This window comes from Rathayibacter sp. YIM 133350 (assembly GCF_037404875.1).
Classification (GTDB): domain Bacteria; phylum Actinomycetota; class Actinomycetes; order Actinomycetales; family Microbacteriaceae; genus Orlajensenia.
This window is the reverse complement of the sequence record NZ_JBBELO010000027.1, coordinates 1-54,261: the sequence shown is the minus strand read 5'-3', so window position 1 is coordinate 54,261 and position 54,261 is coordinate 1. Positions and strand designations below refer to the sequence as shown.

Sequence of the window (54,261 nt, the reverse complement as noted above, 5' to 3'; positions counted from 1 at the left end):
TGCGTTGGGTCAGTGAGTGCGCAGGGCTTCATCCGGGCCCGGCGGGCGATGTCACCGGTCAGGCGGATGCCTCGTCGAGCAGCTCGAGCAGCCGCGTGGTGGTGCGCCAGTTGCGCACGGTGATCTGCTGGAACACCGGCTTGGCGAAGAACCGCTGGATGCGGGTCGTGGTGGCTTTCGCCGCGACGCGCGAGAAGTAGAGCACCCCGGGCCCGGCCGAAATGGTGTCGACACCCTCGCGCAGCTCCGGCACCTCGGCGAGGGCCTGCGCGCCGGTGAGCGGATGCTTCAGAAAGTAGACGTCGCTGCGCAGGTCGTCGGAACCGTGGTTCGGAGGGGCAGCGTCGATGATCTCGGCGAGTTCGTCGCGTGATCGCACGACGACGAGGATCGGGATCTCGAAACGCTCGCGCAGCATCCGTTCGAGGGCGTCTTCGAGCGTGCGGCTGCTCGTCTTCTTCGAGGTGAATAGCACGTTGCCGCTCTGGATGTAGGTGCGCACGTCGTCGTAGCCGGCGTCACGGAAGCTGTCGGCGAGGGCCGCCATGCTGATGAGGTTCTTGCCGCCGACGTTGATGCCGCGCAGCAGGGCGACGTACGAGCGCACCATGCCTCCCACCGTATTCCGCGTGCCCCTCTCCGAAAAGCGAGGCGATTCCGAAAAGCGAGGAGATTCCGAAAAGCGAGGCGATCTTCGCCGACACGCCGCGTTTCGCGGCTGGGGCGACCGCGTGGCGCCCGGAATCGCCTCGCTTTTCGGGATCTCCTCGCTTTTCGGTGCGGGCGTGAGTCGCGTCAGGTCAGGTGGTCGAAGTCGCCCCGCGCCCAGGCGGCGTGCCGCGCGGCCGAGCGGCGCACGATGTCGCGCGCGTCCGCATCGACGACGAGGTCGAAGTTGCCATAGAGACGGTCGAACTCGAGCGGTGCCACCCGATCGGCGACGCGCTGGGCGACGGCGCCCGACAACGGCAGGTGGTTCGGAAAGCTGCGCATGAAGCTCACCGACGTGCGATCCGGATTCGCGAACAGCGAGTCGCTGCTGAGCAGCACGCCCCGGCCCGATGCCCCCTGTGCCCAGTGCAGCACGCTGCTGCCGGGGAAATGCCCGCCCGTCTGCACGAGCCTCACGCCGGGCAGCAGCTCCTGTTCGCCCGACCACGTGCGGATGGCGGCATCCGGGCGCGCGACCCAGTCGGCATCCGCCTCGGCGACGAACACGGGCACGCCTGCGAGCCTGCGGCTCCACTCCACCTGCACTCCATACATGTGCGGATGGCTCGCCGCGATCGCCACCACCTCGCCGAGTGCCCGAACGCGGGCGACGGCGTCATCGTCGAGGTAGCCGATCGGATCCCACAGCACGGCACCGGCATCCGTGCGCACGAGCTTGCACGTTTGCCCGATGCCGACTCCCGGGTCGGTCGTGATGCCGAAGAGGTCGGGCTCGAACTCGCGGATGCGCACCTCGCGCCCTGATGCCTCGAGCTCGCCGAGGGTCGTCCAGTGCTGTCCGTCGCGGGGCACCCACTGCCGCTCATCGTCGCAGATCGCGCAGACGTCGTCGCGGTTGGCGTGCTCGACGGCGCAGGTCGCGCAGATCCAGAAGTACCCGTCCCGGTTGTCGTCGACGGATGCGGGCTGCGCGTGGTTCGACTCTGAACTCATGCGTCCCATACTGCCGCGTCGCCATCGTGCGTGCATCCGTACATCCGTGCACCCGCGTGGCGCGATGAACCTTCGACGGACTCGAGGAGCGGACCGGATCCCCGAGCCCGTCGAAGGAGCCCAGTGTCAGGAGGTCGGCGGCACCGGCCCGAAGAGGTTCTCCACCTCCGCCATCTCCATCTCGGCCGTCGCCTGGATGAGCGCGAGCAGCTCGGGATCCAGGCCGGGCGCGAACTCCTCGAAGCGTTCGGGGGCGATGGTGGAGTTGACCCCCGCCGGCGCCTGCTCCATCGAGATCAGTTCGGTCCCGTCGTTCGACGGCGAGAGCCCTTGGAAGATCTTTCCGGCCTCGGATGCTCCCGTGAGGTCGAACGTGTACTGCTTGGACTGCAGGCCCTGATCGACCAACTCCTTCACCTCGGGGAACCGCTCGGCGTTCGTCTTGGGAATCGGCAGCAGCTTGCCCCAGTCCACGCCCAAGGTCTCGAGCGCCTTGGCGTAGGCGTTCTCGTGGGCCTGGTCGCGAACGATGAGGTACGAGATGGTGGAACGAGCCGTCTTGTTCGAGGTCATCTCGTAGATGCGGCACTTCTGCAGGCGTCCGGTGGACTCGAGCATGAGGTTGTAGATGAGATCAAGCACGAGGTTGCCGGAGTTGTACACGTACGTCCCCATCCACGGGTTGCCGGCCGCGTCGACCGGCAGGGCGCCCTGCGAGGCGACGAGGTAGTGGTGGATGTTGCCCTCTGACAGCGCGACATTGAGCGGGATGTCGCCGCCCGAGCCCGGCTTGTCGAGCGGATCGGTGGGCTTTCCGCTGTAGCCGGGAGCGCCGTCGAGCAAACGGGAGATGGTGGTTCCGATCAGCTCGACGTGGCTGATCTCCTCTGTTCCGATGCCCTGGATGAGGTCGCGGTACGGCTTCGCCGCCGCTCCGCGGAAGTTCATGCTCTGGAACAGGTACTGCATCATGGTGCGCATCTCACCGAACTGGCCGCCCAGGCCCTCCTGAAGCGCATTCGCTGCACCGGGATCCGGCTCGTCCTGTGCGATCTCGTTGATCCATCGCTGAACGTGAAAATACATCGCTGCCTCCAAGGTCGCGTGAACGGCGGATGCCGCCCATCGCCAGAGTCCGCCGTCGGCCGAGTAGCTGCAATCGGATTGCGACTCGCGTGCTCGTGCGGTAGAACCCGCGCCCACGATGTCGGGCGGGGGCTATAGCCTGCAGGAATGAGCGCATCGGCCGACCTCAACCGGCTCGGCACCGAGTTCTGGGAGTGGCGGGCCGCGACCGCGTTCCACACGTCCGACGACATCCCGAGGCTGGCCCGGCCGGCCGGATGGGTGCCCCGATTCGACCCGGAGTCGATCGAGCAGCACCGATCGCGGCGGCAGGAGTTCGCCGAGCGTTGGGCGACCGTCGACCTTGCCGACGCCGACGTTCCCACGCAGGTCGATCACCGCCTGCTCGGGTCCGCGCTCGCTCGAGTGCACTGGGAGCTCGACGTGCTGCGCAACTGGCAGCGCGATGCCGTATTCCTCTACGGCCAGGTCGTCGGCCCGTGGTTCGACCTGCTGCTGCAACCGGCGCCGTTCCGGGCGCAGCGCCAGCACGACCTCGTTACGGTGCTGCGCGCCATGCCGGATGCCGTCGAAGAGGTCATCGCGAACCTCGCCGGGCACGGCATCGCCTCGCTCGCACACGTGGCCGTCGGCCAGATGGAGAGCATCGGCGAACGGATCACCGCATCCGTCACCGCTGTGTCGGAGCACGTCGACGGCCCGACGGCGCAGGCGCTGGGCGATGCCCTGCCGCCGGCCCGGGACGCCCTGATCCGCTTGCGCGACTGGCTCGAAGAGCACGCCGCCGCACTCGGCCCCGATGCCAACATCGGACGAGACGCCTTCATCTGGTACCTGAGGCACGTGGCACTGGTGGCAGCGGAGCCCGAAGACCTCGTGCGCGCAGCGGAGCAGGACTACCGCCGGGCCGTCGCCGCCGAAGCGGCCGCACACGCGAGCCTCGTGACGGCCCGCGATCAGCCGCTTGCGGCATCCGTCGACGCCGAGGTCGAGGCGCAGGCCGCCGCCGAGAACGAGGTGCGCGAGTTCTACGAATCACGGGGGCTGCTGACCCAGCCGGCGAGCCTGCGGCACTATCGGTTCGCCCCCACGCCCGCCTACCTCGAGCCGTTCGCGATGTTCGGGGTGACCGACGACCTCGGCAACGAGAACCGCCGGTTCGAAGCCGCTACCTCGTATATTCCCGATCCGGCATCCGAGCTGCCGTACTTCGATGCGGCGAACGCCCGTGACCCGCGCCTCGGCATCATCCACGAAGGAGCGCACGCCCAACAGCTGGCTCTCTCGTGGGGAAACCCGCGTTCGATTCGCCGCCACGTCTACGACTCCGTGCCCAATGAGGGGCTCGCACACTACAACGAGGAGCTTCTGCTCAGCGCCGGCCTGTTCGCCGAGGCTCCGCCGTCGCAACGCATCGTGCACAACTTCATGCGGTTGCGCGCCCTGCGCGTGATCGTCGACGTCAACCTCGTCACCGGGGTCTTCAGTCACGCCGACGCCGTGCGGTTCTTCGTGAAGCGCGTGCCGATGGATTCGGCCACGGCCACCGAGGAGTCCGCGATGTACGTTGCAACGCCCGGGCTCGCCATGTCGTACAACGTGGGCAAGCACGAGATCCAGCGGCTGCTCGCGGATGCGATGGTGGCGAGGGGAGGCAGTTTCGACCTGCGCGCCTTCCACGACTACCTCTGGCAGAACGGCAACGTGCCCGTCTCGCTGCTGCGCTGGGAGCTGCTCGGCGACCGCTCCGACGTCGACGTGCTCGATGCGGCGAGCGGCGGAGAACCGCGCGCCTCCTAGACGCGATGCTCCGGACGGCTACGTGCTCTCCACCACGACGCCGGCGGGCACCGATGCCGTGGGTGCGCCCTTGAGCACGTGGTCGAACCAGTTGCCCAGCAGCGCCGCCGCGATCGGCAACTGTGTCGATCGGCTGATCTGGCCCCGGTCGCATCCGATGCCGAAGAACGACGAGGAGTCCACGAATCCGCAGTGGTAGCCGCCGGTGATGGTCGCGAGCGTGGCGGGAGACGGCTTGGCGTTGTACATGCCGCGCGTGGACGCGGGGCTTACGACGCCATCCGCCGAACCGACCACGTACAGCGCGGGAACGGCGATGCCGGCCGAGGCCGTCGTGGCCGACGGGTTCGTCTCGGCAGCGGCTTCGGTCGCCACGGCCTGGAGCTCGGGATGCCGGTCGGCGGCGATGAGGGCGGCGCCGCCTCCCATCGAATGGCCCGCGACGGCACCGAGGGTCTGGCTCGCGTTCGGCTGTGTGGCCCGCACCCAGGCGATCGCGCGCCAGAGGTCGTCGGCGAAGCGCGAGTGATTCGGGAACAGGCCCGCTTCGCTGTCGGGCGCGATGACCACGTAGCCGCGGGCGGCGAGGCCCTCGAGCGTCGAGGTGTAGCGCGAGCTCGACTGCACGAAGCCGTGACCGAACGCGACGACCGGGTATCCCCCGGGAGCGGCGGCGGCCGGCTGCACCAGACGTGCCGAGAAGGACCGGCCCTCGGCGGTCACCGTGACGCGGGCGGTGGTGATGGCGAGGCTTGACTGCACGGCGGTGATGGTGACTGCGGCAGGGGCGGAGGCGGGAACGGCGGCGGTCGAACCGGTCGCCGGGGCGGCGCTCGCCGGTGCCGCGGCCAGGGCGGTGGACAGGATGAGGCCGGCCGCGACGGCGAGGACGGCGAGGATGCGCTTCATGTCGCGAGGCTAGCCCCGCCGCACCGTCGGAGGGAAGGGCTCCCACCTTCCCGCACGATCAGCCGGAGCGGCGTGCGTCTTCTACTCGGCGTGCGCGGTCCGCGCGTCCATCCCGCAGGGCGCGCAGCACGAGCTCGACGATCACGTACGCCATGAGCGCCACGAACAGCCACGTGGCCACGAGGGTCGGCAGCCAGAAGGCGAGCGCGACTCCGGCGAACGAACTCGCGGTGGCGGCCAGCCCCACGATCAGCGCGGCGCGCAGGTCGACGAGTCCGCCGCGCCAGTTCGCGACCGTGCCGCTGAGAGCGGTCGGCACCATCGCGAGAAGTGACGTGCCCTTGGCGGCCAGCACGCCGACTCCGAAGAGGGCGATGAGCGAGGGAACGGCCACGATGCCGCCGCCGATGCCGAACAGCCCCGAGGCGATGCCCATGATCAGGCCGACACCGATGAGGGCGAGCGCCGTCCACAGCGTGAGCGCCACCCCGACCGCGGCATCCGTCGGCGTGTCGACGATGATGTCGACCGCGGCGATCACCAGCAGGAGGATGAACAGCCAGCGCAGCCAGTCCAGACGGATGCGTCGCAGCAGCAGCGCGCCGAGGTACGAGCCGACGATGCCGCCGATGGCCAGGAAGAGGCCTGCGGCGAGATCGACGCGGCCGCCGGCGAGGTAGCTCGCGCAGCCCGCGATCGCCGTCGGCACGATCGCGGCCAGCGAGGTCGCCGAGGCCTGCCGCTGTCCCATTCCCGCCACGATGATGAGCAGGGGAACGATGATGGTTCCGCCGCCGACGCCGAACAGCCCCGAGAACACGCCGCCGACCACGCCGACGAGCAGCAGCAGCGCCCAGTGGCCCCGACGTGCCGGCGTCGCCTCAGGTGCCACCGGCTGCGCGCTCACCGTCACATGCTAGCCGGGGCGGCGCTGGAGCCGGTTCGCGGCCGGCGTTTAGGCCAGGGAGTCCAGCACGCTGCTCGGGGGAGCGAAGAAGGTGCCTCCCGTGACGGCGGTCGAGACATCGAGCATGCGGTCGTACGCGCCCGGAGGATCGCCGATGAACATGCGCGAGAGCATCCGCTCGATCACCCAGAGATCGCGGGCGTAGCCGATGAAGTAGGTGCCGAACTCTCCCGATCCGGGGCGGCCGAAGGGCATGTTGTCGCGCAGGATGTCGTGCTCGGTGCCCTCCTCGTCCACGATCGTGGCGAGCGTCTTGTGCGACTTCTGGCCGGATGGGGCGTCGTCGAGCTCCACGTTGTCGGGCTTGGTGCGTCCCATGATCGCCTCCTGCATCTCGGTGCCCAGGCGTGACCAGGCGTCGAGATCGTGCACGTACTTCTGCGCCACGACGTAGCTGCCGCCGTTGTAGACGGGGTCGTCGGCGACGGCGGTCCAGGCGAGCATGTCGGGTCCCGTCGGGTTCGCGGTTCCGTCGACGAACCCGAGGAGGTCGCGCGAGTCGAAGTAGCGGAAACCCGGTGTCTCGTCGACCACGCTCACCGCATCGCCGAGGGCGGCCAGCAGAAGGCGCTCGAACTCGAAGCACATGTCGGGGCGGTCGGCGCGGATGTGGAAGAGCAGGTCACCGGGCGTAGAGGGGGCCGTGTGCGCCGATCCCGTGACCGCGACGAAAGGCCGCAACTGGGCGGGTCGAGCCAGTCCGGTCACGCGGTCCCAGGCATCCGACCCGATGCCCACGACGCACGACAGGCGACCCTTCAGGTCGCGGAAGCCGACCGTGCGCACGAGTCCGCCGACATCGGCGAGCACCGCGCGCACGGCGGCAACGGCGTCCGGTGTCGGAGCAACGGTGACGACGAGGAAGATGGCCGCCGTCGAGAGCGGGGCGTCGATGCTCTGCACCTCGATGGGGGTGCGGTCCCAGGCATCGGGCATCAGGCGTTCTCCGAGAGGTAGCGGTGCGCGAAGGTCACGGCCATCGCGCCCTCGCCGACGGCGGATGCGACGCGCTTGATGGAGTGGTGCCGCACGTCGCCGGCCGCGAATGAGCCGGGCACGCTCGTCTCGAGGTAGAACGGCGCTCGCGCCAGGGGCCACTGCGCCGCGTCGAGGTCGGCCGCCGTGAGGTCGGGGCCGGTGACCATGAAGCCGAGGCGGTCGCGCACGATCGCGGTGTCGGTGGCCCAGTCCGTGTCGGGGGCGCCGCCGATGCAGACGAACACCCGGGACGCCTCCAGCTGCTGCACCCCGCCGGTCAGCGTGTTCTCGACGGTGATGCCCTCGAGTCGCTCGGTGCCGGCGAGCGCGGTGATGCGGGAGTTCAGCTGCACGTCGACGTTGGGCTGGGCGACGATGCGCGACTCGAGGTAGCTCGAGAGAGTGTCGGAGAGCGCAGGCCCGCGCACGAGCATCGTGACTCGCTCGGCGTGGGCGGCCATGTTCATCACGGCCTGCCCGGCGGAGTTCGCCCCGCCCACGACGTAGACGTGCTCCCCGGCGCACTGCGACGCCTCGCTCGTGCCGGCACCGTAGTAGAGGCCGACGCCGAGAAGCGCCTGCTCGCCCGGCAGTCCCAACCGTCGCCACTCCACCCCCGTCGCGCAGATGTTCGACTTCGCGACCAGGGTGCTGCCGTCGGCGAGCGTCGCGCGAAGGCGGTTCTCGCTGAAGACGCCCTTCACTCCCTCGCGCATCATGAGCAGGTCGGCGCCGAACGAGACGGCCTGCTGCCGCGCGTGCTCGGCGAGCTCGGCTCCGGGTATGCCGTGCGGAAAGCCGAGGTAGTTCTCGATCAGGCTGCTCGATCCGGCTTGGCCGCCCACCGCCTCCTTCTCGACCAACACGACGCTGAGCCCCTCGGATGCGGCGTAGACGGCGGCGGAGAGGCCGGCCGGTCCGGCGCCGTAGATCGAGAGGTCGTACTCGGTGAGCCGCGGACGGGTGATCCAGCCCAGGCGCGCCGCGATCTCGGCGAGTGTGGGCTCGGCGACGCGTGACCCGTCCGGGAATACCACGAGGGGCAGCGCAGCGCCCGCCAGTGGCGCGCCGGTCGCCTGCCGGCACTGCTCATCCGTCTCGATCAGGGTCCAGGCGAAGTCGACGACACTGCGCGTGAGAAAGTCGCGGATGGCGTAGGCCTCGCGGGAGTAACGCGTTCCGTAGAGATGCACCCGCACCACTGCGGCGACGATCGGTTCGTGAATGCTCAACCCTCGGCTCGCTGCTCGCGTTGCGCGCGTTCCTCGAGCAGCTGCATCCAGTTCGCGGGAACGCGTTCGGCCGGTCCGGGGGACGACTGGGTGTCGGGGCGGCTGTCGGCCGGCGCCAGCCGGGGCCCGCGCACGTAGTCGTTGGCGACGTAGTCCCAGAACCAGTTCTCGCCGGGCTCGAAGCTCTGGATGTAGCGGTGGCCCGTCGTGTGGAAATGCGCGGTGGCGTGGCGGTTGAGGGAGTCGTCGCAGCATCCGACGTGCCCGCACTCGGCGCAGCGGCGCAGATGCACCCACCAGTCGCCGGACGCTTCGCACTCGACGCAGCCGGTGCCGCTCGGGGGAATGGTGGGGTCGATCGCTGAGATGCTCATGATGGGTTCAGAGTACTGGGAGAGAGCGCTCCCATGCCCGGCTCGACTTGCCACTTTTCGCGGGTTCAGGCGCGGCCGAACCCGCGAAAAGTGGCAAGTCGGGCGGTATTCGGGGTGGCCGATTACCCCGAGAACGCCTTCGTGAAGAACTCCACCGCGAGGCGATCGTAGGTCTTCGCGGCTTCGATCTGCGGGGCCGGCTCGAGGCCGGGCCACTCGGCGAGCGGATGCTCGACACCCTCGACGTAACGCACCTCGCCGATGCCGAGGGTCTCGAACTCCCGCGTGGCGTCAAGGAAGGCGGGCTCGTCGGAGCCGCCCTCGATGAGCAGGATGGGAGCGCCGCTCGCCGCGAGTTCGGGAGCCCTGGCGATGAAGTCCATTCGCTCGGCGATCGCATCGGCGGCCGGCGTCCAGGCGTACGGCTCCGGCAGGAACGGCGCCGTCGCGTCGATCATGGGACGCAGCCGCAGCATCGGGTTCACGAGGACGGCCGCCGTTGCACCGTGGGTGGTGAGCACCTCGGCAGCGATGGATGCGCCGGCCGAGCCGCCCAGGAGGCCGAGAGGGGCGGCATCCGTGACCCCGAGGCGGCGGCGCACGTCGGCGATCGCCTGGGGATATTCGGCGAGCGCCTGCTCGTGCATGGGGCCGAAGAAGTCGGTGACCATGTCGGTGCCGCTCGCGAGCATCTGCTCGAAGTCGGCGTACACGGCTCGGGCGCCTGTGAGGGGCAGGCCGAGGTAGACGACCGACGCATCGAGGCCGGCCAGCGGCAGGGCGGCGGCCATGGCGGCGGGAGTCGCGGGCGGGTCCATGAGGTGCCAGACCGCGATCACGGGGGCGTTGGGGCGCGAGGCGGCGCGAGCGACGAACGGGACGTTGTCGTCGGTTGATCCTTCGATGAGGTTCATGCGCTCGAGGCTACGCTGGACCCCCGACACGGCGGGCCGTAGGCTGCCCTCATGGCGGGCTTGCGTGCGTTGCTGACCGGCCAGCTGCTGACGGCCGAGACCTCGCGCGAGGGCGACCGGGTGACCACGCTCGAGCTGTTCTTCGACCTCGTCTATGTCTTCGCGTTCACCCAGGTGACCCAGGTGATGTCTCACGGCCATAGTGCCGAGAGCGTGCTGCAGGGCATCGCGGTGCTCGCCCTCATCTGGTGGTCGTGGACCTCCTTCGCCTGGCTCACCAACCAGGCACACGCCGATCGCGGAGTCGTGCGGGTGGGCATCATGGCGGCCATCGCGATCATGTTCATCGTCTGCCTCGTGATTCCCGAGAGCTTCAAAGACCTCGAGGGCGGCCTGTTCGCACCGATGGTGTTCGTCGTGGGCATCACGCTCGTGAGCATCGTGCATGCGGTCGTCTACTGGATCGCCGCGGGAACGGATGCTGCGCTGCGCCGGCAGATCCTGCGCAGCGTGGGCATCACCATCCTTCCCGTCTTCGTGCTCATGAGCATCGGCGCGCTGGTCGGAGGGCCTCTGCAAGCCTGGATCTGGCTCGGCGCCGCGCTTCTGGAGGGCGTGATCATCTTCGTCACGTCGCACGGCGGCGACTGGCGCATCTACTCCATGGCGCACTTCTCCGAGCGGCACGGGCTCATCGTCATCCTCGCGCTCGGGGAGTCGGTGGTGGCGACGGGGGTGGGCGTGGCGAAGCTGCCCATCAGCGTGGCGATCGTCGTCGGGTCACTGTTCGCCATCGCGCTCGCGGTCGCGATGTGGTGGAACTACTTCCATCACCTGGCCGGCGGTGTGGAGCACGCCCTCAAGCACCGGGAAGGCCGTCGACGCGTCGACGCGGCGACGGATGTCTACACGTACCTGCATCCGTTCGTCGTGGCCGGCATCCTGCTCGTCGCCCTCGGCGTGGAGGGCGCGATGCACGACATCGAATCGCCCGAACCGATCGGCCTCTTCGTGGCGTGGGCCTTGGACGGCGGACTGGCGCTCTACCTCGCGACCACCGCGGCCATCTGGCTTCGGGTGTCGGGCCAGTTCTCGCTGCTGCGCATCGCCGCGGCGGTGCTGGCGCTCGCGCTGGTGCCGGTGACGGCGGCATCCGTCGCCCTCGTGGCGCTGCCGATGCTGTTGGTCGTCTCGGTGCTGCTGGCGGTGCTCGAGGAGAGCCTGGGTCAGCGGGCCAAGGTGCGCTATCGCCGCCGCACCCCGGCTGCGTCAGGCGACTGACCCATCGAGTGGATCGGGAACATCCGGTCACCCGATCCGGTTGCGCCTGCCATGACGACACTTGGAATCATCGGAGCAGGACACATCGGCAGCCAGATCGCGCGTGCGCCGGTGGCCAACGGCTACGACGTCGTCATCGCCAACTCGCGGGGGCCCGAGACTCTCGCCAACCTCGTCGCTGAACTCGGCGAGCACGCTCGGGCCGCGACGGCGACGGATGCCGCTGCCGCCGGCGACGTGGTCGTCGTCACGGTGCCGTTCAAGGCGTACACCGACATTCCCGTCGAGCCGCTCGCCGGCAAGATCGTCATCGACACCAACAACTACTACTTCGAGCGCGACGGTCACATCGCGGTGCTCGACGAGGGCCGCGACACCGTATCGGGCCTGCTGCAGAAGCACCTAGCGCAGAGCCGGGTGGCCAAGGGCTTCAACCACATCGGCGCGGCCGCGATCACGACCGACGGTACGCCGGCCGGCACGCCCGACCGCCGGGCCCTCGGCACCGCGAGCGACTTCGAGGATGCCGCTCAGTTCGTCGGCGCCCTGTACGAGCAGTTCGGCTTCGATGTCGTCAACGTCGGTGCTCTCTCGGAGAGCTGGCGCCTCGAGCGCGACCAGCCCGCCTACGTCGTGCGGCAGAACCGCGAGGAGCTCATCGCCAACCTCGCGAAGGCGCGGCGTCCCGACGCCGCGGCCGCGTGAGAAGCATCATCCGGTCGATGCACCGGGCGCCTGCCGGTTCGGGGCAGGCGGGCGCCCGGGCGTCTGGGCTCAGTCGTACGACTCGAGCCAGGTGAGTTCGGCGATCTCTCTGGGAGTGAAAGGGACGGCCTGCCCGATGCGGCTGGCCTTCTCGTACAGGGTGACGACGGTGGCCACGTCGATGAGGTCTTCGTCGGCGTGATCGTCCGCCGTCATGGTCGAAGTGCTCACGTGCCAGCCCACGATGAACTCGGCCTGACGGGTCGCGCCCTTCTCGTCGAGCGCCGGAATGCTCACGAGGTCGATCTTCCGCTGGCGCCGCAGCACGAGCGCATAGTTCATGACGGCGTCCGCGAGTTCGTTCCCCGTGAGGAAACGGCTGCTGCCGTTCGTAACAACCTTCATGACCACCACCCCTGCGGGCTCGTCACCTGAGTACGGTCCGCTACCGGGGTCTGTGCCAACGGACCCATTTTCGCGCATCGTCGGCGCGAAATCCAGACATGCGCTCCAGGGGTCGAGGGTGAGATCCACCACGCGTTGCGACCGCGGCACCGGGGCACCGTTCAGGGGCCTCAATGGCGAACGCCCGACCGTGATCGAAGTGATCGACGGCCGGGCGTTCGGTGGTGTGTCGGCGCTGGTGTGCTCGCCGGCGGGTGGATGCAGCCCGTCATCAGAACTGGCTGCGGCTGAGCAGCACGAGCATCTGCGTGTCACGCTGACTGTTCCGACGCAGGTTCTCAGCGGCGTGGAGCAACTGCATGCCCTCGCTCGAGAGTTCCGGGCGTCCGGCGCTGCGGGAGCTCCAACGCACGAGGGCGAGACCGGTTCGACGCGCGAGGCGATCGAGCGCGGTGCTGGAGTACTGCTGAACTCGGGGTCTGGTATCTCGAGCTGTGAGGAGTTGGGTATTCACGGTGATTCCTTTGTGAGTGTGTTGATGGGTTCTTCAGTGACGTTCGGGGGAGCCGCCAGGTCGCGCACTCGTGCGCGGGCGCGGCGAAGGAGCGCACGAGAGTGCGCCGGGCTGGCCATCCTGAAACGCGGGAAGGGAGCCCTGGAGGGCGGGGAGTACGCGAGCGTTCTGGTCTGATCTCTGCGATCAACCGGATGACGCGCGGGTCACGGCAGACGACTGCTGGTCCCCGGCCGACGAGGCAGCGGGGAGGGGCGCGACGCTCGAAGCGTCAGCGACGACCGGTCAGCAGGCGAAGCGCGGGAAGGAGGCCGGGGCCTCGAACGGCGTCTTCGGGTTCGTGATCATCATGGGTCTCTCCTTCCTTCTGCGAAATCCTGCGGTGCCGAGAAGTCAACCTAGCGGGGATTCGAGAGGCGACGCAATAGGGGACAGCCCCGAGTTCGAAATCGTGACCTGACGTTCACCGACGCCGTTGTCGGAGGGTGCGCCTAACGTGAGGGTGCTCGTGCCGGAGCCGAGGAGGAGTCATGGCACGAGACGGGTTCTGGTGGTGGGTCGACGCAGCGCCATTCAGCATCGGCGACTACGCCGAGAACGCGCGCGCCGCACTTGAGCAACGAGGGTGGGCGATCGATGAGGTCGACGACATCCTCGACGGTTCGCTCGTCGATGACGACGTGGCGCGCATCATCAAATCGAGCACGGATGCGTGAGAGGCGCTTCGGTCGGGCGACGGGAATCGCTATCGGCCGCGACCTGTCGCCTCCTGCAGACGCTCGATCTCCACCGACGCCTGCGCCTTGGTGAGGTCGGCCGGCAACTGCTCACCGGCCTCGCGCGCGAGCGTGTCGAGGTAGCTGCGCTGCGCCGCGGTCATCGGCTCGTCGCCGGTGACCCAGTCCGCCGGGTCCTTGCTCGCCGCGTTGGAGTCGTCTCCGCGGGCGCCGAGGGTCTCGCCGGCGGCATCCGGGGCTGCATTCTGATCACTCATGCGGCGATGGTACGTGCGCATCGGCGGGGTGCGCCAGCGCGGGGCACCCGCTTGACAAGAGGGTGCCCCGCGAGTGCTGGCTCGAGACTCAGTCGTCGGAGACGGCGATGGTGACCTCGATGTTGCCCCGGGTCGCGTTGGAGTACGGGCAGACCTCGTGGGCGGCATCCGCCAACTGCTGGGCGGTGTCGCCGTCGATCCCGGGAAGAACGACCTCGAGCAGCACGGCGAGCGTGAAGCCCACCTCGCCGTCGGCCTTCGGGCCGATCTGCACCCGGCCGCCGACCGTCGAGCCCGAGACGTCGAGCTTCTTCGAGCGAGCGACCATGTGCAGGGCCGAATGGAAGCAGGCGGCGTAGCCGGCGGCGAACAGCTGCTCGGGGTTGGAACCCTCACCCGATCCGCCCATGCTCTTCGGAATGGCCATCTCGAGGTCGACGCGACCGTCGTCGCTGCGCACGTGGCCGTTGCGGCCCGAGCCGGTCGAGATCGCCTCGGCGGTGTAGAGCGTGTTCATGCAGGTCCTTTCGTAGGGTCGCCGATTCCTCGACGGGGGTGGTGTGGAAGTCAGGAAGGACGGTGCCGCACGGAGCGCGTCAGGCGCGCGTGTTCGCCGTCAACGCGCGCATGCCGTCCGTCAGTCGGTGCAGGCTCGCGATGAGTTCGTCGGCCTGGTCCCTGGACGCGAACCCGTAGGCAGACGCGACGCAGCCGATCGCCTCGGCGAGTTCACCGGTGACCGTGCGGCCGGCATCCGTCGCCCGCACGACGACGACTCGGGCATCGCGCGTCGAGCGCTCCCGGTGAACCAGGCCGCGCTCCTGCAGACGGCTGAGCAGCGGTGAGAGCGTGCTGGAATCGAGGGCCATGCGGGCCCCCAGGTCGCTCACCGTGACGCCATCGCTCGCGGCAGTGAGCTCGACCAGCGCGATGTACTGGGTGTACGAAAGGCTCCACTTCTCGAGCACGGCGCGGTGGGCCTGCGTGACTGCGTTCGCGGCCGCATAGATGGCGAAGCACACCATCGAGTCCAGGGGCGAGGACGCCGAGGCGGTGGGCGGTGTGGATGCCATAGTTAGATCGTACGCGATTAAATCGTGCGCGATGTAACCGCGCCGGGCGACTCCCGAGAAGCCGGTCCCTGAGCTTGTCGAAGGGCTGCACCCAGCGCGCGTCACGACGCTTCGACAGGCTCAGCGAACAGGGTGGTGGGTGCCAGCGAACGGAACGTGCGCTGGCTCGCAGCGCTTCGACAAGCTCAGGGACCGGGGTTTTCGAGGCGGGCACAGGAGGCGCGCGGGCATTCACGAGCGGTCGAGGATCACCTTGAGGGTGTCGCCATCGATGGGCGCCGACGTGTGCTCGTGGGCGATCAGCCAGGCGTCCCCATGAGGACGCAGGACCCAGGTGAGCCGATTGGCCATGGCATGATCAGGGTCGCCGTCTGCCTGCTGGGACGCATACGAGATGAACGCCGACGCGGCGATGAGCTGGTCGGATGCGATCGTGCGCACGTCGTCGACCGTCACGACGACGCGCTCGTCCTCGTCGAGGGATCCGAACCAGTCCTCGAGGGAGCCCCGCCAGGCGTCCGATCCGTCGAACTGCCAGGCCACCCACAGGTCGAAGACCCGTGTTCCCGGCTCGTAGAGCGCCAGCAGCGCCGCCGCATCCTTGGCCCCCACGGCGCGTCGGTATTCCTGGATGAGATGGGAGACGATGACGTCGGCGTTCATGGCGCTCCTTCGGCGTAGGTTGCGGCCAGCCTATGAGTGCCGGTCGGCGGCCGCATACCCCGCGGGAGGAACCGGAGGCGCGGGCGGAGGGTATTGCCCGGCTGGCGGGCACGGTAATACAGTTCGAGCGCCTGTTCATCGTTGATCGGAGGCCGTATGCCCGCGACTGCACTTCCCTCCAGCGGCGCGGAGCCGGGCGGCTCCGGTGCGAAGACCTGCGACGCGAGCGGGATGGCCGAGATACACCGCTGGTTCCGGGCCGGGTTCGCCGAGGGTCCCACCCTCGTGGCGGCCGTGGCCGAGGCGGACGCCGCCCACGCCGACATCGTCGGGGATCACTTCGCCATGCTGTCGGCGGCACTGCACAGCCATCACGAGGGCGAGGACGCCCAGCTCTGGGACCGGCTCTCCACCCGGGCGCCCGCCTGTGCCGGCCACGTCGATCGCATGAAGCAGCAGCACGCCGCGATGCTCGTGCACCTTGGGGAGCTCGACGCCGCCCTTCCCGCCTGGCGCTCCAGCGGTCGGTCGTCGGATGCGGCTGCCGTGCTGTCGGCGCTCGCCGGCATCAACGCCGCACTCGCCGTGCACCTTCCCGATGAGGAGACCACGATCGTTCCGGTGATGGAACACGTGCTCACCCAGAAGGAGGTCGACTGGTTCGGCGAACACGGCCGCCGCTCCACGCCGAAGGGTCGCATGTTCGACCAGCTCGGCGGCATCCTCGCCGCTCAGCCCGACGGCGGGGAAGACTGGATGCGCCGCAACCTGCCGGCCCCCGTGCGACTGATCTGGCGGTGGGTCGGAAAGCCGCGATACGAACGCACCCGGCAGATGCTGCTGCACGGCTGAGAAGCGCCGCCACCGCGGGGCGGTGACGGCGCTATCTCGACCGGTGGGTGATCAGTGCCGGATCAGTGCGCGAGCACCGGCTCGGGAGCGGCATCCGTCGAGCCCGCAGCTGCCGGCGTCTCGCTGTGCGAGAGCGACAGGCCCTGGCTGCGGCGCCGGAACAGCAGTGCCGAGAGCACGGCGCCGAACAGGAAGAAGCCGGCTCCCCACCAGTACGCGGTCTGGTAGCTGTGCACCGCGGCCTGCGCGACCACCTGCGGGGACGCGGGGGCGTGCGAGGCGATGTAGTCGGTCAACGCGGTCGCGGCGAGGGTGTTCAGCAGGGCGGTGCCGATCGATCCACCGACCTGCTGGCTGGTGTTGACCATCGCGGATGCCACGCCGGCGAACCGGCGGTCGACGCCGAGGGTGGCGGTCTGCATCGAGGCGGGCATGATGGAGCCCATCGCGAAGCCGAGCACGAGCAGCCCGGGCAGCACGTCGGCCGCGTAGGAACTGCCGAGGTCGAGGCGGGTCAGCCAGATCATGCCGATGGCACCGAGGGTCATGCCGAAGGGCACCATGACCTTGGGGCCGAAGCGCGGGACGAAGATGTTCGTCGAGAGCTGGGCCGCCAGCACGAGCATGCCGATCATCGGAAGGAACGAGAGCCCCGTCTGAATGGGCGAGTACCCGAGTGATGCCTGAAGGTAGTAGGTGACGAACAGAAAGATGCCGAACATGCCTGCGCCGGCGATGAGCACCGAGCTGTAGGCGGCGCCGCGATTGCGGTCGAGAATGATCGAGAGCGGCAGCAGGGGGTGCTTCGCCACGCGCTGCCAGAGCACGAACGCCACGAGCAGAACCGCGGATGCGGCGAGGAAGCCCCATGTGAGCGGCGAGTCCCAGCCATCCGTCTCGGCGTTCGAGAAGCCGTAGACGAGCGAGAACAGCGCGCCGGAGACGAGCAGGGTGCCGGGCACGTCGAGCTTCGGACGCGGGCCCGTGCGGTGAGCGTTGACCACGAAGATCGCCGCTCCGACGATGGCGACGGCAGCGATGAAGACGTTGATGTAGAGGTTCCAGCGCCAGTTGAAGTTCTCGGTGAGAACACCGCCGAGCAGCAGGCCGACGGCACCGCCCGCACCCGCGATGGCCCCGAAGACGCCGAACGCACGGGCGCGCTCCTTCGGGATCGTGAAGGTCGTCGTGAGCACGGCCAGAGCGGTCGGCGCCAGGAGGGCGCCGAACGCGCCTTGCAGAGCGCGCGCGCTCACGAGCATCCCGAACGTGGTGGCCGCGCCACCGAGGGCGGAGGCCGCGGCGAACCCGATGAGTCCGATGATGAACGTGCGCTTGCGTCCGATGAGGTCGGAGAGGCGGCCGCCGAGCAGCAGCAGGCTGCCGAAGGCGAGGGAATACGCGGTGATGACCCATTGGCGTTCGCCGTCGGTGAACCCGAGGTCGCGCTGAGCGGCGGGCAGGGCGATGTTCACGACGGTCGAGTCGAGCACCACCATCAGCTGGGCGAGAGCGACGACGGTGAGGGTCAACCAGCGGCGGGAGGACACGGGAGGGTCGGATGCCACGGGCGGGGCGGATGCCGCCGGCGAAGGGGTCGCCGCGGGCGGGAGCGGGGTCGAGGAAGTGCGAGCCATGAAGAGGACTATATACGACACTGAGCAGTTTCGGATATGAATAGTTCCTGAACTAGGCTGTCTATGAATGCAAAGTGGTGCACACTGGTAGTGAAAGGATGGTGATGGCCGCAATGACGCAGCTCGAAACCTCCGCCGCGGCGCCCGAGGAGAAGACCTCCAAGCTCGGCCGGAAGCGCGACCACAGCAGGGACCCCGAGATTCTCGACGCAGCGGTCGAGGTTCTCGCAGAGACCGGCTACGACGGCATGACGATCGATATGGTCGCTGCCCGTGCCAAGGCGGGCAAGGCGACGCTCTACCGCCGCTGGCCCTCGAAGGCCGAACTGGTGATCGATGCGGTCGCGTGCCTGAAGCAGACCGACCCGACCGCTCCCCTGCCTGATACGGGCACTCTTCGCGGTGACCTCATCGCGCTCATCAAGCCGCACTCGATCGAGGAGAGCGAGCGCAAGCTGCAGGTCATGGCGGGCATCGCCTCGATGCTCTCGCGCTCGCCGGAACTCGCCGAGACGGCCACCAAGGCACTCGTCGAACCGCGCGCGGCGATCAACCGTGCCCTCATCCAGCGGGCGATCGACCGCGGCGAGGTGCCCGCGACGCACGCGAGCGACGTCGACGTCGACGCCCTCGCCCTGCTCACGCCGGCCATGGCCTCGTACCGCACGCTGATGCTGCGCAAGCCGGTGGACCGGGCCTTCCTCATCTCGGTGATCGACGGCATCCTGCTGCCTGCCCTCGGCATCCGGCCCGGCCCCGCCGCTTCCCACCACTGACCCGCCGCGGCTCCGGCCGCCACTACCGCCCCCGCTGAACCATTTGCTCGCCGTTGATCCGCTACGGCTGGGTCAACGGACACCAAATGGTTCAGCGGCGGATGTCGGATGCGGTCGACGCGGTCGCTGAACGCCCGACGACGCGGTACGCGTGCGGATCCCAGCGCCGGGCGAGGCGGCGGAAGCGGAAGGTCCAGTCGGGCCAGAGCGCGGCGTTGCGCCCGCTCGCATCCTGGTACCACGATGCACAGCCTCCGGTCTGCCAGACCGTGCGGGTCATCTTCGCGTCGAGGGTGCGGTTGTACGCGTCGTACGCTTCCGGCCTGAGCTCGATCGCCTTGGCCCCGGAGTTGGCCATGGCTCGGATGGCGTGCACGATGTGCTCCATCTGCGACTCGGCCATGTAGACCATCGAGCTGTGGCCGAGGCCGGTGTTCGGCCCGAGCATGAGGAAGAAGTTCGGGAAACCGGGAACGGAGGCACCGAGGTACGCGCGCGCCGAGTCCCGCCAGGCATCGGCGAGCAGCACGCCGCCCCGGCCGTGCACCTGACGGGAGACCGGTACGTCGGTCACGTGGAAGCCCGTGCCGAAGATGATCGTGTCGACCGCGTGCTCGGCGCCCGTGTCATCGAGTACGGAATGCTCCCGGATCTCGCGCAGCCCAGACGCGACCACGGTCACGTTCTCGCGCTGGAGCGCGGGATACCAGTCGTCGGCGGGCACCATCCGCTTGCAGCCCAGGCGGTAGTCGGGCGTCAGGATGCGGCGCAGCGCGGCATCCGGAACCTGCCGTCTCAGGTGGGCGCGAGCCGCCGCCTCGAGCAGGCGCAGGGCCGGCGGCCACTTGGCGAACCCGGCGACGAGCAGTTCCCGCACGGCGTAGATGCGCGCGCGGGCGACTCGTTGCACGAGCGGGTGACGCCGGTACCGATCGCGCTCCCGCTCGGCGATGGGGCGCTTGCTGTGCGGAAGCACCCACGGAGCGTGCCGTTGGAAGACGTAGAGGCGCTCAACCTTCTCCGCGATGCGCGGCACGTACTGGATGGCCGAGGCGCCGGTACCGATCGAGGCGACGCGTCGCCCCGTCAGCTCGAGGGAGGGGTCCCAACGCGCCGAGTGCATGAGGTGGCCACGGAAGCGGTCGATGCCGGGAACGTCGGGCAGCCGGGGTTCGGTGAGCGGTCCGACGGCGCTCACGAGAACCTGCCCCGTCCACGGGCCTTCGCTCGTGGTGAGTCGCCAGAGCAGCGCGGACTCGTCCCAGCGCGCATCCGTCACCTCGACCGCGGTGCGCAGACTCTCGCGCAAGCCGAAGCGGTCGACGCAGGCGCGAAGGTACTCGCGGATCTCGGGCTGCGGCGAGAAGGTCGACGACCACTCCGGGTTCGGCGCGAACGAGAACGAGTACAGGTGCGAGGGCACGTCGCAGGTGCACCCGGGGTAGGTGTTCAGTCGCCACACACCGCCGACGTCGTCGGAGCGCTCGAGGATGACGACGTCATCGACGCCCGACTGGCGCAGGCGATGGGCGAGGCCGATGCCCGAGAACCCGGCGCCGATGATGAGCACCCGGGCGTGCCGAGTGGCGCCATCGGCAGCCGCGGTGTCGGATGCGGTGGCCGGGCGGCTCTGCGCCGCAGTCGTCATGCCTTCACCGTGCCACCGCGGCTCGCCTCGCGAAAGGGAATCTCACAGCGCCTACTTCAGCAGCACCGGTCCGGAATCGATGGGCACGCGGAACAGGTAGTACGGGTAGCGGCGCAGGTCTTCGCCGTCCTGGTACTTGGCTTGGCGGTGCAGCTGGTTGGCCGTGACGTAGAGGTAGCCGTCGGTCGCGATCGACATGGTGTCGGGCCACAGCATCCGCTCGTCGTGCACGAGCGTCTGCAGTTCGCCGCTTCGGAGCCGTCGCAGGATGGCATTGTGCTCGTAGTTGGTCGCGTAGAAGCGGCCCCGATCGTCGGTCTCGAGCCCGTCGGATCCGCCGCCCTTGTCGCCCTCATCGATCACGGTGGCCGCGACGGCGTCGTCGTCGAGCCCTCGATCGCGCAGCGCATCCGTCGCCACGCTGAACCAGCGCCGCGAGGCGAGCGGGCAGTACCAGAGGCGCTCGCCGTCGGCGGAGATCGCGATGCCGTCGGCACCCATCGTCACCGGCTTCGGCGGCTCGCCCTGGCTGCGCTCGGCGAAGACCCGACCCTCGGCGACAGGCACGTTCTCGTGCCACGGGAGCGCCTTGGTGCTCGGGTGATCGTGCAGGCGTCGCCAGGCCTCTCCGCTGCCGAGGTCGACCACGATGATGCCGTTCGGACCCGCGTCGGAGGAGTCGGTGATGTAGGCGAATCCCGCCTCACCGGAACGCAGGTCGAAGCGCACGTCGTTGAGGTAGGTGGTCGGAAGGGCCACGTCCGGCTCGAAGACGATGGTCTGTGCGACCTCGTCGGTGCTCAGGTCGACCCGAACCAGCTTCGGGCCGCCCGGCTTGGTGGGCTGGAACATTGGGCTGCCCGTGTCGAGGATCCACAGCCGGTCGGCCGGATCGACCACGATGCTCTGGACAGAGACGAGCGCGTTCTCGTCGTCATCGCCGGAGGGCGTGTTCCACTCCGCGCTCGGGAACGGCCGGGGATGCCCCTCCTTCAACTCGACGACGGTCGCCTCGACCTCGTCGCCCCACTTCGGGAAATTCACGAAGATGCGGCCCGTGTGCGACACGCTGATTCCCGTGGGCATGGGCCCGTCATCGAAGGTGTGCACCACCTCGAGGCGGCCGAGCGGCTCGTCGCTCGGCGAGGGCTCGTGCTCGCCGGCTCCGCCGAAGAATGCGTTCGTCATCTGTGCTCCTCACGATCGGTGGCCGCAGTCGCCCATCGCGATGGTGGCCTGCGCCGTACCCTCCAGCGAACCCGTCTCGGGCCCGGCATCCAACCCCCTTGCGCACTGCTCGTTCGCGGACTTCGGAAGCGACGGCTAGCATCCGTCAACACCGCTCACAAGCCCCTGCGCCGCTCACGGCCCGGGGCGCAGAGTGGGGATGGCGGCCGGGCCATCGAGCCGGGGCGCATCGACAGCGAGGAGCACCACCATGAGCGACGTCAACACACCCGGCAGCGTGAGCGGCGCGGACGAGGTCGATCAGACCGATCCCGACGACCCGAGCACCGAGGAGGCGTCGTCGTACAACATCGGCGCGGATCCGCGGGACGGTGACGACGTTCGCGACGATGGCAGCACCGCGGGATCCGGAGAGTCGGAAGGCTCGATCGAGTAGGTCCACCCGCGGCGAAGAGGTCCACCCACGGGGTGGACCCGGTGGTGAATCAGAACCAGATGCTGAGGTGCGGCGTGCGCTCGGCGGCGAACATCCGCTCGGCGAGTGCGAGCGTCGCTTGAGAATCGACCTCGATGGCCCCCGCTCCCGCGAGCGTGCTCGGGCGGAAGCCGCCGAGGCTGAGTGAGCCGAGCTGCGCGACGCCGAGCCGAACCACACCCGCGCCGGCCGCATCCGTCTCGCCGAGAGTCTCGAGCGACCCGCGACCCTCGTCGTCGACCTGGAGCAGGTAGCGCCCGGCGGCGAACCCGAGGTCGTCGCTCACGTCGAGCACGAGGCGTCCGGAGGCCGAGAAGCGCCGGGTACCCAAGGTTCGCACCGGGTCGAGGATGCGCACCCAGAGGTGGTCGCTCACCTCGGTCCAGCGAATCGCGCGGGAGTCGGCGATGAGCGCGGGCAGCGGCTCATCGAGCGAGCGCAGCGACGCCCGGATGCTGCCGACCAGGTCGTGCTCGACCAGGAACTTCCACAACGCGCGGTAGGCGTCATCGGTCGCGGCCGAGAAGTAGTCGACCTCGAGGTCGCCCCATCCGTGGTCGACCTCGGTGAGATGGTAGGCGACGAAGCCCTGCGCCTCTCCTTCGGCATCCGCGTAGCGCACGGTGCGCACGCCGCGCGCGCGATCGCTGTCGGGAGCGTTCAGGCCGAGCACGCGATCGAAGAGGTAGTCCCACCGGCCGATCTCACCGGGGGTACGGGCTGCCGCGCGCCGGTCGATGTCGGCGGCGCGCGGGTGGAGCGCCGCCGGTTCCACGAAGTCGACGCGGCCGGGAGATCGCGGTCCGATCCACTGCGCTCGCCGGCGATCCACCTCGACCGATGCGATCCGGCTCGCCGCGCCGTAGCCGAAGCGCCCGTAGATGGTCGCCTCGCTTGCCGTGAGTATCGCCACCGGCACCCCGGCGGCGCTCGCCGTGCGCAGCTCGCCCTGCATCAGGGCGCGGGCGATGCCGCGCCGCCGGTGGGTCGGCGCGACCGTCACGGCGCTCACCGCCCACGCGGCGAGCGCGTCCCCGCCGGGCATCGTGAGAGGTGCCACCCATGACGACACGGTTGCGACGGGCACGGCGGCATCCGGAACCGCGCCGTCCCACACGCCGGTCGTGCGGCGCGTGGCGAGGCCCGCGAGGTTCGCACCTAAAACCTCTTCGGTGAGCCGGCGTTCGAGGAACCCGCGGCCGACCGCCTGGAACCAGGATGCGAAGGCGACAGCGTCGCTGGTGTCGACGAGCCCGTACTCCAGCCCGTGGGTTGCCAGGTCGGCGCGGGCCACCTCGTCGAGCGAGCGCGCCGCGGCATCCGGCAGCCGATCGGCGGCCGTCGAGCTCCTGCCGGTGCCCTGGCTCATTGCTCCAGACTATCCATGTGCGCCGGAGCGCCCCGGTGGAGCGTTCGTTCCGGCCGTTGGCTCTCGCGGTCACTGCCTGCGAGACTCGAGCGGTGATCCCTGCCCCGACCTCGCCCTCCGCCGCCGAACTGGCCGAGCGCGTGCTCGCCCTGGCTGCGGCGAACCCGGATCGACGCGTTCTCGTGGGCATCGCCGGGTCGCCCGGCGCGGGCAAGAGCACCGTGGCGGCCGCCGTCGTCGGGCGACTGAACGAGCTGCGGGAAGCCGCCGCCGTTCACGTGCCGATGGACGGCTTCCACCTGGCCTCCTCGACGCTTCACCGGCTCGGCGCCGCCGACCGGAAGGGCGCCATCGACACGTTCGACGGGTGGGGGTTCCTCGCCCTGCTCGACCGCATCCGTCACGAACGCGGTCACACCGTCTATGCGCCGGGCTTCGACCGTCGCATCGAGGAACCGGTGGCCGCACAGATCGCCGTGGAGCCCGAGACGCGCTTCGTGGTCGTCGAGGGCAACTACTTGCTCGTGCGCGCCGAGCCGTGGGGCGGCGTGCGAGCGCGACTCGACGAGGCCTGGTTCTGCGAAGCCCCCGAACCCGAACGGATGCGACGGCTCGTCGAACGGCACGTCGCCGGCGGGCGGAACCCGGATGCCGCGCGTGCGTGGGCGCGCGACGTGGACGGCGCCAATGCCGCGATGATCGCCCCCACCCGCGAGAGCGCCGACCTCATCGTCTGCTGCGGCGAGAGCGGAGCCGGCTGAGAGCAGGCGACGCAGCCTCCGCTCACTCCGTCGGATCGAGGTCCGGTCCGAGGTGCTCTTCTGCATCCTTCTCGAGTCCGCCGCCGGGGCCGAGCTGGGCGTCGTTGACCTTCGCGCCGAGGTCGTGGCCCCCGCCGTCGGCGTCATCCGCGTCATCCGCAGTCTCGGCGGCTGCATCCGCCTGGGAAGCCAGTTCGTCCTTCGACTCGCCGGTCGGCGTCTGTGCGTTCTGGTCTGACATGGGGCCTCCTCGTTCGATCGACACGTCCCTGCAGCCTGCGCCCTGCAGGCGACCGCGGCAAGGGGGTTGCGAGAGACCGGATGCTCAGGGACTCGACAAGCTCAGGGAGCAGTCGGCTCCGTCGGCTCGCGCAGCGTCGAGAGGGTGCGCGCCGTCGGGTCGAGGGCTTCGGCGTCGGCCACCGCGGTGCCCATGAGAGGCGTCGAGCGCCATTCGACGAGAGTCCAGGTTCCATCCTCGCCGGAGTCGAGACTGACCATTCCGGTGTTGTCGAGCTCGTGCGTCGCAGCATAGGAACCGTCGATATCGCTCGCGCGTGCGGCCGCCCAGGCCCTGATCGCCATGCCGTGGCTGAAGACGGCGGCGGTCTCGACGCCGGTGGCCACCACGTCGGCGATGGCGGCGTCGAAGCGGGAGAAGAACTCGTGCCCGTCGGGGCCGCCGGGCATACGCCGAGCCATGTCGCCCTCGGCCCAGGCGAATGCGGTCGTGAGGTAGGTGTGCACGGAGGCGATGTCGCTGAGATCCTCAAGGGATCCGGCCTCGATCTCGTTCAGTCCGCCGAGCACGGTGCCCGAGAGGTTCAGGTGCTCGGCAAGCGGGACGGCGGTCTCGTGGGTGCGCACGAGCCTCGAGATGAAGATGGCCTCGGGGTTCCGCTCGGCGAGCGCGTCCGGAATGCCCTTCGACTGACGGTCGCCGAGTTCGGTGAGGCTCGGACCGGGTGCATCGGTGTCGAGCAGGCCGAGCACGTTCGAGGAGGTCTGCCCGTGCCGGATGAGTAGCAGCCGCATGGCCGCCAGCCTAACTCGCGGTCCCGTCTCGACGCCCGGACATGAACGAGCCCCCGACCGTGGGCACGGGTCGGGGGCTCGCGATGCGCGACAGGAGGCGCGCATCCGGTGCATGCCTACTGGGGCATGAGCACCGTGTCAATGAGGTAGACGGTCGCGTTGGCGGTGTGAACGCCTCCGCAGATGACCTTGGCGCCGTTGACCATGATGTCGTCGCCGCTTCCGGTGACGGTCACGGTGCCGCCCTGAACCGTGGCGTGGTCGCCGTCGATGGCGTCAGGGGCGATCTGGCCGGGAACCACGTGGTAGGTGAGGATATTGGTCAGGGTGTCGGAGTCGGTCTTCAGCGAGTCGATCGTCGCGGTGTCGATCTTGGCGAAGGCGTCATCCACGGGCGCGAAGACGGTGAACTCCGAGCCGTTCAGCGTGTCGACGAGGTTGACGTTCGGGTTCAGCTGCCCCGACACCGCGGCGGTGAGGGTCTTCAGCAGCGGGTTGTTGGATGCGGCGACGGCAACGGGGTCGGCGGCCATGCCGGCAACCGAGCCTGCGCCATCGGGAACCTGCTCGGCGTAGGCGGCGCATCCGCTGCCCACGAGGTCGGCGGCCGGATCCATCGTGGTCGCTTCGGGCGTGGACGACGACATGCTGTCATCGGATTTGGAGGTGGTCTCGGATGCCGAACCGCCGGAGGAACAGGCGGTGAGGCCGAGCGTCGCGACCGCGACGAGTGAGAGCGCGGCGAGCGCCGTGCGCGAGGTGTGTCGCATTGTTCTACTCCTTCAGTGTGCGGCCCACGTGCTGTGGGGCCGTCACGCTCTCTTCGGAGTGGCGGAGAGGCCGGATTGCTAACCGAGTGAGATTTCTCACACGCCCGTCGAACAATCCGCGACCCCCGTCACGCCGAATACCGACTGAAACTCGGAGGCGCTTTGATCTCGCTCGCACTCATCGGCTTCATCGGAGGCCTCATCACCGGCATCTCGCCCTGCATCCTGCCGGTGCTGCCGGTGATCTTCCTCTCCGGCGGCGCCCAGAACGCGCGAACGGATGCGGACCGCGCCGCCCGGCAGGCCCGGTGGCGCCCCTACCTCGTCATCGTCGGGCTCGTGCTGAGCTTCAGCGTCTTCACGCTCGTGGGGTCGCTCTTGCTCGCACTGCTGCACCTGCCGCAGGACTTCCTGCTGTGGGCGGGCGTGATCGTTCTCGTGCTCATCGGCATCGGCCTCATCGTGCCCCGCTTCGAGGCGCTGCTGGAGAAGCCCTTCGTGTGGATCCCGAAGAAGGACGTCGGCACCGACCGCTCCGGCATCGGCCTGGGGCTGGCTCTCGGAGCCGTGTACGTACCGTGTGCCGGGCCGGTGCTCGCGGCCATCACGGTTGCCGGCTCGACCGGTCGCATCGGAGCCGAGACGATCGTCCTCACCGTGAGCTTCGCCGTCGGAACCGCACTGCCGCTGCTCGTGTTCGCGCTCGCAGGGCGACGCGTCGCCGAGCGGGTGAAGACGTTCCGCGCCCACCAGCGCGGCATCCGCATCACGGGAGGCGTCGTCATGATCGCCCTCGCGATCGGGTTGGCTGCGGGGCTGCCGGCGGTGCTGCAGCGCCTCATCCCCGACTACACGGCGGGCTTCCAGCGCCAGCTCGCCGGTTCGAGCGAGGTGAAGAAGGCGCTCGGCCTCGGCGGCATCGTGACGGATGCCAACCGGCAGCTCTCGAGGTGCACCGACGGCCACCCGACGCTGCAGTCGTGCGGGCAGGCGCCGCCGCTCACCGGCATCCAGGAATGGTTCAACACCCCTGGCGACGCACCACTCGCGCTCGACCGGTTGCGCGGCCACGTCGTGCTGGTGGACTTCTGGGCGTACTCCTGCATCAACTGCCAGCGCTCGATTCCGCACGTCGTCGCCTGGGACAAGGCGTATCGCGATGCCGGTCTCACCGTGATCGGCGTGCACGCCCCCGAGTACGCCTTCGAGAAGGAGGTGCGCAACGTGAAGTCGGGCGCCGCGGACTTCGGCATCGACTACCCCGTCGCCATCGACAACTCGCTCTCCACCTGGACCGGCTACCGCAACCGCTACTGGCCGGCGCACTACCTCATCGACGCGAAGGGCGTCGTACGGCACATCTCATTCGGCGAAGGCGGTTACGACGTCACCGAGAAGCTCCTGCGAGAACTGCTGCAGGATGCGAACCCGGCTGCCGCCCTGCCGCGGCCGACGGAGGTCGCCGACTCGACGCCCGACACCGCCGCCATCACCCGGGAGACGTTCCTCGGCTCGACCAAGCAGGTGAACTTCGCGGGCAAGCAGAGCTACACGGCGGGGGACCGCTCGTTCGCGGCGCCCAAGAAGCTCCCGGCCGACAGCTTCGCCCTCGACGGTGACTGGGCGCTCGGAACGCAGAACATCACGCCCACCGGGAGCACGGCATCCGTCGCCCTGGCCTACGACGCCCGCGAGGTGCGGATGGTGCTCGGCGGCGAGGGAACGGTGAAGGTCACGACCCCGTCGGGAAGCCGCACGATCCAGGTGCACGGCGTTCCCACCTCCTACCGCCTGCTGTCGACGGACGACGTGGGGAAGGGCGAGCTGAGTGTGGAGGTGAGTGCGGGTGTCGACGCTTACTCATTCACCTTCGGTTGAGTTCCGCCGCAGGGCGGGCCGTGGCGCGCCACGCTCGGCATGGTCTGTCATGCTGGACCGGATGCGAGCCGAAGAAGAGGAAGGCACTCCGGTCATGGCGCCGGAGGAGCTGCTCGCGCGCGTCGGCTCCGGCGATCAGGCGGCGTTCGGCGAGCTCTACGACCAGCTCGCGGGCCGCGTGCTCGGCCTCGTCCGTCACCTCGTGCGCGACCACGCGCAATCCGAGGAGGTCACGCAGGAGATCTTCCTCGAGATCTGGCAGCAGGCCCCGCGTTTCGACGCCGGCCGCGGCCGGGCCGTGACATGGGTGCTCACCATCGCCCACCGGCGCGCGGTCGACCGCATCCGCTCGGCTCAGTCTGCGCGTGATCGTGATGTCGCAGCCGGTCACCGCGAGCTGGCGACGAGCGTCGCCGACGTCGCGGAATCGGTCGAGATCCGCCTGGACCACGAGCGGGCCGCGCGCGCCCTCGACAAGCTCACCGAATCCCAGCGCGAGGCCATCCAGCTCGCGTACTACGGGGGCTATACGCAGCAGCAGATCGCTACGCTTCTCGACGTGCCGATCGGCACGATCAAGACCCGCATCCGGGACGGGATGATCCGGATGCGAGAGATTCTGGGGGTGAGCGCATGAACGGGCACAACAGCGAGGAACTCCGCGCGCTCGCCGCTGCGGGGGCGCTCGACGCCCTGACCGAGGAGGAGCGCGCCCGGCTGGATGCCGCCCGCGCGACGGATGCGGACCTCGCCGCAGAGGCCGCCGCCTTCGAGGTCGTCGCCACCCAGCTGGCCCTCTCGGTTCCCTCGGTCGAGCCGCCTGCCTCGATGCGCGACGCTCTCATGGCCCGCATCGCGGTGACCGCGCAGGCGGATGCCAGCCCTGCCGCGGCGTCGGCCGCGGCTCAACCACGGAATGCCGACGCCGCGCCCAAGTCGAGCGCCGCGCCGGCGGCGCCCGGCGGTGCCGGCCCGGTCGAGACGGCGGCCCGGCGTCGCTGGGGCACGCGGGTCGGCGCAGCCGTCGCGGCGGTCGCGGCAGCGGCCGGCCTGTTCTTCGCCGGCATCGCGGTGGGAGGAGCCATCGGCGGCGGCAACGAGAGCACCGTCGCCTCCGCGCTCACCGAGATCAACGCCGCGCCCGATACCCAGCATCGAACACAGCGACTCGACGACGGCCGCACGGCGAGCGTCGTCTGGTCCGACGAGCTCGAGCGGGGGGCGCTGCTCGTCGACGAGCTGCCCTCACTCGCCTCCGACCAGACCTATGAGGCCTGGGTCATCACGGATGCCGGTGCCCAGCCCGCGGGAACGTTCGAGAGCGTGGCCAACGGCGTGACCGTGCACCTGATCAGCGGCGGCATGCCGGAGGGTGCCTCCATCGGCGTGACGGTCGAGCCCTCGGGTGGGTCGAAGGCCCCGACGAGCGACCCCATCATCGCGATCTCGACCGCATGACGAAGGGCCTCGCGAACGCGAGGCCCTTCGCCTGAGTTCTGCAGGAGATCAGCGCCTATGCAGGATGCCGGAGGTGTCGGCGGTCCTGCACATCGCGTCACATCCTCCGAAGCGGATGCCGCCTACGCGACCGACGTGGTGTCGCGCTTGGGGAGCTTCCAGCCCGGACGCACGAAGTGGCAGGTGTAGCCCCACGGGATGCGCTCAAGGTAGTCCTGGTGCTCGGGCTCGGCCTCCCAGAACGGGCCGGCCGGCTCGATCGTGGTGACGACCTTGCCCGGCCACAGGCCGGAGGCGTCCACATCCGCGATGGTGTCGCGGGCGATGGCCCCCTGCTCGGGCGACTGCGGGAAGATCGCCGAGCGGTAGCTGCTGCCGATGTCGTTGCCCTGGCGGTCCTTGGTGCTGGGGTCGTGGATCTGGAAGAAGAACTCCAGGATGTCGCGGTACGAGATCTTCTCGGGATCGAAGACGATCTCGATGGCCTCGGCGTGACCCTCGTGGTTGCGGTAGGTCGCGTTGGCGACCGTGCCGCCCGTGTAGCCGACGCGGGTGTCCAGCACTCCCGGCAGCTTGCGGGTCAGGTCCTCCACGCCCCAGAAACAGCCGCCGGCGAGGATGGCGGTCTCGGTGTTGCTCGTCATGATGCGTCCTCCGTAGTGGTGAAGAGTGAGCGGTACTGACCGTAGCCCTGCTCGTCGAGTTCCGCGAGCGCGATGAACCGCATCGCCGCCGAATTCATGCAGTATCGCAGGCCGCCGGCATCCGCGGGTCCGTCGTCGAAGACGTGGCCGAGGTGCGAGTCCGCTGCGGCAGAGCGCACCTCGGTGCGCTTCATCCAGAGCGTGCGGTCGACCTTCTCGGTGACGGCGTCGGGCTCGATCGGCTTCGTGAAGCTCGGCCAGCCGGAGCGGCTGTCGTACTTGTCGGTCGAGGCGAACAGCGGCTGTCCTGAAACGACGTCGACGTAGATGCCGTCCTCGTGGTTGTTCCAGTACTCGTTGCGGAACGCCGGCTCGGTCGCCGCCTCCTGCGTGACCTTGTACTGGGTGGGGGTGAGGCGGCTCAGCGCCTCGGGAGTCTTGCGGTAGTCCTGTGACACGAAAACCTCCTCGATGGGCGTCGCTGGCTGCGACGCCTGCCGGCCGGCCGCTCACGCGGTTTCCTCGACCATCCAGTAGAACGGGCGAAGGGCCCCTCCTGTTCCACCGGGGCTGTGAGCGCGCTGTGAGTTGACGCGGCGGGATGCCGGGTGCGGCGAGCAGGCGATTGGACGGGCGGTCAGCCGCCGAGCGACGGCACGATCATCGACACGGCGCCCCAGACTGCGCCGGCGAGGATCGCAAGCATCCAGAAGCCCCGCACGGCGGCCGCCCGGTTCACCTGCGCGCGCAGCTCCGCGAACGCATGCGGGTCGGCCTCGACGAGCACGTCGACACCGCGCTCGTGCCAGGTTCCTGGGCGGGCGGCTGCGGCGGCGACGGCCGGCGCATCGATGGAGGTCGGCCGGCGCTTGCGCAGCCAGCGCAGCAGTTCCGACTCACGCAGCACGGCGACGCCCTCGGGTTGCTGCCGGAAGGTCCACTCCTTCGCCCCCACGATCACGATCGCGCTGTAGACCGGCACCTCGGCGCCGAGGGCTTCGGCCAGCCGCTTGGCAGCGCCGTCGCGTTCCGAGCGGGCATTGCGCAGGTACTGCGTCTTCTGGCCGTTGACCATCAGCGAGCGCTCGCCGATCCAGATCTTCGCGTCGTCGTGGTGCTTGGTGTTGAGGGTGAAGACACCGGTGGGGCCGATCACGATGTGATCGATGTCGCTCTCGCCGCGCCCGACGGGAACCGAGTGCAGCACCGTCCACTCCGGCCCCAGGTGCTCCAGCCGAGCACCGATGCGCAACTCGCCCAGCGCGCCGGCGTACCAGCTTCGCGCATCCTTAGCGAGCGGGTTCAGCCCGAGCACCCGCGCAAGCGGCGAACGCTGCGCGGCCCAGCTCTGCTCGGCCAACGCGCGGATGACGACGGCCGACGCCGCCCGCCGTCCCAGGAGCGTCGGTGCGGCTGGTGTGGAGGTCGGCGTCTCGTGGGTGGCGGTCATCGCATCCTTTCAGGGATGCCGCAACGCTACTTGAGAGGCAGGCCGACCCGAATGCTCCCATTCGGGTGTGACGGTGCGCTCAGGCGGCGCATTGCCCCGACGAGACGGATGCGCTCAGCCCCGGCGCCGCGCTCACCACCGGCGCGAGTTCCTTGTCGGTGAGCGCGTAGCCGATGTGGTCGGCCACTGCAGACTTCGCGAAGACGACGCCGGCGACGCTCCCATCCGTCTCGAGCAGCGGACCGCCCGAATTGCCCTTGTTCACCTCGGCGGACAGCGTGTAGACCTGCCGGCTGCCCGATCCATCCGCCCGGGCGATGTTGGTGACCTCGGCGACGGTGGCGGCACCGGAGACGAACGGGCCGCCGAAGGGGTAGCCCTGCACCGCCGCACCCGCGCCGGGATCGAGGGGTGCGCCGAGCCGCAGCGGCGCGGCATCCAGGCCGGGAACCTGCAGCACGGCGAGGTCGGTCGCGGCGTCGAAGTAGACCACCGACGCCTGGTGCGGCGACTCTCCCGGCGTCTCGACGACGGGCTGTTCCACGCCGGCGACGACGTGGGCGTTGGTCACCACCCGATCATCGGCGACGACGAAGCCGCTGCCCGTCAGTCCCGTTCCGCAGCGGTACGCGACTCCCGAGACGCGGACGACGGATGCCGCGGCCTTCTCGAGTGCAGGGGAGGACGCGTCGACGTCGGCGGCCGGGGGCAGGGTCGCGGGGGGCGCGAGGGTGTCGATGAGCCAGGGGAGGGCGTCGCCGACGGCGGTGTTCCGCACGCTCGCGAGGAAGGACTTCACCGGGTCGGGCGTGACCCTGTCGATCGCGCCCAGGGTGAGGCTCCCGCCGACAGCCTGCGACAGAACCGGTGCGCCGAGCGCGCTGAGGCCGCCTGCGACCGTGCTCAGGGCGAGTGCTGCGGCGACACCGCTGACGAGCAGTCCGGCTCCGCGATCGATCATGCTCAGCTTCACGGCGCGCGCGCCGCGCTGCAGCAGCCGGCCGAGCAGCGCGCCCACGGCGGTGCCGAGTGCGAGCAGCGCGACGCCGGCCGCGATGATGGCCGCGACCCGCCACTCGGGTGCCGGCACCCAGGCCGAGACCTGGGGCAGCAGCAGGTATGCCGCGATGCCGCCGGCGATCAGGCCGAGGGCGCCGACGACGCTGCGGAACAGGCCGCTGCGCCATCCGCCGACGGCAGCGGCAACGACGAGCAGCACGACGAGCACGTCGATCGCGAGCGATCCGTTCACCGGTTCCCCTTGTCATCCGCCGCTGTCATCCGCCGCGCCACGCGGGCCGGGCACAGCGTGCACCACTCTGTCGCAGGCGACTCGGCGAACGCTGGGAAACGCCGGTCGGCAGGAGATGCCGAACAGAAGACAATGGCCGACCGCGCGCGAGCACCGTGACGTGTCAAGCCCGTACCCGGCGTGCACGGCCCGGCGTAGCGTGCCTCGCATGAGTCCCCAACGGATGCGGGCGGCCGAGGTCGCCGACGGCGTGTTCCTGGTCGAGCACGGCTTCGCCAATTGCTACCTCATCATCGGAGACGATGCCGGCGGGGGAGTGACCCTCATCGACTCCGGATTGCCGCGGGGCTATCGCGCCCTGGCGGCCACGATGCGCTGGCTCGGCCGCGGCATGGACGAGATCCGCGCGCTGCTTCTCACCCACGGCCATTTCGACCACGTCGGAACGGCGCGCCACCTCTCCGAGGAGTACCGCGTGCCCATCTGGGTGCATCCGGAAGACCGCTACATGACGCGGCATCCGTACCACTACCCCCACGAGGCCCCGCGTTTCGCATACCCGTTCTCGTATCCGCAGTCACTGCCCATCCTGGCGTCGATGACGGCGGCGGGCGCCTTGAACGTGCGCGGGGCGGATGCGACCAACTTCCTTCAGGACGGCGTCTCCGTCACCGTGCCCGGCCTGCCCGTGCCGATCGCGACGCCGGGCCACACGCCGGGGCATTGCGCCTTCCATCTGCCCGACCGGGGAGTGCTCATCACGGGTGACGCCATGGTGACCCTCGACCCGTACACGGGCGAGAGAGGTCCGCGCATCGTCGCTCGTGCCGCCACGGCCGACAGCGCGCAGGCGCTCGCCTCCCTCGACGCGCTCGCGGCGACCGACGCGACCGTGCTCCTGCCGGGACACGGCGAGCCCTGGCGACAGAACGTGCGGGAGGCGATGGATGCGGCGCGGGCGGCGGGAACGCCGTGACCCGGCGATCTCGCGCTCAGGCGGCGGCGTCGAGGTAGAGCCAGCGACCCTCGAGTCGAACGAACCGGCTGCGCTCGTGCAGCCGGCCGCGTTGCTCACCCCGGTAGTACGCGATGAACTCGACGCTGCCCGTGTTCGCCAGTGGCCCGCCCTGCGCCGTGTCGAGGATGTCGAGCCGGTACCAGCGCTGAGCCGCATCCAGTTCGAGGTCGTGCGGCCGCGTCGACGGATGCCACGTGGCCAGCAGGTAGGCCGCATCGCCTCCGGCGAAGGCCGAGAAGCGCGAGCGCATCAGTTGCTCGGCCGTGGCCGCGACACGCTCACCTCGGTGCAGGGGAGCGCAGCACTGCCCGTACGGCTCCCCGCTGAGGCAGGGACACCGCGCGGTGTCGGCGAGAGGGACGGAGCCAACCACGCAACCATTATGCGGGCGGCCGTCGGCAGGCGGGCTATCACCGCCTCGGCGCGATGACAATCCCTAGCCCGCCCCGCCGACATGCGGAACGCTGATGACATGGCCCACGCGTACAGCGCGAGCCTCAGTGGCGGAAAGGAACCACATGTCGAACGACACCACCTCCAACAGTGACGGGCTGGCTCCCGGAGACGACGAGCAGGGTGAGGCCGCCGATCCCGAGACGCCCGACACGACGTCGGGCGGCGCGCCGGAGCCGGCGAACACGACCGATCCAGCCGCGTTCGGCCGGAGCCGTTCCGGTGAGGACGGCGACGCGGAGTCCTGAGACCGGAGATCGCGCGCCTCACAGACGCTTCACAGCCGCAGCCCATAGCGTCGGCCACATCTGAAGCGGGTGTCTACCCGCGAACCCACGGCTGTGAAGTCGAATACCAGTCGGGATTCTCGCCATCACTACACCCATCATCGGGTCGGTTCGTCGTACGCAGCCGAGAGGCAGTGCGAGCGCCACCGCCCAGAGTTACACCGCACTGTCGCGGGTCATGAAGGAAAGTGGCCTGCTGCACCGCACACGCTGGTTCTACATCGCCCTGTTCTCCGGCCTCGTCGTCGCACTGGCCGGCGCGGGAGCCGGTTTCGTGCTGCTCGGCGACACCTGGTACCAGTTGCTCATCGCGGGCGCCCTCGGCATCATCTTCACCCAATTCGCCTTCCTCGCCCATGAGGCCTCGCACCGGCAGGTGCTCGACTCCGGTCCGGCGAACGATCGCCTCGGCCGCATCATCGGCACGGCGTTCGTCGGCATGAGCTACTCCTGGTGGATGAGCAAGCACTCGCGTCACCATGCCAACCCGAATCGCGTCGGAAAAGACCCCGACATCGACTTCGACACGATCTCGTTCACCGAGGAGTCCGCGGCGAAGCAGACCGGCATCCTGGCCTTCATCACCCGCCGCCAGGGCTACCTGTTCTTCCCGCTGCTCATGTTCGAAGGCGTGAACCTGCACGTCACCTCCGTGCGCACGCTCTTCGCCCGTCACCGCGTCGAAGGTCGCACCCTCGAGCTCTCCCTCATCGCCGCGCGCTTCGCCGTGTACCTCGGCCTGGTGTTCTGGTTCCTGCCGCTCGGCATGGCCTTCGCCTTCCTCGGCGTGCAGCTCGCGGTGTTCGGCGTGTACATGGGCGCCTCGTTCGCACCCAATCACAAGGGCATGCCGATCGTGGGTGCCGACGAGAAGCTCGACTTCTTCACCAAGCAGGTGCGCACCTCGCGGAACATCTCCGGCGGCCTCTGGGCGAGCGTGCTCATGGGCGGGCTGAACTACCAGGTCGAGCACCACCTGTTCCCCAGCATGCCTCGTCCCCACCTCGCGAAAGCGCGATTGATCGTAAAAGAGCATTGCGCAACCGTGGGAGTTCCCTACACTGAGACAACACTCGTACGTTCGTACGGGATCGTCATCCGCTACCTGAATCGCGTCGGCCTCGCGGCCCGTGATCCATTCGACTGCCCCATGGTCGACCGCTACCGGCGCGTCTGACCCCATAGAGACTTCCGGCTTCTGCCGGAGACGCACGACGAGATGTCGTGCACCTGAGGCCCGCAGTACCGGGTCGAATACAAAGAAGGAATAACAACATGGCAACCGGAACCGTCAAGTGGTTCAACGCTGACAAGGGCTTCGGCTTCATCTCCCCCGACGACGGCAGCGCCGACGTCTTCGCGCACTTCAGTGCCATCGCAACGGGCGGCTACCGCACGCTCGAAGAGAACCAGAAGGTGGAGTTCGAGGTGACCCGCGGCCAGAAGGGCCTGCAGGCAGAGAACATCCGCCTCATCGGCTAACACCCGCGCTCGCGCAACAGGCGTCGTGCCTCGGTACGGCGTGCGGTGTTGCGCTGCGTAACAAGCGTGGTCGATCGTCCTCCGGGCGGTCGGCCACGCTTCTTCTTTCTTCCCGTCAAGCCGGTTGCCGGAGGTGATGGGGCGGGGCAACCTGATGCGGTCGGCGTTCGCGACCGACGCGATCAGGGAGGCGCCAGGCATGTCGAAGGTTCCCGATGGCGGCAGCATCCCGGGGGCCGGCACGGTCGCGGATTCCCGTGAGGACCTGTCGCCCGGTGCGGCTCGGCGCGAGCGCTCGGCCCAGAACGCGTGGTCGGGTGCGCTCTTCGGCGTCGGGCTCGCCGCCTTCCTCGACGAGGCGCTCTTTCACCAGGTGCTGCACTGGCACCACTTCTACGACCTCTCGACCCCCGAGGCGGGGCTCGTCTCCGACGGGATCTTCCATGCCGCGAGTTGGTTCGCGACCATCGCGGCGTTGTTCCTGTTCGCCGATCTGCGCCGACGTCGAGCACTGTGGCTGAAGCGCTGGTGGGGCGGCGTGCTCCTCGGGGCGGGTGCCTTCCAGCTCTACGACGGCCTCGTGCAGCACAAGCTGTTGGGCATCCACCAGATCCGCTACGTCGCGAACCTGTTCGTCTACGACCTGGTCTGGAACGTCGTCGCCGTGCTGCTGCTGGCCGCAGGGATCGTGCTCGTCGTTCTCACCCGCCGTTCGGCCGTCCGTCCGCGATGAGGCACTCATCCTCCGATGGCGTGCTGCCCTTCGAGGTGTTCATCGCCGTGCCGTTGGCACTGGCAGCCGGGTTCTATCTCGCGGCGGCCGCACGACAGGCGCGCGCCGGCAGGGCGTGGCCCGTCGGGCGCACGGTGTGCTGGCTGGCGGGGATCGCCGTCGCGTCGGTCGCCTTGCTCGTTCCGGCGGAGGCGTTCGCCAAGGGATCGCCGTTCACCGCCCACTCCGCAGCGCATCTCGCGATCGGGATGCTCGCGCCGGTGCTGCTCGTGGTCGCACGGCCGATGACGCTCGTGCTGCGATCCCTCGATCGCCGCCGCGCGCGGCGGCTGGCCCGCCTGCTGGCTTCCGGTGCGGCCCGGCTTCTGGCGCATCCGGTGACGGCCGCGCTGATGGTGGTGGGCGGCATGGCCGCGCTCTACCTCACGCCCCTGTACGCCCTCGCCCAGCGGGCGATGCCGGTGCATGCACTCGTCGGCGCCCACGCCCTTCTGTGGGGATACATGCTGGCCTTCGCGCTCGTCGGACGGGACCCCAACCCGCATCGCGTCGGCGAGCGAGGGCGCGCCGTCGTGCTGTTCGTCGTGCTCGTCGCCCACGGCGTGCTCGCAAAGCACCTCTACGCGAACCCGCCGACGGGCGTCGAGAGCGTGGATGGCCGGGACGGGAGCATGCTCATGTACTACGGCGGCGACGCGATCGAGGCCCTGCTGATCGTGATGCTGTGCGCGCAGTGGTACGCGCGCGCCGGCCGTCGGCTGAGCAGCTCCCGCTCCCGCTCCCGCTCCCGCTCCCGCTCCCGCTCCCGCTCTCAGACGACGGCGTCGACGGCGTCGACGGTGACCGGCTCGTCGGCCAGACGGGACCGCCAGCCGCTGCCGTCGTCTTCCAGCAGCACGATGGCACCGTTGTCCAGTCGCGGCACGGGCTCGCCGGTGAGCGCTTCGACGGTGACGCGGATCAGTGTTCCGTGGGCGACCGCGACGGGTCGCTCGTACGCCTCGGCGAGGTCTTCGACGGCCGCGCTACCCCGAGCCGCAACCCGGTCGAAGGGTTCCGCGCCGGGGTAGTCGTGATGCGGCCAGCGCCGGTGCGCATCCGTGACGGCAACCCCCTCGGCCGCACCGTAGTTGCGCTCGGTGAGGCGATGATCGGTTCCCGCCGCATCGATCCCGAGGCCGGCAGCGATGACGGCTGCGGTCTCGCAGGCCCGGCTCAGAGGAGAGCTCACCACGACCGTGGCGCCGAAGTCGCGCAGGGACCGCGCCGCTGCCGCGGCCTGCACTCGACCGCTCTCGTTCAGCTCGATGTCCGTGCTTCCCTGGATGACCCCGCGGGCATTCCAGTCGGTTTCCCCGTGCCGAACCAGCGCGACCCGCCTCACGAGGGGACCCTCGCGCTGCGGCGGCCGGTGCGGTGCTCGATTCGGCGGGTGCGACGCATCCATCGAGCCTAACCGGAGCGGGCTCACCCGGCCGACGTGCCGCTTCGGCCCATGGGGCGCGGTGCTACGCCAGAGCGAAGGGAGGAAGGGTCATGGGGCGGATGCGCCACTGGTCGCCCCCGCGTTGCTCGGAGATCGTGCGCGCCGCCGTCTCGGCCTCGCGCTCCGAATGGAACGGGCCGACCAACTGGGGACGGGTGTCGAACTCGATGACGTATTCCATGCATCATTTGTAGCGCGCATCGCCGGTCCGCTCGGGCGCTCCGGTGGCCGCGGCTGTCAACCTGTCGCTTTTCGGGCTGAGCAGTGGGAACGTAAGAGGAAGAGCCACACCATGATCAGGGGGAGGAGTGCCCATGAGCGACGAGGCTGGGGCGCCGGTTCCGAGCGAACCGGAGCCCAAGGAGGACGGCTTGGGCAGTGAGGGTACGATTCCGAACGAGCCCGGCGGCATCGGGGTGGGCGCGACCGGAGCGAGTCACTTCGAACCTGAGGAAGACCCCGAAGCGGCCGGGGAACCGGACGCGAGCAACGAGAGCGCCGACGGCGCCTGAATGAGAGCAGATATCAGATGAGCGAATTCCCGAACGACGCCGACATCCCCGACGAGCGGGGCTACGCCGACGACGACCGAACGCAGGCACAGCTTCGCCGGGAGCACGACGAGGAACTCGGCCTGGATCCGTTCTTCGAGGGTGCCGACATCACGAACCCCGACGGGCCCGACCTCGAGGGCGGGGACGATCTCGACGTCGGAGCGGGGCTGCACCGACCGCGCGACTGAAGCGGCGAGGCGAGCTCAGCCGCCGACGACCCAGCCGTTCTCCACGACGTCACGGGCGACCTCGGTGAGCAGGCGTCGGGCCGCGCGAGCGTGCGCGCGCAGCTTGAGGAAGGCGTCGTTCACGCCGATGCCCTCGGCCTGCGCGATCACGCCCTTGGCCTGTTCGATGGCGACCCGGCTCTCGAGCGCCTTCTGCAGCTGGTCCCGGGAAATGGCCGATTCATCGGCGATGCGTCCCTGAAGGATGCTGATGGTGGCGACCTCGACGAGCGCACGCGCAACGGTGAGGTCCTCTTCGCTGATCTTCCCGGGTGCGTCGTGCAGCAGGTCCAGCGAGCCGATCGTGGTGTCCCGCAACCGCATGGGAATGGCATGCACGGCCTGGTAGCCCATCTGGCCGGCGGCGGTGGCGAAGCGGGGCCACTGCGCATAGAGGCTGGCGATGTTCGGCACCGAGAGCGTCGTGCCGGTGCGGTACGCCTCGACGCAGGGCCCCTCGGAGAAGCTCAACTCGATCAGCTCGACCGACTCGCTGCGCGAACTCGTCGCCGCGGCCACCTTGAGCCCGTCTCTGCCGTCGTCGAGCAGGATGCCCGCGTCGGTCACATCCAGCAGGCTGACGCACCGCTCGACCAGCATCTGCAGGACCTCTACGGGGTCGTAGTCTGCGACGAGCGTATCGGCGAGACTGACGAATGTCTCGACGAGCTGCCGCTCGCGTTCTGATCCCATGAGGCAACATCCTACTTACTGTCCTGCCTCGGCACTCACCGCGCGGAGCGCGTTCGGCCGTGCAGCGAACTCTCGAGGGTTGGGCAGGATTGGGGGAGAATCGACAGGAACGACAAGCGCATTGCGTTGTAGACTCAAGTCATACGGGCCAGGACCTCGCCCCTTTACGATCGGATCGATTGTGGGCACGTTATTCTATGGCTCGGCCGGGTTCTCGGTTGAAATCGATGATCTCCTCCTCGCGCACCTCAAGGTGGTCATCGTCGACAAGCTTCGGCGCAACGAGAGTTTCGCCGTCAACTACACCGAGGGCGATGACACCGGCCCCCGGACTCTGTGGATCCATGCCACCATTCCGCTGCGGTTCACCTTCTCCGAACCGGTCGCTCCCGCGCTCAGTCGCGAAGTGTTGAACGACCTCGCCCGCCAGGCCAATACGACGAACGGACTGTCGATCCGACTGCAGCCCGAGTTGGAGGCTCAGCCGGAACGACAGTCCGAACTCGCGGTCAGCGCCTAGGAGGTCTCGGCGCTCACAGCAGCGCCGAGGCGTCCTCGCCGGTGCCGAACGTGGTGTCGGCGCCCGGCTGCTCGGGCGGAGCGGTGACGAGGGCGGAGGCCTCGGCGTCGAGATCAGTCGCCGCCTGCTCGAACTGCGAGTTGTAGAGGCGCCAGTAGGCGCCCTTCGCTGCGATCAGTTCGTCATGCGTGCCCTTCTCGACGATGTCGCCGTGCTCCATCACGAGGATGAGGTCGGCATCGCGGATCGTCGAGAGACGGTGCGCGATGACGAACGAGGTGCGACCGGAACGCAGCGCGGCCATCGCGTGCTGCAGCAGCAGCTCGGTGCGGGTGTCGACCGACGAGGTGGCCTCGTCGAGGATGAGCACCGAGGGTGCCGCGACGAAGGCGCGGGCGATGGTGATCAGCTGCTTCTCGCCCGCCGAGACGTTCGAGGCATCCTCGTCGAGCACGGTGTCGTACCCGTCGGGCAGGGAGTGCACGAAGCGGTCCACGTAGGTGGCGCGGGCGGCCGCCATGATCTCCTCATCGGTCGCGTCCTGTCGGCCGTAGCGGATGTTCTCGCGGATGCTCCCGGCGAACAGCCACGGATCCTGCAGCACCATTCCGGTACGGGCGCGCACGTCGTGCCGGCGCAGGTCGGCGATGTTCTGCCCGTCGAGCAGGATGCGACCTCCGCTGAGCTCGTAGAAGCGCATGATCAGGTTGACGAGCGTCGTCTTCCCAGCGCCGGTCGGCCCGACGATCGCCACCGTCTGTCCGGGATTGACGCTGAACGAGAGGTCACGGATGAGCGGGCGTTCCGGCGTGTAGGAGAACGACACGTTCTGGAACTCGATGCGGCCGTCACCCTCCACAGGGGCCGGGGCGTCGGTGGCGTCGGGGTCCTCCTCATCGGCGTCGAGCAACTCGAAGACGCGCTCGGCCGATGCCGTTCCCGACTGCACCACAGCGGCCATGCCGCCGAGCTGGGCCAGCGGCTGGGTGAACTGCTGCGAGTACTGGATGAAGGCCTGCACGTCGCCGAGCCGCAGTTGTCCGGAGGCGACCATCAGTCCGCCCAGAACGGCGATGCCGACGTAGGAGAGGTTCCCGATGAACATCATGCCGGGCATGATGACGCCCGAGAGGAACTGCGCCTTGAAGGAGGCCGCGTAGAGCTCCTCGTTCTCGGCGCGGAACTTCTCGCTCGCATCCTGCTCGCGACCGAACACCTTGACGAGGGCGTGACCCGAGAACGACTCCTCGACGCGGGCGTTGAGGCGGCCGACCTTCTTCCACTGCACGCCGAACGCGGCCTGCGACTTCGGCCCGATGACGCCGAAGATCACGGCCATGAGCGGCAGCGCCACGAGGGCGACGAGCGAGAGCTGCCACGAGATCGAGAACATGGCGATCAGCACGCCCACCACGGTGAGCACGCTCGTCAGCGCACTCGAGAGCGACTGCTGCATCGTCTGGGTGATGTTGTCGATGTCGTTCGTGACGCGCGAGATGAGCTCGCCGCGCTGCATCCGGTCGAAGTAGCTCAGCGGCAGGCGGTGCAGCTTCGCCTCGACGTCTTCGCGCAGGCGCCACATGGCACGCACCATGATGACGTTGATCACGTAGCCCTGGATCCACGAGAGAACGGATGCCACGACGTACAGCACGAGCACGATCGCGACGACCTGGCTCAGGCGTGCCATGTCGATGCCCGCGCCCGGTGTGAGCGTCGCCGCCTGCACGATGTTCGCGAGGTCGTCCTTGCCCGAGTTGCGCAGCCCCTCGACCACCTGCGCCTTCGTGACGCCCGAGGGCAGCTGCAGCGAGATGAAGCCCTCGAAGATGATGTTCGTTGCCTCGGCGAGCACCTTCGGGGCGATCACCGTGAGGACGACGCCGATGGCCCCGAGGAGGGAGACGAAGACGAAGGACCACTTCCACGGCGACAGCAGGCCGAGCATCCGTCGGAAGCTCGCTCCGAAGTCCTGTGCCTTCCCGGGCTTGACGCTGTCCCAGTCGCCCGAGTTCTGGCGAGCCTGCTCGGCGAGCTCCTGATCGCGCAATTCGTCTTCGGTCAGCACCTGCGGCTCGACGCTGCGTCCGCGGCGTGCGCCGCGCTTCGACGTTTCGGTGCTCATGCCGATGCCTCCACTCCGAGCTGGGATTCCACGATCTGGCGGTAGGTCTCGCTCGACTCGATGAGCTCGTCGTGCGTGCCGATGCCCACGATGCCGCCGTCGTCGAGCACGACGATGCGGTCGGCATCCGCGATGGTCGATACGCGCTGGGCGACGACGATCTTCGTCACGTCGGGCAACTCACGCCAGAGCGCCTGCCTGAGCTTGGCGTCGGTCATGAGGTCGAGCGCCGAGAACGAGTCGTCGAATACGAGGATGTCGGGCTGGTGCACGATCGCGCGGGCGATGGCCAGGCGCTGGCGCTGGCCGCCCGAGACGTTGGTGCCGCCCTGGGCGATGCGACCGTTCAGGCCGCCCTCCATGTCGGCCACGAAGTCGCGGCCCTGCGCGATCTCGAGCGCGTGCCACAGCTCCGCATCCGTCGCCTCTTCTCGGCCGAACCGCAGATTGGATGCGACCGTGCCAGCGAAGAGGAATGGCCGCTGGGGCACGAGGCCGATGGTCTTCCACAACCGGTCGAGGTCGGCCTCGCGCACGTCGACGCCGTTGACCTTCACCGATCCGCCGGTCGCATCGAAGAGCCGCGGGATGAGCGAGACGAGCGTGGTCTTGCCCGCGCCGGTCGAGCCGACGATGGCCACGGTCTGGCCGCGCTCGGCGCGGAAGCTGATGCCGTGCAGAACCGGATGCTCCGCTCCGGGATACGCGAACTCGACGCCGTCGAGTTGCACGGTGCCGACCTCGGGGAACGCCGAGACGGCATCGGCGGGCCGAGCGAGGGTCGACTCGCTGGCCAGCACCTCGCCGATGCGCTCAGCGGAGACCGCGGCACGCGGGATCATGATGGTCGTGAAGGCGGCCATGAGCACGCCGCCGAGGATGATGCCCACGTACTGCATGAACGCGAAGAGCGTGCCGATCTGAACCGTGCCGTCGTTGACCTCCGTGGCGCCGAACCAGATGACCCCGATCACCGTCACGTTCAGCACGAGCATGAACAGGGGGAACAGGGTGATGAACAGGGTGCCGACGCGGCGCCCGACGTCCATGATGTCGGTGTTCGCGCCGCGGAAGCGCTTCTCCTCGATGCGTTCGCGCACGAAGGCCCGCACCACGCGGATGCCCGTCAGCTGCTCGCGCAGGATGCGGTTCACCGCGTCGAGGCGCTTCTGGAACGAGCGGAACAGCGGCACCATGCGGGTGATGACGATGCCGGCGACCACGAGGATGACGATGACCGATGCCCAGATCAGCCAGCTGAGCCCGACATCCTGTCGCAGGGCCATGATGATGCCGCCGATGGCGAGCAGGGGAGCGCTCACGAGCATGGTGGCGCCCTGCATGGCGAGCATCTGCACCTGCTGCACGTCGTTGGTGTTGCGGGTGATGAGCGAGCCCGGCCCGAACTGCGAGACCTCGCGCTCCGAGAACGCGCTCACCTTGTCGAACACGTCGTTGCGGATATCGCGGCCGACCCGCATCGCGGCACGTGCGGCGAAGTAGGTGGCGATGACGGCAGCCACGATCTGGCCGAGCGAGATCACGAGCATGAATCCGCCGCGTGACCAGATGTAACCGGTATCGCCCTTGGAGACTCCGTTGTCGATGATGTCGGCGTTCAGGCTGGGCAGGTAGAGCGAGGCGAGAGCGGAGAGCAACTGGAAGACCAGCACTCCCAGCAGCAGCCATCGGTAGGGCTTCAGGTAGCGAATGAGTATTCGCGCAAGCATGGAGATCTCCTGAGGGTTTGAGGCTGCGTGTCGCGAGCGCGGCAGGAGAAGTCTTCCCCCCGCCACCGACATCCCGTCGGGCGCTGAAGAGCCGGGCTGTCTACGATGACGCAACCCTGAAGTCTGGCACGTTCGGCGAGAACCGGTCAAGCACGCCGCGCCGCTCGCTCGCTCATGGCGATCAGGCCTGGCGGGTCTCGTCCAGTTCGGCCAGCAGGTCTGCCGCACCCGGGGTGTTCGGCAGCTCCCTCTCGAGCACGCGCACGATGCCGAGAATGGGGATCGGCAGCCAGGACTGGCGGTTGCGGTGCTCGTAGAGCGCCTCGTAGACCGCCTTGTCGAGTTCGAACGCGTCGCGCAGCGCGAGGTAGGCGCGCAGGTCGAGCTCGGATGCCTCGGCATAGCCGCCGAGGAAGGCGCGCCGGGCGTCGTTCGCCCAGGTGCTGAGAGCGCCCGAGTCGGCGTGCGGATCGTTCATTCCCACGGAGCCCGCGACGTAGTCGAAGGAACGCAGCATGCCGGCCAGGTCGCGCAGTACGACGTCGGGCCGCACCCGATCGGTCATCGTGCGCAGCGGCTCACCCTCGAAATCCAGCAGCACCCAGCCCCGGTCGGGCACGCTGAGCACCTGGCCGAGGTGATAGTCGCCGTGCACGCGCTGCAGCGGGGGCCAGACGGCCTGCTGGGCCGCATCGTAGATCTCCTCGATGCTCTGCCGCTGCTCGGCGAGCTGAGGGATCTCGGCCACAGCCGTCGCCAGGCGCTCGTGCCAGCCGAGCACCACCGCCGCGACATCGCCGGGGGTGGCATCCGTCGTCGGGAAGAGGCGGGCCAGCAGTCGGTGCACCTCGGCGGTCGCCCGGCCGAGCGCGCGCGCCTGCTCGGTGAAGTTCTCGCCGGCGGCAGCCGCGCGCAGTGCGACCCGCCAGGCGTCTTCGACGCCCGTGAAGAACTCCTGCGCGAAGGCGAGATGCCCCCGCGCCCGGCCGGAGGAGCGGCCGACGTCGTTCCACTCGCCCATGACGGATCCGACGGAGCCGGGCACGTAGGGCGACCCTGCCTCGGCCAGCGCGGTCTGGAGCGTCACGTCGGGATTCTCGCCGTGGTGCAGTTGCCGGAAGACCTTGGCGATCACCGGGGATCCCGCATCCGTGGGCGTGTAGATGATCGAGGTGTTGGACTGCTCGCCCTCGAGCACGCGGGACGTCATGGCCGAGGCGTCGCGGAAGCCCGCACGAGAGGATCGTTCGCCGAACAGGGCAACGTCGCCCTCGGTGGCGGTGCTCTGATCGAGCATCACGGCCAGGAGCGCGTCGGCGAAGGCCGGATCGTGGGGGCCGTCGTAGAGGTAGGAGCCGCTCTCGAGCCGGCCGATGAGACGGTGGCCGGCGCCCGGCAGGAGTGCTGAGCGCACGGCGAGCGGCACCTGGTACAGCACGGCCGGCCGGGAGGCGTCGTCCAGCAGCAGCAGCACGTGGCAAGAGACCTCGTCGCTCGCCCCGGGCAGGGCGCACTGGCCGATCACGCGCAGCTGGGGGCTGCGGTCTTTCGCGGCGTACCAGCGCTGGCGGGTGATCCAGTCGGTGATGCACTCCAGGGTGCGGTCCATACTGCGACCGTAGACGCCGCGGCCCACGGCGTCGAGGGGTTGCGCTGCGTGATCTCTGCGCTCGGTCATCCGATCGAGGCCGCGCCCTGATCCGCCCGGGCGAGGACGACGGCGCCACGCGCAGGAACGAGAGCCGCGGTGTCCCGCAGCGCCGTTCCCGGTCGCGTCTCGAGCAGCACGGCGGCCGGTCCGTCGAGGGGCAGCTCGCGCTCCTCGTCGGCGAAGTTGACGAGGATCCGCAGCGAACCCCGATCCATCCGGAGCCAGCGGGCGTCTTCGTCGCAGAGCGCGGCGGTCGTGAAATACGAGGGATCGGTCAGTTCGGCCCGCTCCCGGCGGAGTGCGGCGAGGCGCCGGTGCAGGTCGAGGAGGTGCGCGTGATGGCCCGCGTCGAGCTCGCCCCAGTCGAGCTTGGAGCGCTGGAAGGTCTGGGGATCCTGCGGGTCGGGAACCACGGCCGGATCCCATCCCATGCGCGCGAATTCCGCGATGCGACCCACGGCGGTGGCGCGACCGAGTTCGGGCTCCGGGTGCGAGGTGAAGAACTGCCACGGCGTGGAGGCTCCCCACTCCTCTCCCATGAACAGCATGGGGGTGAAGGGCGTCATCAGGTTCAGCACCGCCGCAAGAGCCAGCCGGTCGACATCCAGGGTCTGCGAGAGCCGGTCTCCTTGGGCACGGTTGCCCACCTGATCGTGGTCCTGCGCGAAAGTGACGAGCCGCCAGGTCGGCGATCGCAGGCTGATCGGGTGGCCGTGGTCGCGCTCACGGAAGGAGGAGAAGGTGCCGTCGTGGAAGAAGCCCTTCTCGATGACCTTGGCGAGGGCACCCAGCGGCGCGAAGTCGGCGTAGTACCCGCTCGCCTCCCCCGAGACGGCCACGTGCAGCGCGTGGTGGTAGTCGTCGCTCCACTGGGCATGGATGCCGTAGCCGCCGGCCTCACGCGGGGTGATGAGAGTGGGGTCGTTCAGGTCGGACTCGGCGATCAGCGTCAGGGGCCGATTCAGGTGGGCGCTGAGCGCGTCGGCCTGCTCCGCGAGTTCCTGCAGGAGGTGCTTGGGGCTCGTGTCGATGAGCGCGTGCACCGCATCCAGCCGGAGGGCATCGACGTGGTAGTCGGTGAACCACATCGCGGCGTTCTCGAGGATGTACCGGCGCACGTTCGGCTCATCGAGGTTGATGGCCGCACCCCAGGTGTTGGCGCCCTCGGGGTGAAGGTAGGGGCCGAAGCGCGGGAGGTAGTTGCCGCTCGGACCGAGGTGGTTGTAGACCACGTCTTGCACGACGGCGAGCGATCGGGCGTGGGCGGCGTCGACGAAGCGCTGGTAGGCGGCCGGGCCGCCGTAGGTCTCCTGCACGGCGTACCAGAGAACACCGTCGTAGCCCCAGTTGTGGGTGCCGTTGAACGCGTTCACCGGCAGGAGCTCCACGAAGCTCACTCCCAGTTCCACCAGGTGGTCCAGGCGTTCGATCGCGGCGTCGAGCGTTCCTTCCGGCGTGAAGGTGCCGATGTGCAGTTCGTAGATGAGTCCACCGGCGAGCTGCCGACCGGTCCAGCCGGCATCCTGCCACTCGTGGGACGCCGGGTCGAAGACCGCACTGAACTCGTGCACTCCGCGCGGCTGTCGACGCGAGCGCGGGTCGGGCACAGGGTCGGCTCCGTCGATCACGAAGCCGTACTCCGTGCCATCGGGGAGCGCGACGGGGGAGCGCCACCAGCCGTCGCGGCCTGCGCGCAGCGGCTGGTCGGCTCCGAATCGAGGAGCGTGCAGGGAGACAGCGTGGGCGAGGGGCGCCCAGACCTCGATGCTCATTCGGTGTCCTCTGCGAGGAGCGCCACGGGATAGGTGGCCAGGAGTGCGGAGAGCGCGAGCTCGCCGCCCTCGTATCGCCGCCCCGTCAGCAGGTCGCGCGTCGGCCCGCTGTGCCGCAGCAGGAAGGTTCCGGCCCAGGGGTCATCGCCCCGGCGGGCGAGCCCGACGGGCAGCCGGGTCGCGATGGCGACGGCGCCGCCCCGGTCGAACGCGACGGCGTGATCCGCCGCGGGGCCGACGACGGGCAGCGGAGCATAGCGCGTGAACAGCTGCGGGGAGTCGCGACGCAGGCGAAGGGCGCGCGCCGTGACGAGCAGCTTCGCCGCTCCCGACGCATCGACCGGCGGCAGGGTGCCGGCATCGATGTCGGCGAGCAGGGCCCGGCGTTCCGCGAAGTCGACGAAGCGCCGGTTGTCGGGGTCGACGAGGCTCGTCTCCCAGAGCTCGCTGCCCTGGTAGACATCCGGAACGCCCGGCGCCATGAGCTGCACCAGCTTCGCGCCGAGCGAGTTGGACCAGCCCGGTGCGCTGATCGTCTCGACGAGCTGCTCGACGGCACGACGGGCGGCGGGCTGGTCGAAGACGGCATCCACGAGGGCGTGCATGCGCTTCTCGAACGCGGCGTCGGGGTCCGTCCAGCGGGTGGAGTCGCCCGCCTCGCGAGCGGCCTTCTCGGCGTAGTCGTGCAGGCGTTCCCGGGATGCCGGCCACGCCCCGACGATCGCCTGCACGAGCAGGGAGTCGTACGGTCCGTCGCCGGTTCCGGCGACTTCGCGGACCTCGCCCAGTGCCCGCTTCCAGAGATCGGGCACCTCGGCGAGCACCGCGAGGCGGGCGCGCACGTCTTCGCCCCGCTTCGTGTCGTGGGTCGTGAGCGTCGTCATCGACTGCGGGATCTCCGCGTGGCGACGGGCCTGGCGCTCGTGGAAATCGACCGGCGCGATCGAGAACTCCGCCGGGTCGGCTCCGACCTCGGTGAGCGTGGTGAGCCGCGTGAAGCGGTAGAACGCCGTGTCTTCCACCCCCTTGGCCATGACCATGCCGGTGGTCTGCTGGAAGCGGATGGCGAGGGGAGAGAGCCCGTCGTTCAGCAGGGGCAGGAGCGCCTCGATCGCCGCAGCGAGGTCGGGACGCCGCGCGCGGGCAGCGGCGGCGGCTTCGGCGAGGTACTCCGCTCCCAGCGGCAGATAGGAGCGGTACACCGGAAAGCACGCCAGCAGTTCAGCGATCGCGTCGTCGGCACCGTCGATCGGCTCGGGCAGCATCCGTTCCAGGCGCAGCACCTCGGAGCGCAGGATGCCGTCGGCCACGGCACGCTTGGTGTCGTGGATGAGGTCGCTCCAGCCGGGTGTCGGCTCGGGTGCGCGCAGTTCGTCGTCGAGCGCGTTCAGCGCGCCCTCGCCCTGGGGGTCGACGAAGAGCCGGTCGATCTCGGCGAGGGCGTCGTAGCCGGTGGTGCCGTCGGTCTCCCAGAAGGTCGGCAGTCGCTCAGGGGCCTCGAGGATCTTCTCGACGAGCACGTATGCCCCGTCGGTGGCCTCCGCGAGCCGGTTCAGGTATGCGCCGGGGGCGGCAAGTCCATCGGGATGGTCGACACGCAGGCCGTCGACGAGACCCTCGCGCACCCAGCGCACGATCTCGGCGTGCGACTCGTCGAACACCTCCGGCACTTCGACGCGGATGCCGGCGAGCGTGTTCACGGCGAAGAACCGTCGGTAGTTCAGTTCGGCATCCGCACGCCGCCAGTTGATGAGCTCGTAATGCTGGGCGGCGTGGACGGCCAGGACGGCGTCGGCATCCGTCGCGGAGCGGGCCTGTTCCACGGTCTCGGGTGCCAGCGGGTAGCGGTTCTCGAAGTAGTGCAGCTCGTCGCCGACGACGCGCAGTTCGCCCGCCCCTGCGGCCTCCTCGACGGTCCCGCCGAGCACGGGCAGTCGAACCCTGTCGTTGCCGAACTCCCAGTCGACGTCGAACGCCTCGGCGTACCGGGATGCCCGACCGTGCTGCAGCAGGTGCCACCACCACGGATTGTCGGCGGCATCCGCCACACCGACGTGGTTGGGGACGATGTCGACGAGCACGCCCATGCCCGCGGCCCGTGCCGCCTGCGAGAGGCGCTGGAGGCCTTCCGCGCCGCCACGAGCAGGGTCGATGAGCGAGTGGTCGACGACGTCGTAGCCGTGATCCGACCCCTCGGCCGCCTTCAGCAGGGGAGAGAGGTAGACCCAGTCGACGCCGAGGGCATGCAGGTAGTCGACGACGGCCGCCGCATCAGCGAGGTCGAACGACGAGCGGATCTGCAGCCGGTACGTCGAGACGGGCATCTCACTTGCCCATCTGGACCCGCGGAGCCGGCGCCTCGACCGGTTCGGCGGCCGCACGCGCCGCGAGCGAGGCCGCGACCGAGTGATCCACCTCCGGCTCGGGCACGTCGTGGGCACGGAGCACGATGAGCGACTTCGCCGCGACGGCGACGACCGAGCCCGGCTCGTGCACGTCGACGTCGGCCTGTTCTCCGGCGGTGTCGACGACCACCTCCCACTTGGGCGAGTATTCCGTCGCGGGCATGGTGAACTCCACGGTGTCGTCGTGCGCGTTGAAGAGCAGGATGAAGTGCTTGTCAACGATGGCCTCGCCGCGGGCATCCCGACCGCGGATGCCGTCGCCGTTGAGGAAGACGCCGATGGCGCGGCCAAAGCCCGATCCCCAGTCCTCGGGCAGCATCGTCGTGCCATCGGGGCGCAGCCAGACGATGTCGGGAACCGGCGCGCCCTCTTCGCGCAGCACCGGCCGGCCGTCGAAGAAACGGCTGCGCCGGAACGTGGGGTGCTCCTTGCGCAGTCGCGTGAGGGCAGCGGTGAACTCGACGAGCGGCCGGTCCTCCTCGTCCCAGTGCACCCAGCTCAGTTCGTTGTCCTGCGCGTAGGTGTTGTTGTTGCCCTGCTGCGTACGGCCGAGCTCATCGCCGTGCAGCAGCATCGGCACGCCCTGGGAGAGCATCAGCGTCGCGATGAAGTTGCGCTGCTGGCGGGCGCGCATCGTGAGCACGTCGGGATCGTCGGTCGGGCCCTCGACGCCGAAGTTGTAGGAGCGGTTGAACGACTCGCCGTCCTTGTTCTCTTCCCCGTTGGCGTCGTTGTGCTTCTCGTTGTAGCTCACGAGGTCGCGCAGCGTGAAGCCGTCGTGCGCCGTGACGAAGTTGATGGATGCGACCGGGCGGCGGCCGGAGTGCTCGTAGAGATCCGCCGAACCGGTGAACCGCGAGGCGAATTCGCCGAGCGTCGCCGGCTCGCCGCGCCAGAAGTCGCGGACGGTGTCGCGGTACTTGCCGTTCCACTCCGTCCACTGCGGAGGGAAGTTGCCGACCTGGTAGCCGCCGGGGCCGACATCCCACGGCTCGGCGATGAGCTTGACCTGGCTGACCACCGGATCCTGCTGCACGAGCTCGAAGAAGGTCGACAGCTTGTCGACGTCGTAGAACTCGCGGGCGAGCGTGGAGGCCAGGTCGAAGCGGAACCCGTCGACGTGCATCTCGAGCACCCAGTAGCGCAGCGAGTCCATGATGAGCTGCAGGGCGTGCGGATGGCCGACGTTGAGCGAGTTGCCCGTTCCCGTGTAGTCCATGTAGTACTGCTTGTCGTCATCGACGAGGCGGTAGTACGCCGCGTTGTCGATGCCGCGGAACGAGAGGGTCGGGCCGAGGTGGTTGCCCTCCGCCGTGTGGTTGTAGACGACGTCGAGGATCACCTCGATGCCGGCTGCGTGCATCGAGCGCACCATGCCCTTGAACTCCTGAACCTGCTGGCCCAGCTGGCCGCTGCCGGCGTAGCTGTTCTGCGGGGCGAAGTACGCGATGGTGTTGTAGCCCCAGTAGTTCGAGAGGCCCTTCTCCTGCAGCGTGCTGTCGTTGACGAACTGGTGCACGGGCATGAGCTCGATGGCGGTCACGCCGAGCTTCTGCAGGTGGTCGATGACGGCCGGATGCGCAACGCCGCTGTAGGTGCCGCGAAGCTCCTCGGGGATGCCGGGGTGCAGTTCGGTGAGGCCCTTCACGTGGGCCTCGTAGATGACCGATGAGGCGTACGGGGTCTTCGGCTGCCGGTCGCCCGACCAGTCGAAGAACGGGTTCACGACCACGCCGAGCATGGTGTGCCCGGCGGAGTCCTCATCGTTGCGGGAGTCGGGGTCGCCGAAGTTGTAGCCGAACACCGACTGGTCCCAGGAGATGGTGCCCACCGTGGCCTTGGCGTAGGGGTCGAGCAGCAGCTTGTTCGGGTTGGCGCGTTGCCCGTTCTTCGGGTCGTAGGGGCCGTACACCCGATAGCCGTAGCGCTGGCCGGGTCCCACCTGCGGAAGGTAGGCGTGCCAGATGTACGCGTCGACGTCGACGAGCTCCACCCGGGTCTCGGCGCCGTCATCGTCGAACAGGCACAACTCCACCTTCTCAGCGGATTCGCTGAACAGGGCGAAGTTGGTGCCGTTTCCGTCGAAGGTGGCACCAAGCGGGTACGTCGATCCGGGCCAAGTCTGCAATGTGAGCCTTTCGGTGGGCGTGACGGATGTGCCGCGCAGCGCCGGGCGGGTGACGCCAGCGTAGCCGCCAGCGGTGAACCGTCCGACGGCCTTGACATCCCCGCCCTGTCGGGGCAAGGAGGCCTCGTGCTAGCGTCGCGGCAGCGCATCCGTCGCCGACGAAGCCGAGGGCGCGCGCATCACCCGGATGCGCCGAGTTGAGGAGATTCCGTGCGGCGAGACGTCAGTGCTCACATCGAGTTGTCCATCGCCGGTCCGGCGCGCCTGGCGTTCTCCGTCGGCGTCGCCACGAACTGGCCGGTCACAGAGACCCTCGAGGTGCAGGGGGCCGAGCCCGGTCACGACATCGCTGCCGAGCACGGCGCGCGCCTGCGGGTCATCGAGGCGGAGCGCGGCGACCTCACCCTGCACTACACGGCGACTGTGCTCGGCGACCCCGAGGAGGGGGAGCCGCACCACGAGCTCGACCTCTTCCGCTACCTGCGGCCCAGCCGCTACTGCGAGGCGGATGCCCTCGCCCCCACGGCTCGAGCCGAATTCGCAGGACTCACGGGATCGTCGTTGCTCGCGGCGGTCAGCTCCTGGGTCGGAACCCGGCTCGCCTACGTTCCCGGCTCCTCGCTTCCGACCGACGGCGCACTGCGCACCCTGCTCGCGCGGCAGGGCGTCTGCCGGGACTACGCGCACCTGGTGATCGCCCTGCTGCGTGCGCTCGACGTGCCCGCGCGCATGGCCGCGGTCTACGCCCCCGGCCTGAACCCGATGGACTTCCACGCCGTGGCCGAAGCGTATGTCGACGGCGCCTGGCACGTCGTGGATGCCACGGCCCTGGCACCGCGGTCGACCCTCGTGCGCATCGCGACGGGAAGGGATGCCGCCGACACCGCGTTCCTGTCCAACTACGGGGCCTTCGTCTCGTTGAATCGGCTGGAGATCACGGCCGTGGCCGAGAGCCTGCCCTTCGACGACATGGACCGGATGGTCACCCTGGGCTGATCCGGCTCGGGGGGTTGAGCGGCTGATCCTGCTGGTCCGGCTGGTCCTGCTGGTCGCAGAGATCCGGAGATCCGGGTCAGGAGGCCGATCCGGCTGATCCGGCTGGTCCTGCTAGTCCGGGAGACCCGGACATCCGGCTCAGGAGGCTGAGGCCGCCTCGCGCGCCCTGTCGCGATCCGCATCCGCGGCTGCTGCTTCGATCGGCGTGGGTGCGGTTCCGCCGAGGTGCTGCGGCTGCCACCACTGGCCGGATCCATCGACCGGGTAGTCGGCCTGAAGCGTGTCGACCATGCCCTGCAGAACCTCGCGCAGGGTCTCGGTGGCCACCCGCGGGTCCGCGTTCGGATCGGTGGCGACGGGAGCCCCGAAGGCGAACGAGACCGGAACGTTCAGCCGTTCGAGCAGGCGCGAGCGCTGCCGCTTGGTCATGAGGCGGTGGCCGCCCCAGACGGCGACGGGGATGAGGGGAACGCCCGCTTCGGCGGCGAGTCGCACGGCGCCGGTCTTGAGTTCGCGAACGGTGAAGGATGCGCTGACGCCGGCCTCGGGGAAGACGCCGATGATCTCGCCCGACCGCAGTGCTTCGACGGCGGTGGCGTAGGCATCCGCCCCTGCCTTCATGTCCACGCTGATGTGGCGCATGCCGCGCATCATGGCGCCGACGACGGGCTTCGCGAACACGCTCTTCTTCGCGAGGAAGCGCACGTGGCGCCGGGTGGCCAGCCAGGTCACCCATTCGACGAGCGCGAAGTCGAGATAACCGAAGTGCGTCATGGCGAGAACCGCGCCGCCCTGTGTCGGAAGGTTCGCAACTCCCGTGACAGAGCGCTGCACTCCCAGCGCCCCGAACGTCGCGCGCCCGATTCCGATGGCGGTGGCGTACATGGGCTCGAAGGCGCGTCGCGTCATGCCATCAGAGTAGGGCGCGACGCTGTGCTCCGTCTGTGGCTGCGCTCTGCGCCTGCCGTGCGGCTATGGTGTGCGCCCTGCTGCCGGCGGCTCGTCGGTGAAACTGCAGGATGAGCGGCCCAGCGAGCGCGTGACAGCCTCGCCGAGCCGCTGGTCCTGCATTTTGCTGCGGAGGGGCGGCGGCGGCGCGAGAGGCGCTGGCGGGACCGCTGTCGACGGCATCCACTGGCTGCGTCCCATGGTGAAACTGCAGGATCAGCGGACCGGCGAGCGGGTGACAGCCTCGCCGAGCCGCTGGTCCTGAATTTGCTGTGGATGCGGGGGGCGGCGGCGTCGGAG

57 protein-coding genes and 1 pseudogene are annotated in these 54,261 nt (G+C 69.2%); 21 read left to right on the top strand and 37 right to left on the bottom strand.

Annotated elements, in window-relative coordinates; genetic code table 11:
• Positions 1–58: 58 nt before the first annotated feature.
• The 3 genes from WDJ51_RS08465 to WDJ51_RS08455 all read right to left on the bottom strand — a co-directional run bounded on the left by WDJ51_RS08465 (position 59) and on the right by WDJ51_RS08455 (position 2,751).
• Positions 59–610, bottom strand: coding sequence for a DUF1697 domain-containing protein (locus tag WDJ51_RS08465; RefSeq protein ID WP_337852009.1), 552 nt, complete (start codon positions 608–610; stop codon positions 59–61).
• A gap of 185 nt (positions 611–795) precedes the next feature.
• A complete protein-coding gene (locus WDJ51_RS08460; protein WP_337852008.1) occupies positions 796–1,665 on the bottom strand; it encodes a hydrolase in 870 nt (289 codons plus the stop codon).
• Positions 1,666–1,791: 126 nt separating this feature from the next.
• Positions 1,792–2,751: a manganese catalase family protein gene (locus WDJ51_RS08455; RefSeq protein WP_337852007.1), complete on the bottom strand. Its 960-nt coding sequence runs from the start codon at positions 2,749–2,751 to the stop codon at positions 1,792–1,794.
• A 147-nt stretch (positions 2,752–2,898) separates the two neighbouring features.
• Between WDJ51_RS08455 and WDJ51_RS08450 the strand changes: the two genes are divergently transcribed.
• On the top strand, positions 2,899–4,551 hold the full coding sequence (locus WDJ51_RS08450) for a DUF885 family protein (RefSeq protein ID WP_337852006.1): 1,653 nt from the start codon (positions 2,899–2,901) through the stop codon (positions 4,549–4,551).
• 18 nt (positions 4,552–4,569) lie between these two features.
• Here the strand turns inward: WDJ51_RS08450 and WDJ51_RS08445 are convergent, their stop codons facing one another.
• The 6 genes from WDJ51_RS08445 to WDJ51_RS08420 all read right to left on the bottom strand — a co-directional run bounded on the left by WDJ51_RS08445 (position 4,570) and on the right by WDJ51_RS08420 (position 9,925).
• Positions 4,570–5,460, bottom strand: a complete 891-nt coding sequence (locus WDJ51_RS08445; protein WP_337852005.1) for an alpha/beta hydrolase — start codon at positions 5,458–5,460, stop codon at positions 4,570–4,572.
• Between the two features lie 58 nt (positions 5,461–5,518).
• The gene (locus WDJ51_RS08440; protein WP_337852004.1) at positions 5,519–6,367 is read right to left on the bottom strand and encodes a sulfite exporter TauE/SafE family protein; all 849 of its coding nucleotides are present in this window, start codon (positions 6,365–6,367) and stop codon (positions 5,519–5,521) included.
• A 48-nt stretch (positions 6,368–6,415) separates the two neighbouring features.
• Positions 6,416–7,363 carry a Dyp-type peroxidase gene (locus WDJ51_RS08435; protein ID WP_337852003.1) on the bottom strand — a complete coding sequence of 316 codons (948 nt, stop codon included), beginning with the start codon at positions 7,361–7,363 and terminating at the stop codon, positions 6,416–6,418.
• The gene (locus tag WDJ51_RS08430) at positions 7,363–8,637 is read right to left on the bottom strand and encodes an NAD(P)/FAD-dependent oxidoreductase (RefSeq protein WP_337852002.1); all 1,275 of its coding nucleotides are present in this window, start codon (positions 8,635–8,637) and stop codon (positions 7,363–7,365) included. Before WDJ51_RS08430 ends, WDJ51_RS08435 begins: the two co-directional genes overlap by 1 nt.
• Positions 8,634–9,011 carry a UBP-type zinc finger domain-containing protein gene (locus tag WDJ51_RS08425; protein WP_337852001.1) on the bottom strand — a complete coding sequence of 126 codons (378 nt, stop codon included), beginning with the start codon at positions 9,009–9,011 and terminating at the stop codon, positions 8,634–8,636. The genes WDJ51_RS08430 and WDJ51_RS08425 overlap by 4 nt, the downstream gene beginning before the upstream one ends.
• A gap of 122 nt (positions 9,012–9,133) precedes the next feature.
• On the bottom strand, positions 9,134–9,925 hold the full coding sequence (locus WDJ51_RS08420; RefSeq protein ID WP_337852000.1) for a hypothetical protein: 792 nt from the start codon (positions 9,923–9,925) through the stop codon (positions 9,134–9,136).
• Positions 9,926–9,976: 51 nt separating this feature from the next.
• Between WDJ51_RS08420 and WDJ51_RS08415 the strand changes: the two genes are divergently transcribed.
• The gene (locus WDJ51_RS08415) at positions 9,977–11,206 is read left to right on the top strand and encodes a low temperature requirement protein A (RefSeq protein ID WP_337851999.1); all 1,230 of its coding nucleotides are present in this window, start codon (positions 9,977–9,979) and stop codon (positions 11,204–11,206) included.
• Between the two features lie 51 nt (positions 11,207–11,257).
• On the top strand, positions 11,258–11,911 hold the full coding sequence (locus WDJ51_RS08410; protein WP_337851998.1) for an NADPH-dependent F420 reductase: 654 nt from the start codon (positions 11,258–11,260) through the stop codon (positions 11,909–11,911).
• A gap of 69 nt (positions 11,912–11,980) precedes the next feature.
• Here WDJ51_RS08410 and WDJ51_RS08405 read toward each other — a convergent pair whose 3' ends face one another.
• Positions 11,981–12,316 carry a hypothetical protein gene (locus tag WDJ51_RS08405; RefSeq protein ID WP_337851997.1) on the bottom strand — a complete coding sequence of 112 codons (336 nt, stop codon included), beginning with the start codon at positions 12,314–12,316 and terminating at the stop codon, positions 11,981–11,983.
• A gap of 271 nt (positions 12,317–12,587) precedes the next feature.
• The gene (locus tag WDJ51_RS08400) at positions 12,588–12,830 is read right to left on the bottom strand and encodes a hypothetical protein (protein WP_337851996.1); all 243 of its coding nucleotides are present in this window, start codon (positions 12,828–12,830) and stop codon (positions 12,588–12,590) included.
• 530 nt (positions 12,831–13,360) lie between these two features.
• Here WDJ51_RS08400 and WDJ51_RS08395 point away from each other — a divergent pair.
• Complete coding sequence (locus tag WDJ51_RS08395) at positions 13,361–13,546, top strand: hypothetical protein (RefSeq protein ID WP_337851995.1); 186 nt, start codon at positions 13,361–13,363, stop codon at positions 13,544–13,546.
• A 29-nt stretch (positions 13,547–13,575) separates the two neighbouring features.
• Here WDJ51_RS08395 and WDJ51_RS08390 read toward each other — a convergent pair whose 3' ends face one another.
• The 4 genes from WDJ51_RS08390 to WDJ51_RS08375 form a co-directional block, all read right to left on the bottom strand.
• A complete protein-coding gene (locus tag WDJ51_RS08390) occupies positions 13,576–13,824 on the bottom strand; it encodes a DUF3072 domain-containing protein (protein WP_337851994.1) in 249 nt (82 codons plus the stop codon).
• Positions 13,825–13,912: 88 nt separating this feature from the next.
• Positions 13,913–14,341, bottom strand: coding sequence for an organic hydroperoxide resistance protein (locus tag WDJ51_RS08385; protein ID WP_337851993.1), 429 nt, complete (start codon positions 14,339–14,341; stop codon positions 13,913–13,915).
• A gap of 79 nt (positions 14,342–14,420) precedes the next feature.
• On the bottom strand, positions 14,421–14,897 hold the full coding sequence (locus tag WDJ51_RS08380; protein WP_337851992.1) for a MarR family winged helix-turn-helix transcriptional regulator: 477 nt from the start codon (positions 14,895–14,897) through the stop codon (positions 14,421–14,423).
• A 231-nt stretch (positions 14,898–15,128) separates the two neighbouring features.
• A complete protein-coding gene (locus WDJ51_RS08375; RefSeq protein ID WP_337851991.1) occupies positions 15,129–15,560 on the bottom strand; it encodes a nuclear transport factor 2 family protein in 432 nt (143 codons plus the stop codon).
• Between the two features lie 156 nt (positions 15,561–15,716).
• Between WDJ51_RS08375 and WDJ51_RS08370 the strand changes: the two genes are divergently transcribed.
• The gene (locus WDJ51_RS08370; protein WP_337851990.1) at positions 15,717–16,412 is read left to right on the top strand and encodes a hemerythrin domain-containing protein; all 696 of its coding nucleotides are present in this window, start codon (positions 15,717–15,719) and stop codon (positions 16,410–16,412) included.
• Positions 16,413–16,474: 62 nt separating this feature from the next.
• Here the strand turns inward: WDJ51_RS08370 and WDJ51_RS08365 are convergent, their stop codons facing one another.
• The gene (locus tag WDJ51_RS08365) at positions 16,475–18,049 is read right to left on the bottom strand and encodes an MFS transporter (protein WP_337851989.1); all 1,575 of its coding nucleotides are present in this window, start codon (positions 18,047–18,049) and stop codon (positions 16,475–16,477) included.
• 104 nt (positions 18,050–18,153) lie between these two features.
• Here WDJ51_RS08365 and WDJ51_RS08360 point away from each other — a divergent pair, with 104 nt between their 5' ends.
• Positions 18,154–18,825 (top strand): TetR/AcrR family transcriptional regulator, encoded by a 672-nt coding sequence (locus WDJ51_RS08360; RefSeq protein WP_337851988.1) that lies wholly within the window; start codon positions 18,154–18,156, stop codon positions 18,823–18,825.
• A gap of 91 nt (positions 18,826–18,916) precedes the next feature.
• Here the strand turns inward: WDJ51_RS08360 and WDJ51_RS08355 are convergent, their stop codons facing one another.
• Positions 18,917–20,473, bottom strand: a complete 1,557-nt coding sequence (locus WDJ51_RS08355; RefSeq protein ID WP_337851987.1) for a flavin-containing monooxygenase — start codon at positions 20,471–20,473, stop codon at positions 18,917–18,919.
• Between the two features lie 51 nt (positions 20,474–20,524).
• Positions 20,525–21,661 carry an L-dopachrome tautomerase-related protein gene (locus WDJ51_RS08350; protein ID WP_337851986.1) on the bottom strand — a complete coding sequence of 379 codons (1,137 nt, stop codon included), beginning with the start codon at positions 21,659–21,661 and terminating at the stop codon, positions 20,525–20,527.
• A 250-nt stretch (positions 21,662–21,911) separates the two neighbouring features.
• On the opposite strand from WDJ51_RS08350, the gene WDJ51_RS08345 reads away from it, so the two are divergent.
• Positions 21,912–22,097: a hypothetical protein gene (locus WDJ51_RS08345; RefSeq protein ID WP_337851985.1), complete on the top strand. Its 186-nt coding sequence runs from the start codon at positions 21,912–21,914 to the stop codon at positions 22,095–22,097.
• A 49-nt stretch (positions 22,098–22,146) separates the two neighbouring features.
• On the opposite strand, the gene WDJ51_RS08340 is transcribed toward WDJ51_RS08345, so the two are convergent.
• A complete protein-coding gene (locus tag WDJ51_RS08340; RefSeq protein WP_337851984.1) occupies positions 22,147–23,505 on the bottom strand; it encodes a GNAT family N-acetyltransferase in 1,359 nt (452 codons plus the stop codon).
• Positions 23,506–23,597: 92 nt separating this feature from the next.
• Here WDJ51_RS08340 and WDJ51_RS08335 point away from each other — a divergent pair, with 92 nt between their 5' ends.
• Positions 23,598–24,266: a nucleoside/nucleotide kinase family protein gene (locus WDJ51_RS08335; protein ID WP_337851983.1), complete on the top strand. Its 669-nt coding sequence runs from the start codon at positions 23,598–23,600 to the stop codon at positions 24,264–24,266.
• Between the two features lie 22 nt (positions 24,267–24,288).
• Here WDJ51_RS08335 and WDJ51_RS08330 read toward each other — a convergent pair whose 3' ends face one another.
• From WDJ51_RS08330 to WDJ51_RS08320, 3 genes are all read right to left on the bottom strand, one after another.
• Positions 24,289–24,507 (bottom strand): hypothetical protein, encoded by a 219-nt coding sequence (locus WDJ51_RS08330; RefSeq protein WP_337851982.1) that lies wholly within the window; start codon positions 24,505–24,507, stop codon positions 24,289–24,291.
• A 101-nt stretch (positions 24,508–24,608) separates the two neighbouring features.
• Positions 24,609–25,301, bottom strand: a complete 693-nt coding sequence (locus WDJ51_RS08325; RefSeq protein ID WP_337851981.1) for a histidine phosphatase family protein — start codon at positions 25,299–25,301, stop codon at positions 24,609–24,611.
• Positions 25,302–25,417: 116 nt separating this feature from the next.
• Entirely contained in the window at positions 25,418–26,071 is a 654-nt protein-coding gene (locus WDJ51_RS08320; protein ID WP_337851980.1) for a fasciclin domain-containing protein, read from the bottom strand.
• A 162-nt stretch (positions 26,072–26,233) separates the two neighbouring features.
• Between WDJ51_RS08320 and WDJ51_RS08315 the strand changes: the two genes are divergently transcribed.
• The 3 genes from WDJ51_RS08315 to WDJ51_RS08305 all read left to right on the top strand — a co-directional run bounded on the left by WDJ51_RS08315 (position 26,234) and on the right by WDJ51_RS08305 (position 29,407).
• Entirely contained in the window at positions 26,234–27,949 is a 1,716-nt protein-coding gene (locus WDJ51_RS08315) for a cytochrome c biogenesis protein DipZ (protein ID WP_337851979.1), read from the top strand.
• A gap of 61 nt (positions 27,950–28,010) precedes the next feature.
• A complete protein-coding gene (gene sigK / locus WDJ51_RS08310) occupies positions 28,011–28,586 on the top strand; it encodes an ECF RNA polymerase sigma factor SigK (RefSeq protein ID WP_337851978.1) in 576 nt (191 codons plus the stop codon).
• Complete coding sequence (locus WDJ51_RS08305) at positions 28,583–29,407, top strand: anti-sigma factor (protein WP_337851977.1); 825 nt, start codon at positions 28,583–28,585, stop codon at positions 29,405–29,407. Before sigK ends, WDJ51_RS08305 begins: the two co-directional genes overlap by 4 nt.
• Positions 29,408–29,529: 122 nt before the next feature.
• Here the strand turns inward: WDJ51_RS08305 and msrA are convergent, their stop codons facing one another.
• The 4 genes from msrA to WDJ51_RS08285 all read right to left on the bottom strand — a co-directional run bounded on the left by msrA (position 29,530) and on the right by WDJ51_RS08285 (position 32,753).
• A complete protein-coding gene (gene msrA, locus WDJ51_RS08300; RefSeq protein ID WP_337851976.1) occupies positions 29,530–30,051 on the bottom strand; it encodes a peptide-methionine (S)-S-oxide reductase MsrA in 522 nt (173 codons plus the stop codon).
• Positions 30,048–30,509, bottom strand: coding sequence for a peptide-methionine (R)-S-oxide reductase MsrB (gene msrB, locus WDJ51_RS08295; protein WP_337851975.1), 462 nt, complete (start codon positions 30,507–30,509; stop codon positions 30,048–30,050). The genes msrA and msrB overlap by 4 nt, the downstream gene beginning before the upstream one ends.
• A gap of 179 nt (positions 30,510–30,688) precedes the next feature.
• Positions 30,689–31,501, bottom strand: a complete 813-nt coding sequence (locus tag WDJ51_RS08290) for a nuclease-related domain-containing protein (RefSeq protein WP_337851974.1) — start codon at positions 31,499–31,501, stop codon at positions 30,689–30,691.
• 79 nt (positions 31,502–31,580) lie between these two features.
• A complete protein-coding gene (locus WDJ51_RS08285; RefSeq protein WP_337851973.1) occupies positions 31,581–32,753 on the bottom strand; it encodes a MarP family serine protease in 1,173 nt (390 codons plus the stop codon).
• A 208-nt stretch (positions 32,754–32,961) separates the two neighbouring features.
• On the opposite strand from WDJ51_RS08285, the gene WDJ51_RS08280 reads away from it, so the two are divergent.
• Entirely contained in the window at positions 32,962–33,729 is a 768-nt protein-coding gene (locus tag WDJ51_RS08280; RefSeq protein WP_337851972.1) for an MBL fold metallo-hydrolase, read from the top strand.
• Positions 33,730–33,745: 16 nt separating this feature from the next.
• Here WDJ51_RS08280 and WDJ51_RS08275 read toward each other — a convergent pair whose 3' ends face one another.
• The gene (locus WDJ51_RS08275) at positions 33,746–34,144 is read right to left on the bottom strand and encodes a YchJ family protein (RefSeq protein WP_337851971.1); all 399 of its coding nucleotides are present in this window, start codon (positions 34,142–34,144) and stop codon (positions 33,746–33,748) included.
• A gap of 145 nt (positions 34,145–34,289) precedes the next feature.
• Between WDJ51_RS08275 and WDJ51_RS08270 the strand changes: the two genes are divergently transcribed.
• The 5 genes and pseudogenes from WDJ51_RS08270 to WDJ51_RS08250 form a co-directional block, all read left to right on the top strand.
• Positions 34,290–34,472 carry a hypothetical protein gene (locus tag WDJ51_RS08270; protein WP_337851970.1) on the top strand — a complete coding sequence of 61 codons (183 nt, stop codon included), beginning with the start codon at positions 34,290–34,292 and terminating at the stop codon, positions 34,470–34,472.
• A gap of 124 nt (positions 34,473–34,596) precedes the next feature.
• The gene (locus WDJ51_RS08265; RefSeq protein ID WP_443218473.1) at positions 34,597–35,688 is read left to right on the top strand and encodes a fatty acid desaturase family protein; all 1,092 of its coding nucleotides are present in this window, start codon (positions 34,597–34,599) and stop codon (positions 35,686–35,688) included.
• Between the two features lie 98 nt (positions 35,689–35,786).
• The gene (locus tag WDJ51_RS08260; RefSeq protein WP_337851968.1) at positions 35,787–35,993 is read left to right on the top strand and encodes a cold-shock protein; all 207 of its coding nucleotides are present in this window, start codon (positions 35,787–35,789) and stop codon (positions 35,991–35,993) included.
• Positions 35,994–36,192: 199 nt separating this feature from the next.
• On the top strand, positions 36,193–36,726 hold the full coding sequence (locus WDJ51_RS08255) for a DUF2243 domain-containing protein (RefSeq protein ID WP_337851967.1): 534 nt from the start codon (positions 36,193–36,195) through the stop codon (positions 36,724–36,726).
• Positions 36,723–37,457: pseudogene (locus WDJ51_RS08250) on the top strand (cytochrome c oxidase assembly protein); the annotation flags it as partial. The gene WDJ51_RS08255 and the pseudogene WDJ51_RS08250, both read left to right, overlap by 4 nt.
• An 80-nt stretch (positions 37,458–37,537) precedes the next feature.
• On the opposite strand, the gene WDJ51_RS15505 reads toward WDJ51_RS08250, so the two are convergent.
• Together WDJ51_RS15505 and WDJ51_RS08245 are read right to left on the bottom strand one after the other, a co-directional pair.
• Positions 37,538–38,173, bottom strand: a complete 636-nt coding sequence (locus WDJ51_RS15505; RefSeq protein WP_443218472.1) for a histidine phosphatase family protein — start codon at positions 38,171–38,173, stop codon at positions 37,538–37,540.
• Positions 38,174–38,234: 61 nt separating this feature from the next.
• The gene (locus tag WDJ51_RS08245) at positions 38,235–38,393 is read right to left on the bottom strand and encodes a hypothetical protein (protein WP_337851965.1); all 159 of its coding nucleotides are present in this window, start codon (positions 38,391–38,393) and stop codon (positions 38,235–38,237) included.
• A 133-nt stretch (positions 38,394–38,526) separates the two neighbouring features.
• Here WDJ51_RS08245 and WDJ51_RS08240 point away from each other — a divergent pair, with 133 nt between their 5' ends.
• Together WDJ51_RS08240 and WDJ51_RS08235 are read left to right on the top strand one after the other, a co-directional pair.
• Positions 38,527–38,724: a hypothetical protein gene (locus WDJ51_RS08240; RefSeq protein WP_337851964.1), complete on the top strand. Its 198-nt coding sequence runs from the start codon at positions 38,527–38,529 to the stop codon at positions 38,722–38,724.
• Between the two features lie 17 nt (positions 38,725–38,741).
• The gene (locus WDJ51_RS08235) at positions 38,742–38,954 is read left to right on the top strand and encodes a hypothetical protein (protein WP_337851963.1); all 213 of its coding nucleotides are present in this window, start codon (positions 38,742–38,744) and stop codon (positions 38,952–38,954) included.
• Positions 38,955–38,969: 15 nt separating this feature from the next.
• Here WDJ51_RS08235 and WDJ51_RS08230 read toward each other — a convergent pair whose 3' ends face one another.
• Positions 38,970–39,686 (bottom strand): GAF and ANTAR domain-containing protein, encoded by a 717-nt coding sequence (locus WDJ51_RS08230; protein ID WP_337851962.1) that lies wholly within the window; start codon positions 39,684–39,686, stop codon positions 38,970–38,972.
• A gap of 181 nt (positions 39,687–39,867) precedes the next feature.
• On the opposite strand from WDJ51_RS08230, the gene WDJ51_RS08225 reads away from it, so the two are divergent.
• Entirely contained in the window at positions 39,868–40,206 is a 339-nt protein-coding gene (locus WDJ51_RS08225) for a DUF7882 family protein (RefSeq protein ID WP_337851961.1), read from the top strand.
• 13 nt (positions 40,207–40,219) lie between these two features.
• On the opposite strand, the gene WDJ51_RS08220 is transcribed toward WDJ51_RS08225, so the two are convergent.
• From WDJ51_RS08220 to glgX, 6 genes are all read right to left on the bottom strand, one after another.
• Positions 40,220–42,331, bottom strand: coding sequence for an ABC transporter ATP-binding protein (locus WDJ51_RS08220; RefSeq protein WP_337851960.1), 2,112 nt, complete (start codon positions 42,329–42,331; stop codon positions 40,220–40,222).
• Positions 42,328–44,061 (bottom strand): ABC transporter ATP-binding protein, encoded by a 1,734-nt coding sequence (locus tag WDJ51_RS08215; RefSeq protein ID WP_337851959.1) that lies wholly within the window; start codon positions 44,059–44,061, stop codon positions 42,328–42,330. The genes WDJ51_RS08220 and WDJ51_RS08215 overlap by 4 nt, the downstream gene beginning before the upstream one ends.
• Positions 44,062–44,242: 181 nt before the next feature.
• A complete protein-coding gene (locus WDJ51_RS08210) occupies positions 44,243–45,670 on the bottom strand; it encodes a maltokinase N-terminal cap-like domain-containing protein (RefSeq protein ID WP_337851958.1) in 1,428 nt (475 codons plus the stop codon).
• A gap of 65 nt (positions 45,671–45,735) precedes the next feature.
• Complete coding sequence (gene treZ, locus WDJ51_RS08205; protein WP_337851957.1) at positions 45,736–47,484, bottom strand: malto-oligosyltrehalose trehalohydrolase; 1,749 nt, start codon at positions 47,482–47,484, stop codon at positions 45,736–45,738.
• Positions 47,481–49,808, bottom strand: a complete 2,328-nt coding sequence (gene treY / locus WDJ51_RS08200; protein WP_337851956.1) for a malto-oligosyltrehalose synthase — start codon at positions 49,806–49,808, stop codon at positions 47,481–47,483. The genes treZ and treY overlap by 4 nt, the downstream gene beginning before the upstream one ends.
• Position 49,809: 1 nt before the next feature.
• Entirely contained in the window at positions 49,810–52,017 is a 2,208-nt protein-coding gene (glgX, locus tag WDJ51_RS08195; protein WP_337851955.1) for a glycogen debranching protein GlgX, read from the bottom strand.
• Positions 52,018–52,227: 210 nt separating this feature from the next.
• Here glgX and WDJ51_RS08190 point away from each other — a divergent pair, with 210 nt between their 5' ends.
• Positions 52,228–53,013, top strand: a complete 786-nt coding sequence (locus WDJ51_RS08190; protein WP_337851954.1) for a transglutaminase-like domain-containing protein — start codon at positions 52,228–52,230, stop codon at positions 53,011–53,013.
• A 138-nt stretch (positions 53,014–53,151) separates the two neighbouring features.
• Here the strand turns inward: WDJ51_RS08190 and WDJ51_RS08185 are convergent, their stop codons facing one another.
• Complete coding sequence (locus tag WDJ51_RS08185) at positions 53,152–53,922, bottom strand: lysophospholipid acyltransferase family protein (protein WP_337851953.1); 771 nt, start codon at positions 53,920–53,922, stop codon at positions 53,152–53,154.
• Positions 53,923–54,261: the final 339 nt, after the last annotated feature.

What these genes read in the sequence shown, in the direction of transcription:
- WDJ51_RS08435 (WP_337852003.1), bottom strand. Translation starts at nt 7,363, where the DNA reads ATGCCCGATGCCTGGGACCGCACCCCCATCGAGGTGCAGAGCATCGAC.
- WDJ51_RS08405 (WP_337851997.1), bottom strand. Translation starts at nt 12,316, where the DNA reads ATGAAGGTTGTTACGAACGGCAGCAGCCGTTTCCTCACGGGGAACGAA.
- WDJ51_RS08345 (WP_337851985.1), top strand. Translation starts at nt 21,912, where the DNA reads ATGAGCGACGTCAACACACCCGGCAGCGTGAGCGGCGCGGACGAGGTC.
- WDJ51_RS08270 (WP_337851970.1), top strand. Translation starts at nt 34,290, where the DNA reads ATGTCGAACGACACCACCTCCAACAGTGACGGGCTGGCTCCCGGAGAC.
- WDJ51_RS08260 (WP_337851968.1), top strand. Translation starts at nt 35,787, where the DNA reads ATGGCAACCGGAACCGTCAAGTGGTTCAACGCTGACAAGGGCTTCGGC.
- WDJ51_RS08450 (WP_337852006.1), top strand. Translation starts at nt 2,899, where the DNA reads ATGAGCGCATCGGCCGACCTCAACCGGCTCGGCACCGAGTTCTGGGAG.
- WDJ51_RS08355 (WP_337851987.1), bottom strand. Translation starts at nt 20,473, where the DNA reads ATGACGACTGCGGCGCAGAGCCGCCCGGCCACCGCATCCGACACCGCG.
- WDJ51_RS08425 (WP_337852001.1), bottom strand. Translation starts at nt 9,011, where the DNA reads ATGAGCATCTCAGCGATCGACCCCACCATTCCCCCGAGCGGCACCGGC.
- WDJ51_RS08215 (WP_337851959.1), bottom strand. Translation starts at nt 44,061, where the DNA reads ATGCTTGCGCGAATACTCATTCGCTACCTGAAGCCCTACCGATGGCTG.
- WDJ51_RS08370 (WP_337851990.1), top strand. Translation starts at nt 15,717, where the DNA reads ATGCCCGCGACTGCACTTCCCTCCAGCGGCGCGGAGCCGGGCGGCTCC.
- WDJ51_RS08305 (WP_337851977.1), top strand. Translation starts at nt 28,583, where the DNA reads ATGAACGGGCACAACAGCGAGGAACTCCGCGCGCTCGCCGCTGCGGGG.
- WDJ51_RS08375 (WP_337851991.1), bottom strand. Translation starts at nt 15,560, where the DNA reads ATGAACGCCGACGTCATCGTCTCCCATCTCATCCAGGAATACCGACGC.
- WDJ51_RS08280 (WP_337851972.1), top strand. Translation starts at nt 32,962, where the DNA reads ATGAGTCCCCAACGGATGCGGGCGGCCGAGGTCGCCGACGGCGTGTTC.
- msrA (WP_337851976.1), bottom strand. Translation starts at nt 30,051, where the DNA reads ATGACGAGCAACACCGAGACCGCCATCCTCGCCGGCGGCTGTTTCTGG.
- WDJ51_RS08330 (WP_337851982.1), bottom strand. Translation starts at nt 24,507, where the DNA reads ATGTCAGACCAGAACGCACAGACGCCGACCGGCGAGTCGAAGGACGAA.
- WDJ51_RS08240 (WP_337851964.1), top strand. Translation starts at nt 38,527, where the DNA reads ATGAGCGACGAGGCTGGGGCGCCGGTTCCGAGCGAACCGGAGCCCAAG.
- WDJ51_RS08210 (WP_337851958.1), bottom strand. Translation starts at nt 45,670, where the DNA reads ATGGACCGCACCCTGGAGTGCATCACCGACTGGATCACCCGCCAGCGC.
- WDJ51_RS08320 (WP_337851980.1), bottom strand. Translation starts at nt 26,071, where the DNA reads ATGCGACACACCTCGCGCACGGCGCTCGCCGCGCTCTCACTCGTCGCG.
- WDJ51_RS08290 (WP_337851974.1), bottom strand. Translation starts at nt 31,501, where the DNA reads ATGACCGCCACCCACGAGACGCCGACCTCCACACCAGCCGCACCGACG.
- WDJ51_RS15505 (WP_443218472.1), bottom strand. Translation starts at nt 38,173, where the DNA reads ATGGATGCGTCGCACCCGCCGAATCGAGCACCGCACCGGCCGCCGCAG.
- WDJ51_RS08410 (WP_337851998.1), top strand. Translation starts at nt 11,258, where the DNA reads ATGACGACACTTGGAATCATCGGAGCAGGACACATCGGCAGCCAGATC.
- WDJ51_RS08235 (WP_337851963.1), top strand. Translation starts at nt 38,742, where the DNA reads ATGAGCGAATTCCCGAACGACGCCGACATCCCCGACGAGCGGGGCTAC.
- treY (WP_337851956.1), bottom strand. Translation starts at nt 49,808, where the DNA reads ATGCCCGTCTCGACGTACCGGCTGCAGATCCGCTCGTCGTTCGACCTC.
- WDJ51_RS08245 (WP_337851965.1), bottom strand. Translation starts at nt 38,393, where the DNA reads ATGGAATACGTCATCGAGTTCGACACCCGTCCCCAGTTGGTCGGCCCG.
- WDJ51_RS08460 (WP_337852008.1), bottom strand. Translation starts at nt 1,665, where the DNA reads ATGAGTTCAGAGTCGAACCACGCGCAGCCCGCATCCGTCGACGACAAC.
- WDJ51_RS08255 (WP_337851967.1), top strand. Translation starts at nt 36,193, where the DNA reads ATGTCGAAGGTTCCCGATGGCGGCAGCATCCCGGGGGCCGGCACGGTC.
- WDJ51_RS08445 (WP_337852005.1), bottom strand. Translation starts at nt 5,460, where the DNA reads ATGAAGCGCATCCTCGCCGTCCTCGCCGTCGCGGCCGGCCTCATCCTG.
- WDJ51_RS08325 (WP_337851981.1), bottom strand. Translation starts at nt 25,301, where the DNA reads ATGCGGCTGCTACTCATCCGGCACGGGCAGACCTCCTCGAACGTGCTC.
- WDJ51_RS08230 (WP_337851962.1), bottom strand. Translation starts at nt 39,686, where the DNA reads ATGGGATCAGAACGCGAGCGGCAGCTCGTCGAGACATTCGTCAGTCTC.
- WDJ51_RS08185 (WP_337851953.1), bottom strand. Translation starts at nt 53,922, where the DNA reads ATGACGCGACGCGCCTTCGAGCCCATGTACGCCACCGCCATCGGAATC.
- WDJ51_RS08390 (WP_337851994.1), bottom strand. Translation starts at nt 13,824, where the DNA reads ATGAGTGATCAGAATGCAGCCCCGGATGCCGCCGGCGAGACCCTCGGC.
- treZ (WP_337851957.1), bottom strand. Translation starts at nt 47,484, where the DNA reads ATGAGCATCGAGGTCTGGGCGCCCCTCGCCCACGCTGTCTCCCTGCAC.
- sigK (WP_337851978.1), top strand. Translation starts at nt 28,011, where the DNA reads ATGCGAGCCGAAGAAGAGGAAGGCACTCCGGTCATGGCGCCGGAGGAG.
- WDJ51_RS08385 (WP_337851993.1), bottom strand. Translation starts at nt 14,341, where the DNA reads ATGAACACGCTCTACACCGCCGAGGCGATCTCGACCGGCTCGGGCCGC.
- WDJ51_RS08465 (WP_337852009.1), bottom strand. Translation starts at nt 610, where the DNA reads ATGGTGCGCTCGTACGTCGCCCTGCTGCGCGGCATCAACGTCGGCGGC.
- WDJ51_RS08365 (WP_337851989.1), bottom strand. Translation starts at nt 18,049, where the DNA reads ATGGCTCGCACTTCCTCGACCCCGCTCCCGCCCGCGGCGACCCCTTCG.
- WDJ51_RS08455 (WP_337852007.1), bottom strand. Translation starts at nt 2,751, where the DNA reads ATGTATTTTCACGTTCAGCGATGGATCAACGAGATCGCACAGGACGAG.
- WDJ51_RS08220 (WP_337851960.1), bottom strand. Translation starts at nt 42,331, where the DNA reads ATGAGCACCGAAACGTCGAAGCGCGGCGCACGCCGCGGACGCAGCGTC.
- WDJ51_RS08350 (WP_337851986.1), bottom strand. Translation starts at nt 21,661, where the DNA reads ATGACGAACGCATTCTTCGGCGGAGCCGGCGAGCACGAGCCCTCGCCG.
- WDJ51_RS08340 (WP_337851984.1), bottom strand. Translation starts at nt 23,505, where the DNA reads ATGAGCCAGGGCACCGGCAGGAGCTCGACGGCCGCCGATCGGCTGCCG.
- WDJ51_RS08380 (WP_337851992.1), bottom strand. Translation starts at nt 14,897, where the DNA reads ATGGCATCCACACCGCCCACCGCCTCGGCGTCCTCGCCCCTGGACTCG.
- WDJ51_RS08360 (WP_337851988.1), top strand. Translation starts at nt 18,154, where the DNA reads ATGGCCGCAATGACGCAGCTCGAAACCTCCGCCGCGGCGCCCGAGGAG.
- WDJ51_RS08420 (WP_337852000.1), bottom strand. Translation starts at nt 9,925, where the DNA reads ATGAACCTCATCGAAGGATCAACCGACGACAACGTCCCGTTCGTCGCT.
- WDJ51_RS08395 (WP_337851995.1), top strand. Translation starts at nt 13,361, where the DNA reads ATGGCACGAGACGGGTTCTGGTGGTGGGTCGACGCAGCGCCATTCAGC.
- WDJ51_RS08415 (WP_337851999.1), top strand. Translation starts at nt 9,977, where the DNA reads ATGGCGGGCTTGCGTGCGTTGCTGACCGGCCAGCTGCTGACGGCCGAG.